Genomic DNA, 56,699 nt, shown 5'->3' with positions numbered 1-56,699 from the left:
CGCGCGGGACAGGGCGACCGCGCCGAGGCCGTCGGCCACCCGGGGGTCCAGTTCGGACAGTGTCGAGCGGGCCGGCTCGAAGCGGCACTCCTCGAGGTCGCGCGCCAGCTCGGTGCCCTGCAGCGCCAGCCCGGCCGCGCCGAGCACCGCCCACGTCGTCACCGCCGTCGCCGAGGCCTGCAGCAGCGGGCGGCCGCGGCCGGCTCGCTCCAGCGCCACCCCGCCCAGCACCGCCGCGGTCGCGACCAGGACGCCCGAGCGGTGCGGGAGACGGCGGAACGCCGTCAGCGGCGGACGTCGCCGGGGGTCGCCGAGGGCGCCGTCGGCCACCACGCCCAACACCAGTCCGATCGCGCGCGCCGCGCTCACCCGTGCCCCCTGGCGGAAAGAAAGTCCAGTTCCCGGGGGAGGCTACTCGACCTCGGGGCCGACCTCCGATACCAGGGCGGCGATCTCGTCCCGGGCCTGGACGACGATGTCCCGCATCGCCCGCTCGGCCCGGTCCGCGTCCCCGGTGGCCACCGCGGCGGCCACCTCCAGGTGCAGCGCCACCGCTTCGGGCTGCGGCTCCGGCGGCATCAGGCCGTGCCCGGTCCGCCCGGTGAGCACCTCCTCGACGACCTCGGACAGCTGCGCGAACATCGGGTTCCGGGACGCGGTGAGCAGCAGGTCGTGGAAGGCGATGTCGAACCCGAGGAACGCCGAGAGGTCACGCGCGCGAGCCGTCCGCGCCAGCCGCTCCCCCAGCGCGCCGAGCTTGCCGCGCTCCTCCGGTGTCGCCCGCAGGGCCGCGTACCGCGCCGCGCAGGGCTCGATCGCCGACCGCAGTTCGTTCAGCGTGGCCAGCGCCGCCGGCCGGGCCGGGCCGTCGAGCTGCCAGCGGATCAGCCGCGGGTCGTAGTGGTTCCACTCCGCCTGCTCCCGGACGATCACCCCGACCCGGCGCTTGCTGCTGGTCAGCCGCATCGTCTCCAGCACGCGGACGACTTCGCGGGCCACGGTCCGCGAAGCGCCGAAGCGCTCCTGAAGCTCTTCGGAGCGCAGCACGGTGCCCGGCACCAGCGATCCGTTCGCGATCGCCGCGCCCAGCGCGTCCAGCACCTGTTCGTGCCTGTCGGTCCCCATCCCCGGAGGCTAACGTCTGATTCGGTTAAGTAGTACTTCATCTTGAATAAGTAGTACTTTTGAGTTTCACTCACCTGGGCACAACGAAGTGGGAGGTGCGGATGACCGTCATCGTGGTGATGGGGGTGTCAGGCTCCGGGAAGACGACGATCGGCACGGCGCTCGCCGCGGCCCTCGACGTCGAGTACGCGGAAGCGGACACGTTCCATCCGAAGGCCAACATCGACAAGATGACCGCCGGCACACCGCTGACGGACGCCGACCGAGCGCCATGGCTCGAAGCCATCGCCGGCTGGATCCGCGAGCACGAGGCCACCGGCGGCGTCGTGACGTCGTCCGCGCTCAAGCGCCGCTACCGCGACGTCCTGCGCAGCGGCGGCGACGTCTGGTTCGCTCACCTCGACGGCCCGCGCGAGCTGCTGGCCGAGCGCATGCAGACCCGCTCGGGCCACTTCATGCCGGTGTCGCTGCTCGACTCGCAGCTGGCCACCCTCGAACCCCTCCAGCCGGACGAGCCCGGCGCGATCTTCGCCATCACCGGCACTCCGGCAGAGATCACGGAGGCCGCACTGACCGCTTTCCGGGAGCACGCGTGAACGCCGTCCTCGCCGCCGGCTGGACCGGCCACGACACCCGCCTGATCGCCGCGACCGTCGTCGCGATCGCCGTCATCGTCGTGCTGATCACCCAGGTGAAGCTGCACCCGTTCCTGTCGCTGGTGCTCGGTTCGCTCACGCTCGGCCTGACCGCCGGGATGCCGGTCGACAAGCTGCTCAAGAGCTTCACGACCGGCGTCGGCAGCACGGTCGCGTCCGTCGGCATCCTCATCGCCCTCGGCGCGATGCTCGGCAAGCTGCTGGCCGACTCCGGCGGCGCCGACCAGATCGTCGACACCGTGCTCGGCAAGGCCCGCGGCGCCGCGCTGCCCTGGGCGATGGCGCTGGTCGCGGCGCTGATCGGGCTGCCGATGTTCTTCGAGATCGGCCTGGTCATGCTGATCCCGGTGGTGCTGCTCGCGGCCAAGCGCACCGGGAAACCGCTGATGCTGCTGGGCATTCCGGCCGTCGCCGGGCTTTCGGTCCTGCACGGGCTCGTGCCGCCGCACCCCGGCCCGCTCGCCGCCGCCGGCGCGCTCAACGCGAACGTCGGGATCACGCTGGCGTTCGGCCTGCTCGTCGGCGTCCCCACGCTGGTCATCGCGGGCCCGCTGTTCGCCAAGGTGGCCGCCCGGCTCGTCCCGGACGCCCAGCCGCCCGAGCGGCTGATCCCGGAGCGGGCGGACACCGACAAGCCGCGCCCGAGCTTCGCCGCCACGCTGACGACCGTGCTGCTGCCGGTCGTGCTCATGCTGGCGAAAGCGCTGTCGGACATCCTGCTGGCCAAGGACAGCCAGGCCCGCAAGATCCTGGACTTCGTCGGCGACCCGCTGATCGCGCTGCTCGCGGCGGTGCTGGTGGGCATGGTGCTGCTCGGCCGTCCGGCCGGGCTCGGCCGCTCCCGGCTGTCCACTGTGGTCGGTGACTCGCTCGGCCCGATCGCCGGGATCATCCTGATCGTCGGCGCGGGTGGGGGGTTCAAGCAGACCCTGGTCGACGCCGGCGTCGGCGACGTCATCACCGGCCTGGCCAAGGACGCGCACCTGTCGCCGCTGCTGCTCGGCTGGCTGGTCGCGGTGGCGATCCGGCTGGCGACGGGCTCGGCCACGGTCGCGACCGTCTCGGCAGCGGGCATCGTGGCGCCGCTGGCCGCGGGCATGGACCCGTCGCACAGCGCGTTGCTGGTGCTCGCGATCGGCGCCGGTTCGCTGTTCTTCTCGCACGTCAACGACGCCGGGTTCTGGCTGGTCAAGGAGTACTTCGGGCTCTCGGTCGGCCAGACGCTGAAGACGTGGTCGGTGATGGAGACGCTGATCTCGGTGGTCGCGATCGCGCTGATCCTGCCGCTCTCCCTGATCGTCTAACGGCGGCACTTTCACGTGAAAGTGATCCGGAGGCACCCCCTCCAGGTCACTTTCACGTGAAAGTGCCGCTTTGGCGTGCGTTGACATGTGACCTTTTGGTCACCTATTCTTCCGGGGTGCCCGACGACGACCTGGTGTTCAAGGCGCTGGCGGATCCGACCCGCCGGTTCCTGCTCGACCTGCTCTTCGAGCGTGACGGCCGCACGCTCACCGAGCTGGAGACCCAGGTGGAGATGACCCGCTTCGGCGTCATGAAGCACCTGAAGCTCCTCGAGGAGGCCGGCCTCGTCGTCGCGCGGAAGGAAGGCCGCGAGAAGCGGCACTTCCTCAACCCCGTCCCGATCCGCCAGATCCACGACCGGTGGATCGACAAGTACACGGAGCGCCGGGTGACCGCGCTGCTCGACCTCAAGAACGAACTGGAAGGCAACGAACCATGACGAACACCGTGCAGGTCTACCGCGTATACATCAAGGCGTCCCCGGAGCGCATCTGGGACGCCATCACCAAGCCCGAGTGGACGCAGAAGTACGGCTACACCGGGGTGGCCGACTTCGACCTGCGGCCCGGCGGCAAGCACCGCACGCGGCCGACGCAGGCGTTCATCGATGCCGGGATGACCGGCGACCTCGTCGACGGCGAGGTGCTGGAGGTCGACCCGCCGCGCAAGCTGGTCCTCACCTGGAAGCTGCTGATGGCGCCGCAGGACGTGGCCGACGAGCCCTACACGACCCTCACCTACGAGATCGAGGAGTCCAGGACCGCCGGCACCCGGCTGACCGTGACCCACGACGTCACCGGCGCCCCCACGATCGCCGCGATGGTCAGCGGCGCGAACGAGCGGCTGGACGCGCCGCCGAACGAGAACGCGGGCGGCGGCTGGGCCTGGATCCTCTCCGACCTCAAGTCGCTGCTGGAGACCGGCGACACCATCGTCCCGGCACCGTGAAAGGGCCTGGCGGGGCCTGTCTCGCGCCGCTTCGGGACAGGCACCGCCAGGGTCTTCAGACGCGCTGGGTCGCCGCCTTGAGCGCCGCCTTCGCGGCCTCGGGCGCCCCCAGCGCGTCCAGTCCGGACAGCGCCGCCCCCACCACGGGGTTCACGTCGACGACGCGGACCACCGCGCGCGGCGCGACCTTGAGGCACCGGCGTTCGATCTCGGCGATCACCGGCGCGCCGACCCCGGTCAGCACGCCGCCGCCGAGGACGATCTCCGGGGCGTCCTCGGTCAGGTCCAGCTCGCGGAGGATCACCGCCGCGAACACGCTGACCTCCTCGACGAACCGCGTCACGACGTCCCCGGCGACCTCGTCGCCCGCCGCGGCCACCGCGAACAGCAGCGGGCACAGACCGTGGATCGATGCCGCGTCGATCTCGTCGAAGTGCAGGCCCTGCACGACGTCCAGCAGTGTCGGCTTGCCGAAGTACCCGGCCACCGCCGCCTGCAGCGCCGTGCGGGGTCCGCGGCCGTCTTCGGCGCGCACCGCCCACCACAGTGCCTCTTCACCGAGCCGGTAGCCACCACCCCAGTCGCCGGAGATCTTGCCCAGTGCCGGAAAGCGGTGCACCCGCCCGTCCGGGCCGACGCCGGCGCCGTTGATCCCGGCGCCGCACACCACCGCGACCCCCACCCCCGCGCTGCCCGCCCGAAGCAGCGCGAGGGTGTCGTTGCCGACGGTCAGCGTGTCGCTCCAGCCGCGGGCCGCGAGCGCGGCGTGCAGCACCGCTTCCTCGCGCGGGAAATCGAGGCCGGCCAGGTAAGCCGAGGTGTGCACCGCGGACGGCTTCTGCCCGAAATCGGGAAAAGCCGCCAGCACCAGGTCTTCCAGCGCCGCGACACACCCCGCGACGCCGATGTTCTGCGGCGAGGCGCCGGGGCCGCGCGAGGACCCCAGCACCACGCCGTCTTCCGAGATCACGAGGACCTCGGTCTTGCTGTTGCCCCCGTCGATGGCGATGACAGCAGGCGCCGACGCACTCTTTCCCGCGGAGGCGCAATTGGACACTGTCATCCGCGCGCCCAGGGCAGGTACTCGCGGTTGATCTGCACCAGCGAATCGGCGAGGGTGTCGGCCTGCGCGTACTGACCCACCAGGGGGTGCGCGAGCAGGGCATCGGCCACGCGGTCGCGGCCGCCCTTCACCGCCGCTTCCAGCGCGAGGAACTCGTACGCGGTCGTGGCCGCGATGAGCCCCGAGTACTGCGGCTCCACCGGCGGCTGCGGGATCGGCGCCGCACCCCCGCAGTCCACAGTGGATCGTGCCTCGATGACGGCGTCGTCCGGCAGGAACGGGAACGTCCCGTCGTTGCGGACGTTCACCACGTGCTCCTCGGCCGGCCCGCCCGCGGTCAGCGCGTGCACCAGCTGCACGGCGGCCTCGGAGTAGTACGCCCCGCCGCGCTTCTCCAGCGACTCCGGCTTGGTGTTCCGCTCCGGGTCGAGGTAGATCTTCAGCAGCTCTTCCTCGACGTCGCTGACCACGTCCGCGCGCGGGCGTTCGGTGCGCTGCTTGGTGACCTGCTCGTCGTGCGCGTAGAAGTACTTCAGGTAGTACGACGGCACGACGTTCATCCGCCGCAGCCACTTCTCCGGCACGCTGACCTCGTTCGAGAGGTACTCGAGGTGCTCCGCCAGCAGCTCGGGCAGCCGGTCGACGCCGTCGACGAGCGCGCCGCGCTCCCAGCTCAGGTGGTTGAGCCCGGTGTGGACGAGCTTGACGTCGTCCGCGCCGACGCCCAGGAGCTTCCCGAACTGCCGCTGCAGGTTGATGGCGACGTTGCACAGCCCGACCGCGCGGTGCCCCTCGTCGAGCAGGGCGCGGGTGACGATGCCGACCGGGTTGGTGAAGTTGACGATCCACGTGTCGTCGCCGGCGATCTTGCGGACGCGGTCGGCGATGTCCAGGACCACCGGCACCGTGCGCAGCGCCTTCGCGAGCCCGCCCGCGCCGGTCGTCTCCTGGCCGACACAGCCGCAGGCGTGCGGGAACGTCTCGTCGGACCGCCGCGCCCGCTGCCCGCCGACGCGCAGCTGGATCAGCACCGCGGAAGCGCCGTCGACGCCCTCTACCAGCGACTGCGTCGTCCGGACCCGCGCGGGGTGCCCGGCGTGGTCGAGGATCCGCTGGCTGAACCCGCCGACGGCTTCGACGCGGTAGGCGTCCGGGTCGACCAGCACGATCTCGTCGACGTCCAAAGTGGACCGGCGGCCGGCGATCCCGTCGACCAGCTCCGGCGTGTAGGTGGACCCGCCACCGACGACTGCCAGCTTCATCCCTTGACCCCCGTGAACGTGATGCCCTTGACGAACGACTTCTGCGCGAACACGAACAGCACGATCACCGGCGCCATGATCAGCGCGGTCGCCGCCATCGTCATGTTCCACTCGACGTGGTGCATGCCGCGGAAGGACGCGATCGCCAGCGACAGCGGCCAGTGGTCCTGGTTCTCGCCGGTGTAGAGCAGTGGCCCGAAGTAGTCGTTCCAGGTGAACAGGAAGCAGAACATGGCGGTGGCCGCGATCCCGGGTTTGGCCATCGGGATGAGCACGCGGTACATCGCCTGGAACTCGGTGCAGCCGTCGATCTTCGCCGCTTCGAGGTAGTCCTTCGGAATGGTGAGGAAGAACTGCCGGAGCAGGAAGATCGAGAACGCGTCGAAGAAGAAGTACGGCACGATCAGCGGCACCAGCGTGCCGGTGAGCCCCAGCCGCACCCAGAGGTCGTACAGCGGCACGACGGTGACCTGCGGCGGCAGCAGCATCGCCGCCACGGTGAGCATGAAGAACAGGTTCTGCCCGCGCCACCGCAGTTTCGCCAGCGCGTAGGCCGCCGGGATGCCGGACAGGAGCGCACCCACCGTCGCCAGTGCCGAATACAGCAGGCTGTTGCCGAAGTACTCCAGCAGCGGCGCCTTCTGGAACACCGTGATGAAGTTCTCGAAGTGCCACTCGGTCGGCCACAGGCTCGCCGTCATCGCCTGGTCGCTCGCCATCACCGCGGTGAGGAACACGAACAGCAGCGGCAGCATGAAGATGACGCCGAGCGCGATCCCGGCCGAATGCAGCGCGATGAACGACAGCCGCTTGTCCCAATTCCGCTTGAACCGCACCTTCGGCGGTACGCCCGCTTCGCGCTGCGGCGCTTCGGCCACGGCGGTCATGCGCCCTCCTCCTGGTGCTGGGACTTCCTGAGCTGCCTGACCAAGATCCACGTGAACGCCGACGAGACGATGAACAGCAGCACCGCCATCGCCGCCGCGTAGCCCATGTTGAAGTAGCGGAAACCCTGGACGTACAGCCAGATCGGGTACGTCAGCGTCGAGTTCTGCGGCGCCCCGATGAGCTTCGAGTTGCCGGCGACGTCGGCTGTGCCCGCACTCGCGGATGCCGCGACGATCGCCTGGGTGAAGAACTGCAGGGCGTAGATGATCGAGTTGACCACGCCGAACAGCAGCACCGGCGAGATCGACGGCAGCGTGACGTGCCAGAACCGGCGGACCGGGCCGGCGCCGTCGAGCTCGGCGGCTTCGTACTGCTCGGTGGGGACGTCCAGCAGCGCGGCCAGGATGATGATCATCAGCTCGCCGGAGCCCCACAGCGCCAGCAGTGTCAACGCGGGTTTCGACATCGCCGGGCTGTTGAACCAGAGGCCGCCGTCGATGCCGACGAGCCGCAGGAACCGGTTGACCGGGCCGAACTCCGGGTTGAACACGAAGACGAACGCCAGCGTGGCCGCCGCGGGCGGGGCGAGCGTCGGCAGGTAGCAGAGCGTCCGGACCAGGCCGACCCCCGACTTCAGCCGCGAGATCACCGACGCGATCCCGAGGGAGAACACCACGCGGCAGACCGTCAGGACGACCACCAGCCACAGCGTGTTGTACGCGGCCGTGCCGACCAGCGGCTCACTGGTGAACATCCGGACGTAGTTGTCGAACCCGATGAACTGCGGCGGGTTGATCAGGTCGTACCGGGTGAAGGAGTAGTAGACCGTGGCGATCAGCGGGTAGCCGAAGAAGATCAGGAACCCGAGGAACGCCGGGGCCATGAAGAAGACGACGGTCCGGCGGCGCTTGGCCCGGCGGGCCCCCGCCCGCACCTTCGCAGGTGCGGACGGGGATCCGTCGGTCTTGGCGACGAGCGTGGTCATCCGCCCGCGCCCTTCTGCTTCAGTTCGTCGTCGATCTGCGCGTCCACCTTCTTCAAGCCTTCGGTCAGATCCGGCACCGAGCCGGCCTGCCACTTCTCGGCGAAGTCGTTGACCGCCTTGAGGTGCGCGTCGCCGATCGGGGTGGTCTGGTTGGCCACCAGCTTGCCGCTGTCGTAGATGTCGAGGAACGTCTTGAACTGCGGCTGCAGGTCCAGCTTCGGCGAGGTGAGCGACGCCTTCGTGCTGGGCACGTTCTTCAGGCCGTTGGCCATGTCCACCAGCGTGTCGGTGTCCAGGGTGACCTGCTTGATCAGCTCCCACGCGGCACCGGGGTTCTTGGCGCCCTTGGGGATCGCGATGATCGTGCCGGTGGTGAAGCCGCCGCCGTAGTGGTCGGCCATCGTGTCGAGCACCGGCGCGGGCGCGGTGGCGTAGTTGACGTCCGGCGCCTGGTCCTTGAGGAACGCGGTGCGGAACTCGCCGTCGTAGATCATCGCCAGCTTGCCCTTTTGGAAGCCGTTGTCGGCGGAGTACTCGTCACCGAGGCCTGCCTTGAACTGCTCGACCTTGTCGTGACCGCCGTAGAAGTCGATGAGCTGCTTCTGGAACTCGAACATCGCCTTCCAGCCGGGGTTGGTGGCGAGGTCCGACTTGCCGTCCGGGCCGAGGAACGGCGCGCCGAAGTTCGGCGCCCAGTACTGGGCCTGGTTGCCGTAGAACGGCATCGAGGGCAGGAACCCGGCGACCTTGATCGAGCCGTCCGGGTTGAACTGGGTCAGCTTCTTGGCCGCCTCGAACAGTTCCGAAGTGGTCTTCGGCGGCGAGGTGACGCCCTTCGCCGCGAACATGTCCTTGTTGTAGTAGAGCCCGTAGACGTCGGCGAGCATCGGCATCGCGCACCGCTTGCCCTGGTACTCGGTGTAGTTGCGGACTGCCTCGGGGATCTGGTTCAGGTCGATCTTGTCGCGGTCGATGTAGGGCTTGAGGTCCTGGAAGCTGCCGGTGGAGCACCACGCGCCGAGGTTGTCGGTGTAGAACGAGATGGCGACGTCGGGTGGGTTGCCACCGCGGATCGACTGCGTGAGCTTGTCGTCGTCCTGGTTGCCCTCGTGCTTGATCTCGATGTTCGGGAACTTGGCCTTGAGCTTGTTCAGGCCCGCGGTGACCACGCCGTACTCGCGGTCGGTGAACTTGGAGTACACGGTGATCGTGAGCTTGTCGTCCTTGCCGGGCGCGGCCGCCGCGTCACCGCCGCTCGGGGCGGCGGCGCCGGAACAGGCGCTGGTCAGCAGGACGGACGCCGCGGCAGCGGCTGCCAGCAGTGCGCCGCGACGGGTCCGGGTGGTAGGGGGCATGGCCCTCCTCCTCATCGGTTGGGGCTGCTCGGTCGGGGACGGGTGCTTCCGCCCTCGGGCCTGCGCGACCCGAGGAGCGTGGGGGTGACGACGCCGAAGACGTCCTCACGGGTGGTGGCCAGCGCGGACTGCAGTGCGCCGGCGCGGACGGCGTTGCCCTGCACCGAAGCGCAGCCGACGGGCGTGCGCGGCAGGACGAGTTCGTGCAGCTTTTCCTGCACCAGTGCGGCGAAGTCCTCGCCGCCGGCGCGGCTGGTGTCGCCGCAGAGGAGCACGAGCTGCGGGTCGGCGACCGCGACGAGGTTGGCGACCCCGCCGGCGACCCGCCGCGCGAGGTCGTGGCGGAAGGGGTGGTCCTTGCCGGCCTTGGCGACGGCGTCCCAACCGGTCCCGGCCTCGATGCCGTGGGCGGCGGCGAGGCGGCAGATGGCGGGTGAGTCGACCAGGTTGCCGAACCGGGCGCCCGCCTCGGGCCAGACGTCCCCGGTGTCCACAGTGGCCGGATCGGGCACGCGCATCCAGTCGATCTCGCCGCCCCCGCCGGTGGCCCCGCGCAGCAGCCGCCGCCCGATGACGACCGCGCCGCCGACGCCTTCGGACAGCCACACCATGACGAAGTCGTCGACGTCCTGGGCCAACCCGGCGGTCATCTCCTCGACCGCGACCAGGTTGACGTCGTTTTCGATGAGGACGTCGACGCCGAGTTCGTCACTGAGCTTCTGCGGCACGTCGAAACCGAGCCAGCCGGGGATGTGCGGGGCGGAGGAGAGCAGGCCGGTCCGCGGATCGAACGCCCCCTGCGCGCCGATCACGACGTGGGCCAGGTCTTCCCGCTGGATCCCGGCTGCTTCGGCGACTTTCTGGAGGGCCTCACCGAAGGTCCCGACGACGTCGGCGCCCGCGTGGACGGGCAGCGGGGTCCGGTACTCGGCGAGGACGACCCCGGCGACATCGGCAACGACGAAGTCGGCCACGTGCGGGGTGAGATCGACGGCGGCGACGAACGCGAGGCCGCCGTTGGCCGCCCACAGCTGGGCCCGCGGCCCGCGGCCGCCACCCCGGACGCCGGCCTTGACGACGAGTTCGTCCAGCTCGAGCCGGGTGAGCAGCTGCGCGGTGGCGGGCTTGGAGAGGCCGATGGCGAGCTCGAGTTCGGCGCGGGTCAGCGGGCCTTCCCGGAGGAGGACCTCGATGGCGGCGCGATCGTTGATCTCGCGCAGCATCCGCGGACTGCCGGCTCGCACTCGTCGTCTCCCGACTTAATTAGGATACTTTACAGACGGTTTCCGGGGACTGTAGTGAGCCGGGGCACAGCCGTCAACGGGCTGGCGAAACAGCCGGGTAACGCTTGGGGCCGTCTTGGGCCACGTGGCGGAAACACGGGCGAACGAGTACCGCCGGGGATTTCCGCTTGCCCGGCGGAGGACGCTGGTGACATGGACGTCGTGGCGCAGCGGGCGCGGACCACTTGGACCAAGCGGTCCCGGGGCGGGCCGGCGGCGGCCACGCGCAACCGCGTACCGGTGGCCTTCCCGCTGCCGGACGGCGCGGTGGTCCACGAGGTGCACGTCGACGAATCGACCGGTTTCGTGCCGCGGTTCGAGCGGCGCACGCTCGACGAGCTGGACGGCGTCCGGCTCCGGGAGACGGACGGCGGGCTGTCGGCGCTGGTCATCCCGTCGCCATGGGGGATGCCGCAGCGGAAGTGGCGGCCGCCGCCAGTCCGGCTCGAACCGGGTGAGTGGCTCCGTTGGCAGGTCAACCTGCGCTTCGGCGCGACCTGCGGATGCGGCAGCGACTGGACCTACCGGCTGGAGACGCTCAACCTGGCGTATGGCGCAGTCCCCGGCTTCACCGGAACACCGACCCGCACGGTAGCCGAGCGCGGTGACCTGCGGTGATGCCGCCCGACGACGTGCTCGGCTGCCCGGTGCCGATCGCGCGGTTCGTCGCCCGGACGGACATCGCGGTGGTCGCGCTGCAACACGTCGTCGCCTACCCGGCGGGCTGCACCTTGATCGTGCACGTGGCCGTCCGCCGCGGCTTGCTGGACGAAGCGACTTGGGAGCGCATCGACAGCAGCCACGCGGGCGGGCACCCCGGTCCGGCCGACGCGGCCCTGCAGTTCCGGGCCGGCCAGGGCTCCCTGGTCGACCTCGGCGGCGGAGCGAGCGGCAATGACCGGCAGTACCAGGCCGACCGGCGGCTCTGGCTGTCGCCGTTGCCGTTGCCGGCCGGCCCGTTCGAGTTCAGCGTCGAGTGGCGGAAGGCCGGGCTCGCCCGCTCCGCCACCACCCTCGACGGACGAGCCATCGCCGAGGCGGCGAAGCGGGCGCAGCCGTACTGGCCTACTCCTCCGCGTCCGCCCAGGCCTTGAGCATCACGCGGGCGATGGACGAGTTGCCCGGCAGGATGATCTCCGCCGCGCCGTCCGCGATCGGCGTCGGGCGGGCACCCTCTCCCCGCACCGCGCTGTTCTCGAACGCCGCGCGCACCTCGGCGCGCGACACCCACAGCGCTTCTTCGATCTCGCCGTCCGCGGGGACCAACGGCAACGACCGGTCCGCCCGGGCCGTGAACCCCAGCATGATCGAGCGCGGGAACGGCCACGGCTGGCTCCCGAGGTAGCGGACGTCGGACACCAGAGCCCCGACCTCTTCGCTGATCTCCCGGACCACGCACGCTTCCAGGGACTCCCCCGCCTCCACGAACCCGGCCAGCACCGAGTACCGCCCGGCCGGCCAGATCGGCTGGCGCGCCAGCAGCACGTGCGAGCCGTTCGTGCCTTCCCGCGAGTGGACCAGGCAGATCACCGCCGGGTCCGTGCGCGGGTATTCCTCACGTCCGTCGTTCGTGCACTTGCTCGCCCAGCCGAACTGGATCAGCTCCGTCGGGTGGCCGCAACGCGTGCAGAACCTGGCCTGACGGCGCCAGAAGCGCAACGCCTGCGCCGTCGTGAACAGGCCTGCCGACGTGTCGTCCAGCAGGTCTCCGTAGCCGCGCAGCTCGACCCAGATCTCGCCGTCGGCGCGCGGGACCTCCTCGACGAAGCCCCAGCTGCCCGCCATCTTCACCGTGTCGGCTTCGCCCGACGGGCCGCCCGGCAACGACCAGTAGTCGACGTCCTGCCACTCGCCGAGGAACACCGCGTCCGCGGGCGGCGCCGCGCCGAAGTCGACGGCCTTCCGGAACGCCAACGTCGAAGCGCCTTCGACGACCGGCGTGCGCCCGGCGTCGTCCAGGAGGACGACCCGGGCGTCGGGCCAGCGCGACAACAGTCGCGCCGGGTTGGTGCGCAAGCCTTCCTGACGGTCCACAGTGGACCGCGACAGCGTCGGCAGCGCACCGAGGGTGAACGGGACGGACATCAGGCCGGCTCGCCGACGACGACGTCGCCGAGGGCCAGCAGCTTGCGCTCCAGCACCGCCGCGTCGCCGACCACCACACCGGTGAACCGCTTGGGCGCGAAGTACTTCAGTGCCGCGTCGGCCACCTCCTCCGCGGTGACCTCGGCGACCCGCGCCGGGTGCTCGTTCAGCCACTCCAGGCCGAGCCCGGTCGAGGCCAGCGCGAGCACCTGCCCGGCCAGCCCGGACTGCGACGACGTCGAGGTCAGCAGCGAACCGATCGCGTACTGCCGCACCGACTCCAGCTCGTCGCCTGCCGGCGGGACCTGACCGAGGCGGCCCAGCTCGTAGCGGGTCTCCAGCAGCGCGGGCGCCGTCGCGTCGGTGGCGGTGTCCGCGTCCACGTTGACCACGGCGGTGCCGTCGGTGAACTCGAACCCGGAGTGCGCGGAGTACGTGTACCCCTTGTTCTCGCGGATGTTCTCCACCAGCCGCGACGAGAAGTACCCGCCGTAGGCCAGGTTCGCCAGCTGCAGCGCCGCGTAGCCCGGGTCGGTGCGCGGCACGGTCTGCGCCGAAAGCCGGATCTGCGACTGCACCGCGCCGGCCCGCGGCACCAGCCGCACACTCGGCCCGGTCAGGTCCGGCAGCGGGGGCAGCCGCGCGGCGGAGCGGTCCGACACCCAGCCGCCGAGCACCTTCTCCAGGTCGCCGACGACACCCGTGGGGTCGAGGTCGCCGACCAGCACCAGCACCGAGCCGCGAGGCAGCACCGACGCCTGGTGCAGCGCACGGACCTGTTCGGGCGTCACGACCGCGACGTCCTCGGCCAGCGGCACCTCGCGCGTGGCCGGGTGATCGCCGTACCGGTGCTTCTGCAGGGCCTCCCGCGCGATCGTGCGCGGCTGCGTGCGCGAGACGGCGATCCGCTCGACCAGCCGTTCCTTCTCGCGGGCGATTTCCTCGCCGGCATACGTCGCTCCGGTGAGGACGTCGCCGAGCACGTCGAGGAACGTCGGCAGCTTGTCGGCCAGCGCGGACCCGGTGAGCACCAGGCGTTCCGGGTCGACGCCGGCGCCGATGTCGCCGCCGATCAGCGCCAGCTCGGCGTCGATCTCGATGCGGTTGCGGCGTGCGGTGCCGGTCAGGATCGTCTCGGCGAGCACCTCGGCGATCGCCGGGTGCAGCGCGTCGTCGCCCGCGAACGGGATCCACAGGCGCGCCTCGACCAGCGGCACGGTCGCCTTGCGCACGGCCACCACGCGCAGGCCGTTGCTCAGTTCGGTGTCCACATGGGACAGTTCGGCGGCGACCCGCTGCTCGCCGAGCGGCGGCAGCGGCCGCGGACCCCGCGCGGTGCGGCCGATCTCCTCGGCGCTGCGGTGCGTTGCTGAAGTCACTGCTCGTTGTTCCCTTCCGAAGCGGGCTTGACCACCAGCACGGCGCGCGCGTCCGGGCGCAGCGCCTTCGCCGCCGCCGACACGGCTTCCGAGGTGACGGCGGACATCCGGTCCGCGAGCCGGTACACCAGCGACGCGTCGCCGTAGAGCAGTTCGAACGAGCCGAGGGCCAGCGTCCGTGACACCAGCCTGTCGTGCTCGGAGTGCAGGCTCGCCGCCCAGCGGGCGGTGACCTTGCGCAGCTCCTCCTCGCTCGGCGGCGTCTCGGCGAGCTTCTCCAGCTCGTCGTCCAGCGCCGCGAGCACGCGCTCGCGGGACACCTCGTGCGGGTGGATCAGCGTGATGGTGAACGTGTCGGGGTCGCGGGCCTCGAACGGCCCGAAGAGCCCGGCGCCGGCCCCGATGTCGACGACGAGGGGCTCGCGGTGCACCAGCCGCTGCTGCAGGCGGGAGCCGTCGCCGTCGGTGAGGACGCCGGCCAGCACGAGGTAGGCCAGGTAGCCGTCGACGTCGTTGATCGGGTCGGGCATCCGGTAGCCGATGCCGAGCGCGGGCAGCGGGGCGTGCGGGTCTTCGGTCTCACCGTGCAGCTCGGCGGTCGGCAGCGGCTCGGCGAAGGACGGCCGCTGCGGCGCCGGCCGGTGCGGGACGTCGCCGAAGTGGTCCTCGATCAGCTTCTTGGCGTCGTCCACCTCGAAGTCGCCCGCCACCGTGAGCACGGCGTTCGCCGGCGAGTAGTAGGTGTCGAAGAACGCGGCGCAGTCTTCGACCGTGGCGCTCTCGAGGTCCTCGAAGCCGCCGTAGCCGTTGTGCGCGTTGGGGAACGTCGAGTACAGCACCGGCGGCAGGGTGATCCACGGGAACCCGCCGTACGGCCGGTTCAGCACGTTGAGCCGGATCTCCTCCTTGACGACGTCGATCTGGTTCGCCAGGTTCTCCGCCGTCAGCTTCGGGGCGCGCATCCGGTCGGCTTCGAGGAACAGCGCGCGTTCCAGCGCGGCACTCGGGAGCACCTCGAAGTAGTCGGTGTAGTCCGGGTGGGTCGACCCGTTGAAGGTCCCGCCGCTGGACTGCACGTGCCGGAAGTGCGCGAGTTTCTCCAGGCTCTCGGAGCCCTGGAACATCAGGTGCTCGAAGAGGTGCGCGAAACCGGTGCGCCCCTCCGGCTCGGAGCGGAAACCCACGTCGTAGTGCACGCTGACGCCGACCACCGGCGCGGTCGCGTCGGGGGCGAGAACCACGCGCAGACCGTTGTCGAGGGTGTATCGGACGAGCTCGGGATCGGCCATGGCCCCACCCTACGACGGGTCGGCGGTCGCCTGTGTCCCGACTGGCGGGTGGGAACCGGTGTCCTGACCCACGCCGTCGAGCAGGCGGCCGCGGCGGGCGGCGGCGAACGTCCCGGAAAGGGCCGTCGCGAAGGATCCGGCCTGGTCAGGGGTGACATCACCGGCGTGCCAGTAGACCGGCGGCGGGTGCTCGAGGCGGTCGAACGCGGCCACCCACCGGGCCTGTTCGCCGAGAGCGAGCGCGTACGGCAAGCCGCGGGAGAAGACCAGTTCGCGCTGCGGCTCGGGAAGGTCCCCGGCCTTGATCGACGCGAGCGTCTCGCCGACGCCGCGGAGGCGCCGCGCCACGGCCGCGCCCGCCCGCCGCCGCGCGGGCAGGGCGGCCGAGGCGACGACGGCAGCGGCCCCGGTGAGCACGACCACGACGCCGAGCTGGGCGTAGCCGGCGGTCAGGGCCAGCAGGACGGTGAGGAACACACCGTAGAAAACTGTCCGGACGCCCGCCCGGCCGAGCCGCCGGGGACGCCGCGCGAGCCAGCCGCGGCGGACGACGTCGGCGTACAGCGCCGCCGGGGCGACGGTGACGTGCCGCCGCCGCAGTTCGGCGAGGGTCACCGCCTCCTCCGGCACGACGGCCGCGTAGACCGCCCGTTCAAAGGCGGTGAGGTGTTCGTCGGGCGGGTTGCGGCGGGCCAGCTGCCCGCCGCCGTCCTCGGCGCTCACCCAGAGGTAGTTGCGGACGGCGAGGTCGAGCACGGTCGCGGCCAGGTCGGCGGCTCCGGGACGGCCGTGGAGGAGGACACCGGCGTGGCCGGGCAACACGCCTTCGGGCGACGAGAACTCCCCCGTAGCTTTCACGTGAAAGTGCCCACCTGGGGGCGTCGCTTTCACGTGAAAGTGACGGCGGCGGGCGAGGAGGACGAGGGCGGCCATCACCAGCAGCAGCGCGCCGAAGCCCGCCCACGCCCAGCCGACCGGGGCGGTGAGCACGAACGCGCCGGCGATCGTCTTGGCCGGGACGAGCACTTCGTTGGCCGGCACGGTGCCCGCCGGCAGCTCGACGGTCGCCGTCATCCGCTGGCCGGCGGCGAGGTTCTGCTGGCTGAACCGGGTCAGCCCGGCGTGGTCGATCTGCGCGGCGCCGCACGGGGAGTCGGAGCCCGGGGGTCCGGCGAGGCAGTCGACGGCGGCCGGGATCCGCGGCGCCGCGAAGGAGGCCCGGAGGAACTTCAGCTCGGCGCTCCAGCCGCCGGCCAGCTCCCAGGTGACCCGGTTGCCGGCGACCGCACCGTCCACTGTGTACCGGATGATCGAGGTGCCGGGGGTGAGGTGGACGGTGAACGCGTCCCCGGCCACGCTCGCCGTCCCGCTGCCTGCCAGGACGACGTCGCGGACGCCGTAGACCCGGTCGCGGTGGTGGGGTGCCGGGACCCGCAGCGCGACCCGGCGGTCCATCACGGCGCCGTCGGGGACCGAAATCGCTTCGGCGACCGACAACGAGCCGTCGCGCTGGACCTTCAGCTGGATCTCGGCGCTCTGCGGCACGGTCGGCAGGGGTGGCTGATCCGCGGGTGCCGCCGCCAGGACGAGCGTCAGGAGCGCTCCCGCGAGCACGGTCAGCGGGCCGAGGCGGCGCGGCCGGCCGCGATGAGCACGCCGTCGAGCGCGGTCAGGAAGGACGGGAAGCGGGCCCCGAAGCGGCGCAGGTCCTGGTCGGCCTCCATGCCGCCGTACCAGTACAGCCCGGCCGAGCCGTCCGCCGAGGGGTTGAGCCTGGCGAAGGCGCCGAGCCAGCGTTCGGTGTCGCCGAGGACCACCGCGTACGGCAGCGAGCGGGAAAACACCAGCTCGCGGTCGGCGGGCGGGATGTCCTCGGCCTTCGCGGTGTGCAGGTAGTCGAGCAGGCCGCGGACCTGCCCGGCCAGCGCCCGGCCGCGGGCGGTGCGGGACGGCAGCAGCGCGGCCACCGCTACGACGGCGAGCCCGGCGAGCGCGACGGCGACGCCGAGCAGCGCGTACCCGGCGGTGAAGGTGAGCACCGCGGTGGCGACCAGGCCGAGCGTGAAGATCCCGGCGCCGAGCCAGGTCAGCCGGCCGCGGGCGGTGTCGGGGCGGCGGGAGAACCAGCGCTTGCTGACGACGTCGGCGTACATCGCGTCACTGATCCGCCGCAGGTCGAGGCCGCCGCGGGCCCGCAGCTGCGACACGAGCACGCTGTCGGTGCCCGGCGGCAGGAGGGTTTCGTAGACGGCGCGTTCGAAGTCGTGGAGGTGCTCGTCGGGGGGATTGCGGCGGGCGAGCTGCCAGTCGGGCCCCGGTGCTTCGGCGAGCCAAAGGTAGTTGCGGACGGCGAGGTCGACGACGGTGGCGCTGATGTCGACGACGTCGACGGTTTCGTCGACGACCGTGCCGACCTGACCGGGCAGCACGCCGTCGGGGCTGGCGAAGAAGACGCGGTCGCCGTCGCGCAGGAGGACCTCGACCGGGCCGGTGGCGGTGCGCAGCGCGCCCGCGTCCTGCTTGCGGCGCCGCCACACGAAGAGCGCGGCCGCGACGAGGAAGGCGAGCAGGACGGCGAAGACGATGCCGGTCAGCGGCGTCAGCGCGAAGGCGTTGGCGAGCAGGCCGATGGCGGCGAACTTCGCGTTCGCCGGGGTCGTGCTCGCGGGCAGGCCGACGAGGAGGTCGACGCGGTCGCCGGGCCGGACGTCGTTCTGTTCGAGCCGCACGACCCCGGTGTGGTCGAGCTCGGCGAAGGTGCAGCGCTGGTCCGAACCGACCGGGCCGGCGAAACAGTCCACAGGGGACAGTTGGGGCGACGGGGCGAGCAGCGACGCGGTGAGCTTGGCCAGCGGGGTGTCGAACCCGCTCGCGACCTGCCAGCGGGCCTGCTGGCGGCCGTTCTGGTCGGCGACGGCGCCGTCGACGGTGTAGGTGACGGCCGACGTGCCGCCGGGAAAGGTGAGGACGAGCTGGTCGCCGGTCAGTTCGCTGGTGGCGCCTTCGGTTTTGACGTCGTGGACGGCGAAGACGCGGTCCTGGTCGTCGCTCGCGGCGACTTTGAGGGGAACGCGCGAGACGAGCCGCTGCCCGCCGGGAACGGTGACGTGTTCGGTGACCGACAGCGTGCCGTCCCGCAGGACCTTGAGGGCGACGTCGGCGGTGGCCCCTTCGGCAGGCTGGACGTCCTGCCCGGTGAGCGGCTGCGGTTTCTTGCCCTGGTCGGCGGGCAGGTCCGGCAGGACGGGGCCCGCGGAGGGCCCCTGCGCGGCGGCCGGGCCGGCACTCCCGACGGCGACCAGCACGGCGACCGCGGCCGTGGTCGCCCATTTCATCGACACAGCACCACACCCTAGAGCACTCGATCTATGCTGACGCCCGGAACGGCGCGATCACCGCAGGTAAGCCGCTTCCGACGGGGAAATCGCACGGGGGGTTCCACTCGATGACGCACGGCCCGCAGGGTCCTGGTCCGCAGGGCCCGCCACCGCCGGGAGAGCGGCCGCTGCCACCCCCGGGAGCGCGGCCGCTGCCGCCGCCGGCCGCGCGGCCCTTGCCACCGGGGCGGCCCCAGCCGCAGCACGGGCCCGTCGGTGCGCCCGGGCCGGGTGGGGCCCCGCAGCACCAGCCGCCGGGGCCCGCCGGTGGGCCCTGGCCGGGCGGCGCTTTCCCCGGCCGGGCGCCCGGGCCGTACGGTCCACCGACCGGCCCGTTCGGCCGGCCCGCGCCGCCGGCCGCCCGGGCTCCGCTGCCGCCGCCGGCCGCGGCCGCTCCGCCCGTCTTCACCCCCGGCTACGCCAGGCCGCCTGCCCTCGGCCCCCGCTTCGCTCCCTACGCCGCCAGGAAGTCGAACGCCGGCGTGATCGTCGCCGTGGCCCTCTTCGCGATCGTTGCCGTCGCGGGTGGGCTCGTCGCCGTCGTTGCGCTCGCCGGGAACGACCACCGGCACGTCGCCGACGCCGGCTATTCGAGCACCTACCCGACCACCACCGAAGAGACCACCGAACAGACGACCGGCGAAACCACCACGACCACGTCGTCGACCGAACCGGCCACGCGCACCACCGAGCGGGAGACACCCACCTCGCGCACCCCCGCCGGTCCCCGCTCGGTCGCGGCGACCGGGGAAAACCCCCTCTTCGCCGGCCCGGACTACGGCCTGCAGAACATCCCGTGCTCGCTGAGCCGCTGGGCGACCGACCAGACCAGCGTCACGCGCTTCTTCCAGTCCGGCGTCGCCTGCCTCGACGCGATGTGGTCGCGCACGCTCGGCGCGGCGGACCTGCCGTTCCGGCCGCCGAACCTCGCGGTGCCGCGGTCGCTGTCCGAATCCTCGACCCCGTGCGGCAGCGGGGGCACGACCACCGGCGTCACGCCCTTCTACTGCGCGGCGAACAGCACGATCTACCTGCCGATGGACCGGATCGAGCTCGATCAGTGGGGCAACCACCCCGGCCCGTACCTGGCGATCCTCGCCCACGAGTACGGCCACCACGTGCAGAACCTGGCCGGCATCACCGGGGCGTTCGAAAGCCTGCGGTACGACGCGGGCGCCGACTCGGCGGCCGGTCTCGAGCTGGCGCGGCGGATGGAACTCGAGGCGCAGTGCTTCTCGGGGATGTTCCTCGGCTCGGCGTCGGTCTCCGGCGGCTCGGTCGACCGGAACATCTACAACGAAGCCTGGAACTCCCAGGACCGCGGCGACGACTACGCCCGCAACGGCAAGCGCGACCACGGCAGCGCCAAGCACAGCATTTCCTGGTGGCAGCACGGCGCCACCAACAACCGCAACCAGCAGTGCAACACGTGGCTCTCGCCCTCGGGCGACGTCTCCTGACCCGGAGCGCCGGTCAGCTCGGCGGGGTGAACGGGTTTTCCACGGGCACCGGGGTACCGGACGGCGGCGTCGGCGGATCCGGCTGCGCGGAACGGGACTGCGCCGGATAAGGCTGCGCTGGATAAGGCGCCGGATGAGACTGGGCCGGATAAGGCACTGGATAAGACTGCGCCGGATAGGGAGCCGGGTGGCCCGTCTGCCCCTGCGCCCGGGCCGCGTACGCCTGGAACGTCCGGGCGTGGTCGCGGTTGCGCCGCTCCGCCAGCACCGCCGACAGGAACGCCCACGGCGGCACCCCGGGCGGCACCGGCGTGCCCAGTGCGTTCCCGACCTGCTGCGCGAGCCCCCAGCCGAGCGCGTGCGACGCCTCCGGCCGCAGCTCGCGGAACCGCGCGAGGAACTGGCGGCTCGCCAGTGCGAGGTCGTCCGGGAGGCGGGTCAGGTCGAGCTGCGCCGCCCAGCCTTCGAGGCCCGGCGGCATCGCGATCGCCGCGTAGCCCGCGGTCTCCGGCACCCGCTCGCGCACCACCAGCGTCCCGGCCAGGAAGTCGCCGACGCGGCGGCCGTTCGACGAGCACAGCGACACGATCACCGCGACCGCGCCGAACAGCCCGAGCGCCCAGAAGTCCACGACGAACCCGGCGAGGCCGCGCACCAGTGCGTGCCGGAACCGGATCGGGCCGCCGTCGACGCGCACCACGCGCAGCCCCACCGCCATCTTGCCCAGGGAGCGGCCGCGCGTGAGCGTCTCGGACAGCACCGGGTAGCCGACCATGATCAGCACCACGAACACCAGCATCAGTGTCAGGAAGAGCGAGTCGTCGTCGAACGACACGGTGAACGTGAGCACCGTGACCGCTCCCACCAGCAGTGTGAGCTGCAGGAGCACGTCCAGCGCCATCGCCAGCGCGCGGCTGGCGAGCTTGGCCACGCGCAGGTCCAGGACGACCGCTTCGCCGGTGACCAGCTCCGATTCCTCGTGCACCAGGCCCAGGGTAACGACGGATAGGGTGGTCGGGTGGATGTGGACGTGTTCGTCGCGGCGCACGCGGCGGAGTGGAACCGGCTCGGCGAGCTGGCCCGGCGCGGCGGCAAGCTGACCGGGCCCGAAGCCGACGAGCTGGTGACGCTCTACCAGCGGGCGGCGACACACCTGTCGATGGTCCGGTCGGTCGCACCGGACCCGGCCTTGCTGGGGCGGCTGTCGGAGCTGGTCGCCCGGGGCCGGTCGGCGGTCTCCGGGTCGCACAACCCGGCCTGGCGCGAGGTCGCCCTGTTCTTCACGCGCCGGTTCCCCGCCGCGGTCTACCTGTCCCGGCGATGGTGGATCCCGGCCGCGCTGGTGTCGATCGCGGTGATGGCGGTGATCGCCGTCTGGGTCGCGCGCGACCCGCTCGTGCGCGCGTCGATCGCGACCCCGGACGAGCTGACCGCGCTGACCAAGCCCGGTGGCGAGGCGGAAAGCTACTACTCGACGGGACCGGCGGCGTCGTTCGCGGCACGCGTGTGGACGAACAACGCCTGGGTGACGGCGAGCTGCCTGTTCCTCGGCATCGCGCTGGGCCTGCCGGTGCTCGGCGCGCTCTGGCTGAACTCGCTCAACGCCGGGGTGATCATCGGTGCGATGAGCGCGGCCGGCCGCGGCGACGTGATGATCGGCCTGCTGCTGCCGCACGGCCTCCTGGAGCTGACGGCGGTGTTCGTCGCGGCGGGCACCGGCCTCAAGCTCGGCTGGACGGTGATCGATCCGGGCCACCGCTCCCGCACCGCGGCGCTGGCCGAGCAGGGCCGGTCGGTGGTGGTGATCGCGCTGGGGCTGACGTGCGTGCTGCTCGTGACCGGGATCATCGAGGCGTTCGTGACGCCGTCGGGCTGGCCGACGTGGCTGCGCGTCGGCATCGGCGTGACGGTCGAGGTGGCGTTCCTGGTCTACGTTTTCACCCTCGGCCGGCGCGCGGCGAAGGACGGCGAGGTCGGCGACCTCGACGCGCGCGACACCGGCGACGCACTGCCCGAGTCCGCGTGACTCAGAGCCGTCCGGCGGCTTTCAACGCCAGGTACCGGTCCGCCAGTGCCGGGGGCAGTTCCTCCGGGACGGCGTCCACCACGCTCACCCCGTGCCGCGCCAGCCGCTCGGTCACGCGCAGGCGCTCGGCCGTCGTGCGCGCGGCCGCGGCCGCGTCGTAGACCGCTTCCGCGTCGCCGCGGCCCGCCAGCATCTCCGCCACCCGCGGGTCCGCCACCGACGCCACCACCAGCTCGTGCCGCCCGGTCAGCGAGCTCAGCACCGGGAACAACCCCTCCTCCAGCGGCGCCGCGTCCAGGCCGGTCAGCAGCACGACCAAGGCGCGACGGCGGGTCCGCTTGAGCACCTCCGCGACCATGCCCCGCGCGTCCGTCTCGACCAGCGACGGCTCGAGCGGGGCCATCGCGTTCACCAGGGACGTCAGCAACGCGGCCCCGGCCGAACCCTGCACCGCCGCCCGCAGCCGCCGGTCGTACGCCAGCAGGTCGACGCGGTCACCGGCCCGGGTGGCCAGTGCGGCCAGCAGCAACGCCGCGTCCATCGCCGCGTCGAGCCGGGGCGCGTCGCCGACCCGGCCCGCCGAGACGCGGCCGGTGTCCAGCACCAGCACCACCTGCCGGTCGCGCTCGGGCCGCCAGGTCCGGACCATGACGTCCGCCGCCCGCGCGGTCGCCCGCCAGTCGATGGACCGCACGTCGTCGCCGATGACGTACTCGCGCAGCGAGTCGAATTCCGTGCCCTGGCCCCGGATCAGCACGGCGTTGCGGCCGTCCAGCTGCTGCAGCCGCGCCAGCCGGGACGGCAGGTGCTTGCGGCTGTGGAACGGCGGCAGCACCCGGACCGTCCACGGCACCGCGTGCGATCCCTGCCGCGCGGCCAGGCCCAGCGGGCCCACCGACCGGACCGTCACCCGCGCCGCCGTCCGGTCGCCGCGGCGCGTCGGCCGCAACGCCGTCACCAGCGCCCGCCGCTCCCCCGGCGGAACGCGCACGGAATGCCGGTCGGCCGCCCCGGCGCTCGGCGGCCACGCGTCGCGCAGCTGCCCGCGCACCGCACGGCCACCGGGGTTCGCGACCACCAGCGTCACCTCGCACGGCTCGCCGAGCCGGACCGAAGTGTCGCCCGAGCGCGCGAACGTCAGCGCCCGCACGCTGCCCGCCAGCAGCAGGTCGGCGACGACGAGCACCAGCAGCACCGCGCCGACCGCCAGGATCCCGGTCGTCGACGGCAGGAGCAGCCCGACCACCAGTGCGCCGAACAGCGCCAGCAGCCCGAGCCTTCCGGTGACGGCCATGTCAGCGCGGTACGGGCACGGACGCGAGCACGCGGTCCAGCACGCCGTCCGCGGTGACGCCCTCGAGCTCGGCTTCGGGCCGCACGTCCAGCCGGTGCCGCAGCGCGGGCCGCGCGAGGGCCTTGACGTCGTCGGGGGTCGCGTAGTCGCGCCCGGCGAGCCACGCCCAGGCGCGGGTGACCGCCAGCAACGCCGTGGCACCACGCGGCGAGACGCCGATCCGCACGGACGGCAGCTGCCGCGTCGCCCGGCACAGGTCGACGACGTACCCGATCACCTCGGGCCCGATCGTCACGCGGGCCACGGCTTCGCGGGCGGCCGCCAGCTCCGTCGCCCCCGCGACCGCTTTGAGCCCCGCCGCCGCGAGGTTGCGCGGGTCGAAGCCCTGCGCGTGCCGCCACAGGATCCCGATCTCGTCCTCGCGCGAAGGCGCCGGCATGGTCAGCTTCAGCAGGAAGCGGTCCAGCTGCGCCTCCGGCAGCGGGTAGGTGCCCTCGTACTCCACCGGGTTCTGGGTGGCGATCACGATGAACGGGTCGGGCAGCGACCGCGACTTGCCGTCGAGCGAGACCTGCCGCTCCTCCATCGCCTCCAGCAGCGACGACTGCGTCTTCGGCGGCGTCCGGTTGATCTCGTCGGCGAGCAGCAGGTTCGTGAAGACCGGCCCCTCGCGGAAGGAGAACTCGCCGCTGTGCGCGTCGTAGACGATCGAGCCGGTGACGTCGCCGGGCATCAGGTCCGGCGTGAACTGCACGCGCGTGGTCTCCAGGTCCAGCGACGCGGCCAACGCCCGCACCAGCAGCGTCTTCGCCACGCCCGGGACGCCTTCGAGCAGCACGTGCCCCCGGCAGAGCAGCGCCAGGATCAGCCCGGTGACCGCGGCTTCGTTGCCGACGACGGCCTTGCCGACCTCGGCGCGCAACGCGATCAGCGCGTCGCGGGCCCCGGTCGCGTTTTCGGTACCGCTGGTCAAGTTCGCCCTGCCTCTCGTTCCACCGTGTCCAGTTCGCCGGCCAGCCGGACCAGCGCGGGGTCGTCCGGCACCGGCGGGCCGTAGAGGACCGCGCCGACGTCGTTCGCCTGCCGTCCGGTCCGCGCGCTCACCGAGGCCACCAGCGCCGCCGGTTCGGCGTCGCGCGGCAGGCCCAGCGCGGTCCGCAGCCGGCCACGGGCCGCTTCCCGCAGCGTCTCACCCGCGTGCCCGGCGGCTTTCGCGCGCCGGTACAACCGGGCACGGCCCTCGGCCGTTTCGGCGGCGCGCACGACGATCGGCAGCGGCTCGGTGACCACCGGGCCGAGCCGCCGCGCCCGCCACAACGCCAGGAGCGCCACGGCGACGAAGGCCTGCGCGGCCCCGTAGTACCAGCCGTCCGGGATCAGGTCGAAGATCGACTTGCGGGAGTCGTCCAGCGCCGGGTCCGCCGCGCTCGGCAGGTACCAGACGAGCTTCGGGTGCGCGCCGAGCAGGTGCAGCGCCAGCGCGGCGTTGCCCTGGTCGGCGAGCCGCGCGTTGGTCAGCGGCGCCGGCGAGCCGAGCAGCGTGGTCGTGCCGCCCGCGTCGGCGAGCTGCAGCAGCGTGCCGCCGCCGTCCTCGCCGGGGTAGCACGAGCGCGCGCCGGGCGCCGCGTAGCCGATCCCGCCGAGGGTGACCTCGTCCGCCGCGACCGCCGCGGCGACCGTGCACTGCGGCTTCAGGGTTCCGACGTCGCTCTGACCGGCCGGGTGCACCAGCGGCAGCGAATCGCGCAGCGTCGGCGCCCCCGGCGTCACCAGGACGACGTCGGCGGCCCGCGCCCGCAGCGCATCGAAGCGTTTCGCCGGAACGAGGTCCGGCTGGGTGACCAGCAGCGTCGCGTCCTCGCCGATCTCGTCGTCCGCTTCGGCGAGGGTGTGGGCAACGCGGACGTCCACCCCCTGGTCCCGCAGGAGCTGCCCGAGCGCGTGGGCGCCGGTTTGTTCGTAGGAGCCGGGTTCGAGCGCGCCGTACGTCTGCTCGCCGCGGGCGAGGACGAGCAGGGCACCGGCGACGAAGATCAGGGCGACCAGGGCGAGCGGGATGCGCACACCGCGCCAGATCCGGCGCAGGTCGGGCGAAACCGACGTGCTCACGAGGCCACCATGGCGACCGGCCGTTCACGGCGGCAGCGTTCGTCCAGCTCGGTCAGCGCCTGGTAGGCCGCTTCGGTGCCTTCGCGGCCGCCGTAGTGGACGTCGTCGAAGAGCCGCGCCCCCTGCCGCAGCCGGTCCGCGACGTTCGGCAGCAGCAGTCCCGCCTCGGCGGCGGCTTCGTCCGCCGTCCGGCCGGAGCGGGTGTCGAGCAGCGCGCGTTCCTCCAGGGCTCGCACGACGGCGCGGAAACGATCCCGGACGGCGTCGTCGAACCGGCCGGCAGCGGCGGCTTCCCCGGCCGACCGGCGGTAGTCGTCGGCGCTCTTCCGCTGACCGCGGAAGACGGCTCCGCCTGCCCGGGAGGTGCGAGCGATCTTGCCGGTGCGCAGCCGGATCACCACGACGAGCACGATCAGCAGCACGACGACGAGCAGCACCCCGAAGATCCCGCCCGGGGTGTCCGAGGACAGGCTGTTCAGCAGTTCTTCGAGCCGGTCACCGAGCCACTGCCCGACCTCCTGCAGGAAGTTCGGCCGCGCGTCGCGGTACTTCGGGTCCGACAGCTCCTCGGCGGCCGCGCGCCGGGCCGAGTCCCGGTCGATGTCGACCGGAACGTCGATGGGCCGGAAGGTCACCATGCCTGCGGCGGCTGCACCCCGGCGGCGCGGGCCAGCTCGATATCCATGCCTTCGCGGCGCATCCGCTGGTCGAGGTAGACGATCACGGTGACCACCGCGACGAACGGGATCGCGATGGTGCCGCCGACGATCTCCCCGGCCGACTGCAGCAGCAGGTCGCCGGTGTCCGGCACGGTCACCTTGCCGGGGGTGAACAGGTTGCCGAACACGCCGCTGCCGAAGGTGAACGGCAGCTGGATGATGCTCTCGAAGATCGACTCGATGATCTCGGCCAGCAGCAGCACGCCGAACACGCGCCAGAAGGCGCCGCGGACCAGCTTGACCGACCGGGCGAACGCCTCCCGGAACGTCCCGCGCTCGAGCACGAGAGCCGGGGCGGCCAGCGCCCAGAACACCCAGACGACCACACCGGGGATGATGCAGAGCAACACGCCGATGGTGCTGACGAGCGCGTAGACGGCCGCCACGCCGAGCAGCGGCAGCAGCCGCGGCTGCAGCTCTCCCCAGGCGATGCCGAAGGTGATCTCCCGGCCCAGCGCGGCGCGGCCCATCACCGCGGCCATCAGGCCGGTGGTGGCGGTCAGCAGGAACGTCGAAACCAGCATCGAGGAAACCAGCACGAGAACGCTGTCACCGAGCGTGCCGAAGAGGCTGTCGCGCAGTTCCTTCTGGGTCGCCGCGGGGCCGAGCTCGACCGTCGAGGCGAGCCCCTTGATGTTCCCGAGCTGGTACTTCTGCAGGACGAACCCGATCGCCGCGGAGATCACCGCCACCACGGCGCCGACGCCGAGGATGAGCAGCGGGTGGCGCCGGATCGCGGTGATCGCGCCATCGAGGATGTCGCCGATGTTGAGGGGCCGCAGCGCGATCACGCCGGGCTTGCCGAGCCCGTGCGGGCTCCACCGCTGCTGCGGCGGCGCGTACCGCGGGCCACCGTAGGGCGGCGGCTGGCTCGGCGCCTGCCAGCCGGACGGCGGGGCGGCCTGCGGGCCCGGTGCCTGCCAGCCGGACGGCGGAGTGGCCTGCGTGTCCGGCGACTCCCAGCCCGGCGGCGGCGTCGGTGACGCGGCGTGATGTTCGGGTTGTCCCGGTTCACCCGATCCGGGGGCGGGAGCCTGGGGGATTCCCTGGCTCGGTGTGGGCGTGTCGGCACCCTCTCCGCCGGACGCGCCACCGCTGTTCGTCATCGAAGCCCCTCGCCTGCAGTGCCTGCTTGACGACACTCTCTCAGAGCCGGTTGCACCCGGCCAGACCTGGGGTGACGTCGGTGCGCCGTGACGGCATGCGCACGGATGGGTGCGGGCCGACCCATTCCCCCGATATGCTGAATGGCGGGACCGGGTACCCCCGGTCCGTACCGAGACCCTTCGGGACTGCCTAGATGACGCAACCGCCCCCCGGCCAGGTACCGCCCCGCGGGACCGTTCAGCCGCCGCCGGTGCCGGATGCGCAACCGGATCTCCCGTGGCTCGGCCGGCCGCACACCGTGTCCGCCCCCCGGCGCCGTTCGGCGTCGGCGGTGATCGGCGTGTGCCTCGGCGCCGTGGCCGTGCTGGTGCTCGGCCTGGTCGCGATCGTGGCCCTCAACCGCACCGACACCCCGTTCGCGAGCCCGAACCTCCGCGACGCCCCCTCGTCCCAGGACGACTCCCCGCAGCAGCTGCCGCCCGGGGGCGCGGGTGCCCCGGCGTCCGCGCCGGCGAGCCCGTCGGCCGACCCGCCGACGGTCAGCGCGACCGGCCCGCAGAAGATCCTCAAGCTGGCCGACCACCCGATCCTGCAGGACCCCAACGCCGGCCTGCAGAACCGCGTCTGCACGCTGCCGGCCTGGCAGAGCACGCAAGAAGGCGCGGAGGCGTTCTTCACCGCCGCCAGCAAGTGCCTCGACGCGGCGTGGGGCCCGTTCCTCACCGCCTACCACCTGCCGTTCACGCCGCCGGCGCTGCACTTCCCGACCGGCGCGAGCTTCGAGACCGAGTGCGGCACCATCCAGGTCGGCATCGCGACGGCCGCGTACTACTGCGAAAACAACCTCTACGTCCCGTTCCGCGGCCTGCAGACCGACCAGTACGGCAACAACCCCGGCGTCTACCTCGCCCTGTTCGCCCACGAGTACGGCCACCACGTGCAGGAGGTCGCCGGGCTGATGGACGCGGCCTGGCAGAAGATCTACGAGGCCGGCCAGAACAGCCCGGCGGGGCTCGAGATGTCCCGGCGCAAGGAACTGCAGGCCCAGTGCTTCTCGGGCATGTTCCTCGGCGCGCACGTCGACCAGGGCGGCACGATCACCCGCGACATGTACAACAAGGCCTGGAACGACCAGGAGACCCGCGGCGACAACACCTCCCGCAGCCACGACCACGGCACCAACGCGCACTACGCGTCCTGGTGGCGGGCGGGCGCGACGAGCAACCGGATCGCCGACTGCAACACCTTCGCGGCGCCGTCGTCCGAGGTCAGCTGACCTTCGCGGCTTTCGGCCGCAGCGGGATGCTGAGCCAGAGGTAGGCGAACATCCCGCCGGAGAAGCACGCGAACACCAGCAGCGCGAGCCCGAGCGGACGCCGGGCGTCCGCCGCACCCATCGACGTGTCCGCGACGGTGACGGCGACCGCGCCCTGATCCGGCAGCGCCTCCGGCACGGCGACCTCGACGCGTTCGCCCTTGCCGTGCCCGCAGCCGTCGAGCGTGCCTTCGTGGACCTTCCCGGCGGTGGTGAACCGCACGGTTTCCTTCGCGTCCGCCTGGCCGCACGGCGCCGGCTTGGTGACCTCCGCCTGCACCGGCGCACCGAGGACGTCGTGGCCGATGCCCAGCAACCCGGGCCCGGCCAGCCAGGCGAGCAGCACGATCAGCGCGCCCGCCGCGGCGGGGAGCGCCACCGTGGGCCACTTCAGGGCGAGGGATCGCGGGGGCACCCGGCCATGCTTCCAGATGTCGCGGGCAAAACCCAGGCGCCCTGGTTACCGTTGGATCTTCTCCACCTGCGTGACCTTCTTGACGTAGAGCAGCTTGTCGCCGGGCTCGATGGCGTCGGCCTGCGGGGCGTCGACGCGGTAGAGGACGCCGTCGCGGACCAGGCCGAGGACGAGGTCGGACAGGTGCCGCGGCGAACCGCCCTCTTCGGACGGCTCGACCGGCCGCTCGGCGATCGCCAGGCCGGATTCCGGCGTGAGCAGGTCCTCCATGATGTCCACGACCAGCGGCGTCGACGTCGCCATGCCGAGCAGCCGCCCGGCCGTCTCGCTGGAGACGACGACCTGGTCCGCCCCGGACTGCTTGAGCAGGTGGACGTTCTCCGCCTCCCGCACCGACGCGACGATGTGGGCCTTGGGCGCCAGCTCGCGGGCGGTGAGCGTGACCAGCACCGCCGTGTCGTCGCGGTTCGGGGCGACCACGACCGCGCGCGCGTGCTGCACCGCGGCGACGCGCAGGACGTCGGACCGGGTGGCCGAGCCGTGCACGGCGACGAGGCCGAGCGCGCTCGCCGCGTCGAGGGCCTGCTGGTCGGTGTCGACGACGACGATCTGGCCCGGGGCGACGTTTTCGTCGCCGAGCAGCGCGTTGACGGCGGACCGGCCCTTGGTGCCGAACCCGACGACGACCGTGTGGTCGCGCACCTTCGTCCTCCACTTCTGGATCTTGAACGCCTGGCGGGAGCGCTCGGTGAGCACTTCCAGGGTGGTCCCGACCAGGACGATGAGGAAGAGCACCCGCAGCGGGGTGATCACCAGCACGTTCACCAGCCGGGCGGACGAGGTGGCCGGTGCGATGTCGCCGTAGCCGGTCGTCGACAGCGAGACCGTCGCGTAGTACAGGCTGTCCAGCAGGGACAGACCGTCACCGTTCGCGTCGCGGTAGCCGTCGCGGTCGACGTAGACGATGACCACCGTGGCCAGCAGCGCGAGCAGGGCACCGATGATCCGCTTGACGATCGAGCGGAGCGGGCTGACCGTCAGCTCGGGCATCCGCAGGATGCCGACGAGTTCGTGATCCGGCCGGTCGGTGAGACTGCCCAGCGGCAACCGCTTCAGGGCTTTCATGCTGGCTGGTGTCGAGCGTCACTCACGCCCGGAGGATAGCCGAACCGGACACCGCGCCGCCGCGTGGAACGATGAGTTCATGGCAACCTCGCAACGGCCCGCGCACTTCCTGGCCGGCGTGCTGGGCACGATGGGCGTCCTGCACTTCGCCGCCCCCAAGCCGTTCGACGGCCTGATCCCGCGCTCGCTCCCGGGTTCCCGGCGGGCCTGGACGTACGGCTCCGGCGTCGCGGAACTGGCGGTCGCGGCCGCGGTGGCCGCACCCCGCACCCGCCGTCTCGGCGGCCTGGCCGCGGCCCTGCTGTTCCTGGGCGTCTTCCCGGGCAACGTCAAGATGGCGCTGGACGCCCGGACCGCCCCGGCCCCCCGCCGGGCCGTCGCCTGGGCCCGCCTCCCGTTGCAGTGGCCCCTGATCGCCTGGTCCCTCAAGGTCCGCGACAACGCGTAACCCGCGTGATCAGACCCGGATCTCACGTGATTGAAGCCGGAACTCGCGAGTTACGGGCTCAATCACGTGAGTTACGGGTCTGGTCACGTGAGTTACGGGTCTGGTCACGCCTCGGGGATGTCGCGGAGGAGACGGCGGAGGCCTTCCGGGGGCAGGAGGTCCGCCGGGCGGATCGTGCGGTTCGCGCGGACGTAGTGGAACGCCGCGCGGACCTGCTCCACCGGGACGTTCTTCAGCGCCGCCCACGCCATCCGGTACGCCGCGAGCTGGACCGACAGGGCCGGGAGCCGGGACTCCGGCGGGACCGCGCCGGTCTTCCAGTCGACCACCGTCCAGCCGCCGTCGGGGTCGGCGAAGACCGCGTCCATGCGGCCGCGCAGGGTGAGGCCTTCGACGTCGGCCGAGAACGTCACCTCCACCGCCACCGGGACCCGTGACGCCCATTCGCTCTTCTCGAACTCCGTCTGCAGTTCCTCGAAGTCCGCATCGGGGGCCTCGCCGAAGTCCGCGGCGCCGGGGAGGTCGTCGATTTCGATGAGCTGGTCGCCCGCGAACCGGCGTTCCAGCCAGCCGTGGAACTCCGTGCCGCGGCGGGCGAAGCTGTTGGGTTCCACCGGAAGCGGCCGGCGCAGGTCGCGGGCGAGCCGCGCGGCATCGTCGGCGAGGGTGACGAGCTGGCTCACCGAAAGCCGCGACGGCAGCGGGACGCGCTTGACGTGGTCGTCCTTGCGCGCCCACTCCTCCAGCAGGACGTCGGTGTCGGTCAGCCACCCGTCCGGATCGTCCTCTTCTTCGGCGGGCTCCGGAGAAGCCAGCGCCTCGGACACGAGCTCGACGCCGGTCTGCACGCCGGTGCGGCGATCGGCCAGCGGGTCGACCGGCCAGCGCCCCGCACGCGAATCCGACACCAGGGGGTTCACGTCGTCCTCGGCAGGTTCCGGCGCCCAGTCGGCGAGCTGCCCGACGCCGGTCTCGCGCAGGACACCGGCGATCTCGGCGAGGAACTCCGACGGCCCCTTGGCCCGGCTGCTGCTTTCGTTCCACCAGTGCCCGGAGACGATCAGCGCGTGCTCGGACCGCGTCAGCGCGACGTAGCAGAGCCGCCGTTCCTCCGCCTGCTCCCGCTCGACGAACCCGACTTCGTGCAGCTCCAGTCCTTCTTGGACTTCCTTGCGGTCGTAGCCTTCGGCGATCCGCAGCTCCGGCAGGTCCTCGGCGTCCCCGCGCAGCTTCGCCGGCAGCGACGTCGCGGTCCGCAGCCACGACGACGACCGCCGCCGGCCGGGGAACACCTCGTGCACCAGGTGCGGGACGGCGACGACCTCCCATTCGAGACCCTTCGCCGAGTGCACGGTCAGCACCTGCACCCGGTCCGGCACGACCTCGACCTCACCCGGGGTGAGCCCGTCCTCGGCGTGCGCGGCGGTGTTCAGGTAGTCCACAAAGGACAGCAGGGTCGCCGTCGGCGCCGTCTCGGCGTAGTCGGTGACGACTTCGGCGAACGCGTCCAGGTGCGCGCGCCCCGCGGATCCCGGGCGCGCCAAGGATTCGACGTCCAGCAGCATCGTGCGTTCGACGTCGGCGACCAGCTCCGGCAGCGACTGGTCGAGCCGCCGCCGCAACGCGGCCAGCTCCCAGCCGATCCGCCGGATGCGCTTGTAGCCCTCTTCGGAGTACCGCGCCGGGTCACCCGGCTCGTCGATCGCGTCGATCAGCCCGGCCTGCTCGACGCGCTCGACGACCAGCTCCGGGGCGTCCGGCTTCTCCGGGCTGGAGAGCTCGCCGGCCCGTCGCCACAGCGCGGCGACGTCGGCGGCCGCGAGCCGCCACCGGGCCCCGGTCAGCAGCCGGGCCGCGGCGCTCCCGGACAGCGGGTCCGCGAGCACCTTCAGCGTCGAAACGAGGTCCGCGACCTCGGGCTCGTCCAGCAGCCCGCCGAGCCCGACGACCTCGACGGGCAGCCCGCGCGCCCGCAGTTCGGCGGCGATCGAGGCCATGTCGGCGCGGCGCCGCACCAGCACCGCGGCGGTCGGCGGCTTGCCGGTCTGTTCCTGGTGGGCGTACCAGCGCCGGGCGAGGGCGTCGGCGACCCACTCGCGCTCGGCGCGGACGTCCGGCAGGAGCGCGCACGCGATGTCCGCCGGCCCGGCGCCCTCGCGTGCCCGCAGCCGTTCGACGCCGAGGCCGCGGGCCCGCAGGGGTTCGGCGATCGCGTTCGCGAGGTCCAGGATTTCCGGCGGGTTGCGGAAACTGGTCAGCAGCCCGAATTCGTGCGCGGGGACGAGCCGTTCGCCGTCGAAACGCGGGAAGTCCGTGGTGAACCGGGGCAGGTTGGCCGCGCTGGCACCGCGCCAGCCGTAGATCGCCTGCGCGGGGTCGCCGACCGCGGTGACCGGCATCGGCGGGTTTTCGACGCCGCCGAACAGCGCCCGCAGCAGCACGCGCTGGGCGTGTCCGGTGTCCTGGTACTCGTCGAGCAGCACGGCACCGAAGCGCTCCCGTTCGCCGCGCACGACCGACGGGTACCCGCCGGCCAGCTGGGCCGCGAGGGACATCTGGTCGGCGAAGTCCAGGGCGCCTTCGTTGCGCTTGCGCCGGTGGTAGTCGTCGACAAGGGGCAGCAGAGCGAGCCGGAAGTGTTGCGCCGCCATGATTTCGGTGAGCTTCTGCGGCAGCGCGGCCCGCTGCCCCTTGGCGCGCGGCGCGTTTTCGATGACGCGGCACAGCCAGGTCGTGTACTCGGCGAGCTGCTCGGTGGAGACGAGGTGCTCCCCCAGCTCCCCGGCCAGCTGCAGGACGTCCGCGGTCACGGTCGGGGGCACGCGGTCGGTGTCGAGTTCGTTGTCCCAAGTGGACACGACGCGGTGCGCGATCTGCCACGACGACGTTTCGGACAGCAGCCGGACGCCGGGCTGGACCGGCAGCCGCAGGCCGTGTTCGGACAGCAGGCGCCCGGCGTAGGCGTGGTAGGTGAGGACGGTGGGCTCGCCGGCGACCACAGTGGACCGCAGCCCCCCGGTCGGGTCGAGCCGGTCGAGGAGGCCGGACCCGGCGAGCCGCCGCAGCCGCGCGCGGACGCGTTCGCCGAGCTGGCGCGCGGCCTTGCGGGTGAAGGTGAGGCCGAGGACGCGGTCGGGGGTGACGATCCCGTTGGCGACGAGCCAGACGACACGGGCGGCCATGGTTTCGGTCTTCCCGGCCCCGGCCCCGGCGACGACGAGGGAGGGTTCGACGGGCGCGGCGATGACGGTCGCCTGTTCGGGCGTGGGCCGGTGCAGCCCGAGCGCATCGGCGAGTTCGGCGGGCTCGACAGGATTGGCGACAAGAAGCGGGCTCACGCGCGCACCTCCGGCCCGCCACTTTCACGTGAAAGTGCCGGTTTGCGCCACAAAGCGGCGCTTTCACGTGAAAGTGGCGCTTTGGATCGCAAAGCGTAGCTTTCACGTGAAAGTGCCGCAGTGGTCGAGGTGGTCGAGGTGGTCATGGGCCTGGCACCTGACGGCCCTCGGGGCGCAGGGGGCAGCAGCCCCGGGCCGGGCAGCGGTCGCAGTCCGGGTTCTCCTGCGCCTGGTAGTCCGGCCCCGCCGCCGACGCGGCCGCCTTCTGGACCAGCTCCAGCCACTGCTTGCCGCCCACCTCGTCGAGTGGCGGCTGCGACCTCTCCGTCGCCCCGGTCTTGTTGTTGGCCTTCGCGACGTACACCAGCCGCGCGCCGCCGGCCTCGGTGCGGCCCTCGATCGCCCCCAGCAGCACCGCCAGCTGGTACGCCGCCAGCTGCGGGTGCGCCTCGGCCTCCGCGCCGGACACCGGGACCTTGCCCGTCTTGATGTCGACGATCACCGGACGTCCGTCGGCATCCAGCTCGACCCGATCGACGCGCCCGCGCAGCAGCACCCGGACGTCGTCCGAACCGGCCGACGGCAGCTCGACCTCGATGTCCTGCTCGACCCCGGCTTCCTTGAGCTCCTTCCGGCTCTGCTCCAGCCACGTCGTGAAGTTGCGCAGCATCTGCTCGACGCGACGCCGTTCGCGCCGGGAGAACCACGGCGCCCCCGCGTCGACCCGCACCCAGGCCTCGTCCAGCGCGGCCTGCAGCTCGGCGTCGGTGCTGCCGGACGCCACGGCCTGGGCGAGCCCGTGCACCAGCGTGCCGGTCACCGCCGCCAGCTGCGCCGGGTCGCTGCCGCCGTGGCGCTCGATCATCCAGCGCAGCGGGCACTTCGTCAGGATTTCCACAGTGGACGGTGAGATCCGGATGAGGTCGCCCGGCGGGTGCACCGGCTCGTCGCTGGACGCCGGGAGCAGGCCGTACCACGTCGACGGGTGCGCACCCGGGACCTTCGCGTCGGCCAGCCGGGCCAGCTGCTTCGCCGCCCGGCGGCGGCGGGCGGGGTCGGCCTTGTCGTCGCAGACGACCTCGCGCAGCTCCCCCACCAGCTCGGCGAGCACCAGCGACCGGCCGGGGGGCTTCATCCGCGAGTCGAGGCCGCCGTCGTCGGCGCCGTTCTCCTCCAGGTCGTCGAGGAACCGGGACGGCTGCTCGTCCTCCCCCGACACCGCCGTGACCAGGAGTGTCTGCTTCGCCCGGCTCATCGCCAGGTAGAACAGGCGCCGCTCCTCGGCGAGGATCGGCGCGGTCTGGGAGACGGCGTCGTCGTCCACTCCGGCCATCAGGTCCTTGAGCCGTTCCACGCCCAGCACGGAACCCCGGAGCCGCAGGTCCGGCCACGCGCCCTCCTGCACACCGGCGACGGCGACGACCGTCCACTCGCGACCGGCGGCGGCGTGCGCGGTGAGCAGCGAGACGCCGTCGGACGGCACGGCCGCCGGCGCCAGGGTGTCGCCCGCGATCCGTTGCGCGCCGAGGTAATCGGCGAAGGAGGCGACGCTCGCGCGGGGCAGCCGGTCGACGTACCGGCCCGCGGCGTCGAACAGCGCGACGACGGCGTCGAGATCACGATCGGCCTGCGCGCCCAGTGATCCGCCGCGGTCGACCTGCCGCAGCAGCTTGTCCTGGAGCCCGCTTTCCCGCCACAGCTGCCACAGCACCTGCTCGACGCCTTCGCCGCGCGCCACGGCCTGGTGGGTCAGGCGCAGCAGGCCGCCGACCCGCCGCACCGGCTCGGCCTCGGCGTCGGCCAGGCCGGCGAGGATGTCGCCGCCGCGCAACGCTTCGACGAGCAGTTCGTCGCTCGAACGCTGCCCGCCACCGGCCAGTTCGAGCCGCCGCAGGCCGCGCCGCAACCGCCGCAGCGCCAAGGGGTCCGCGCCGCCGAGGGCCGACGACAGCAGCATTTCCGCGAGGTCGACGTCGAGGAGTTCGGGTGCGGGCGCGAGCTTCAGCACGGCCAGCAGCGGCCGCACCGCGGACTGCTTGGCCAGCGGCAGTTCCTCGGTCGCCGAGCCGATCGGGACGCCCGCCGCGCGCAACGCGCGTTGCAGCACCAGGAAGGTCCGCGCCGGCGACCGGACGAGCACGGCGATCTCCGACCACGGCACGCCGTCGACGAGGTGCGCGCGGCGGAGCTGGTCGGCGATCCAGCTCGCCTCGGCGGCCGGCGTCGGCATCACGCGGACGCGGACGTTCCCGCCGGTCGCTTCCGGCGGCGAAACGATCTTGCGGTGCGCCGACGCGCCCGGGAGTGTTGCACCGATCTTCCGCACGGCCAGGCGGATGGCCGGGGCCTGCCGGTGCGCCGTGGTGAGCGTGACGGTCCGGCTGCCGTCCGGGTCGGCGTCGGCGAACAGGCTCGCGTCGGCGCCGCGGAAGGAGAACACGTTCTGGTCGGGATCGCCCGCCACGACGAACTCGGCCGCGGTGTGCCCGATCATCCGGACCAGGCCGGTCTGCAGCGGGTCGAGGTGGTGGGCGTCGTCGACGAACAGGTGCCGCACGCGGGTGCGCTCCCGCTCGCGCAGCTCGTCGTCGTCCTCCAGGGCGAGCAGCGCGGAGGTGACCAGCTCGGCAGCGTCCAGCGCGGGCGCGCTGGCGACGCCGAGGGCGTTGCCGCCCGCGCCCTGCAGCTGCGTGACCTCTTCGTACTGCGCCCAGAACTGCCCGGCGGCGATCCACTCCTCACGGCCCCGGCGGCGGCCCAGCTCGGCGAGGTCCTCCGGGCCGAGCCCGCGCTCGGCCGCGCGCATCAGCAGGTCACGCAGCTCTTCGGCGAACCCGGGGACCATCAGGGCGGGTCGCAGCTGCTCGGGCCAGTACTCCGCTCCTTCGTCGAGGTCACCGGCCAGGAGTTCGCGGACGACGACGTCCTGCTCGGCGCCGGCGAGCAGGCGCGGCGGCGGGAGCTCTTCGGCCATCGCCTCCAGCCGCAGCAGCGAGTAGGCGTAGGAGTGCACGGTGCGAACGAGTGGTTCGCGGACGGTCCGGGGCAGCGGCCGCCCCTGGTCGGGATCGGCGGTGAGCCGGCGCGTGATGTCGGCGCGCAGCGTGTCGGCGGACCTGCGGGACGTGGTGAGCACGAGCACGCTCTCCGGATCGGCGCCCTCGGCGATGCGGCGGGTGGCGGCCGAGGCCAGCAGCGCCGTCTTGCCGGTGCCGGGGCCGCCGAGCACGCGGAGGAACCCACCGGGTGCGGATCGCACGCGCCGGGCGCCTGCGTCCCAGGTGAACGCGGGTGTGGCGGTGACCGGCGTGCGCACCAGCCGTGCGTTCGCCTGCTCCGTTCGCCTGCCGTTCACCCAGCGATGGAACCACGCCCGGTCCCCCGGGTGGTGCACCGGCACGGCTTAGCGGGGGTGCGTTCGGTGAAGGCGCCCGGCGGTGCGGCGGACGGCTGCGGAAAGTGTCGTACCCGTGCGGCAGAGTGTTCGGTATGGACGACGTTCTGCACGAGCGCGTGCGGGAAATCATCGAGTCCGTGCCGCCCGGCACGGTGGCGACGTACGGCGACATCGCGGCCCTCGCGGGCGCGCCGTCGCCGCGGATGATCGGCGCGATCCTGGCCGAGGACGGGCACGACCTGCCGTGGCACCGGATCCTGCGCGCGAACGGCACCCCGGCCCCGCACCTGGTCCACGACCAGCTGGAACGGCTGCGCGGGGAGGGCGTACTGGCCGACGGCCAGCGCGTCGACCTGCGGAAGTACCGGTGGAAACCGGACGGGGAGGAGGAACCTGAAGGTCTGTTCTAGGACTCCGCTGTTTAAGACTCCGCCTTGCCGAGCTTCGTGACGAGCAGCTTCACCAGCGCGCCCAGGCGCTGGCGGTCCGGCTGCAGCGTCTCGACGCCCACCGCCTCCAGCGGGGCCGCCGTCACCGGGCCGACGCACGCCACCACCAGCGGCCCGCGCAAGGCGGCGAGCAGCTCCTGGTCGCGCCCGGACGTCCGGGCCAGTGCCAGGAAGTTCGCCGCCGCCGGGGCGCTCGTGAACGCCAGTGCGTCCAGCTCGCCCGCCACGACCGCGTCGATCAGGCGGTGCACCGGGGTGACGTCCGGCGGCGAATGCCAGCGGTAGGGCTGCAGCTCGACCAGGGAGGCGCCGGCCCGCACCAGGGGGTCCGTGAGCTCCGGCAGCGGCGTCCCGTGCAGCTGGACGGCCACCCGCTCGCCACCGACCCCGGCGGCCGCCAACGCTCCGAACAGTTCCGCGTTGCTCTCCGACGCGGCCGAAAAGGACTCGCGCAGGCCCACGCCGCGGACCGCGCCGACGGCCTTCGGGCCGCGGGCGTAGATCCGGGACTCCCCCAGTGCCGCGACGAGCCGGTCGCGCAGGCCCCAGCCCTCGGCCGCGGCCAGCCAGCCGCGGAAGCCCGCGCCCGTCGTGACCACCGTGAACCCGACCGGGGCCGCCAGCACGGCTTCGGTACCGGCCCGCAGCTCGGGGTCGGCGTCGAGCGGCACGATGGTGATCGTCGGGGCGTGCCGGATCTCGGCGCCGTAGCGTTCGAGAGCCGCGATGAATTCGCCGGCTCGCCGTTCGGCCGTGACCCCGATCGCGGTCCCGCTCAGCTCACCCATAGAACGCGCCCATCTCCTCGATCGCTTCCGTCAGCTCCGCCCGCAGGTCCGCCGGTGCCAGGACCTCCAGGTGCGGCCCGAAGCGCAGCAGCTCGCCGATGGCCGGTTCGCCCGGCTCCACCGGCAGCTCCACGGTGAGCCAGCCGTCCGCGTCGGGCTCGTTCCGGCAGTCGCGCAACGCGCGGGCGCCGACCGAGCCTGCGTAGAACGGTACGAGAGCCTGCGCCCGCGGCGAAAGCCGCACCACCGCCACGCGTGGGAACATCCGGCGTTCGAACTGCTCGGACCACTCCTGCCAGTACCGCGCGAGGTCGAACCCGGCGGGCCGCTCGAACACCTCGCCGAGGTCGGTGAGCTCCAGCACCCGCGAGATCCGGTAGGTCCGGTCGGTGCCGTCGCAGCGGCCCGCGAGGTACCAGTTGCCCGCTTTGAGGATCAGCCCCAGCGGCTCCAGGTCCCGCTCGACGACGCGCTGGCCCCACCGTTCGTAGCGGATGCGGATCCGGTGCGACGACCACACCGCGTCGGCGATGGCGGACAGCACCGGCAGGCTTTCGACGCCCCGGTGCCAGCCGGGAACGTCCAGGTAGAACCGCTCGGCGACACGCCCGGCGCGGTCGCGCAACTCGGCGGGCAACGCGGCGTAGAGCTTGAGCTGCGCTGCCGCCAGGACCGTGCCGAGGCCCAGCTCGGCCGCCGCCACGGGCAGCCCGGCCAGCGACAGCGACTGGGCCTCTTCCTCGGTCATCCCGGTGAGCCGGGTGCGGTAGCCGTCGACCAGCCGGTAGCCGCCGGTCCGGCCGCGGTCGGCGTACACCGGGACGCCGGCCGCCGAGAGCGCGTCGATGTCCCGGTAGACCGTCCGCACCGAGACCTCGAGCTCTTCGGCCAGCTCCTCGGCCGTCATCCGGCCGCGGTTCTGCAGCAGCAGGAGGACGGACAGGAGACGGCTCGCGCGCATGCTCGGGATTCTGGCAGAAATACCTGACACGAGCTGACAGGTATGCCCGGCAGGGTGGTTCTCATGAACGCATTCACCATGAAGAACTGGGACGAGAAGATCGTCAGCGGCACCGAGAACACCGGCCCCCGGGTGGCGTACGCGCACGCCGCGATGGCGTACGAAGGGGTCATCGAGGGTGAGTCGATCTGCGACCTTCTGCTGTACTACGCGGGCGAAGGCTACGAAAGCGGCCAGACGACGTCACCGTGCTTCGAGCGCTTCGAGGGCAAAGTCGACGGTCGCGAAGGGACGTTCATCGTGCGCCACGAGTTCACCTTCGACGCGAAGGGCATCGCCTCGACGTTCACCGTCGTCCCCGGCTCGGGCACCGGCGCGCTGACCGGGCTCACCGGCAGCGGCACCGTCGGCGGCGCGATGGGCGAAGAGAAAATGGGCTACACCTTCGAGTACACGTTCTAGGAGCCGCACGTGGACCGCCGTCAGGTACTCGCCTACCGCATCGCCGAGCACGGCCTGCACCGCTCGGCGCGGGACGTGGCCGACCTCGCCGTCGTCCGGGCCGGGTTGCAGGACAGCATGCGCGACACCGCGCTGCTCGCCCTCGTCGCCCGGCTCGACGGCTCGCCGTCGCTCGAAGACGACGAACGGCTCGTCCTGGCCTGGACGTTGCGCGGCGCGCCCCACTACCACCTGCGATCGGACCTGACCGAAGCGATCCGCGCGCTGGTTCCGCTGGACGACGCGGACGCGCTGGCGCGGATGCTGTGGCAGCGCAAGGAAATGGCGGCGACCGGGCTGGCCGCGCGCGAAGTGGTGTTCACGGCGGCGGCCGCCATCCGGAAGGTCGTCACGGAACCGATGACGAAGGGCGCGGTGAGCGCGGCGGTGACGAAGGTGCTGCCGCCGTCGTTCTCCCGGTGGTGCCGGGGCTGCAACGCGACGCACATCCAGGAACAGCTGATGCGGGTCGCCACCCCGCACGGCGGCGTCCGGCTGGTGGCGGGGGCGTCCCCGGCGACGCTGGCCCCGCTGGAGGGCCGCGGCCGGCTCCGGAAGACGCCGGACCCGGCCGCGGCGACGGCGGTGATCGAGCGGTACCTGCGGCTCAACGGCCCGGCGTCCCCGGGCGAAGCGGCGGAGTTCGCGGGCACGGCCCGCGCGGTCGTGGACCGGACGTGGCCGGCGGACCTGGCCGAGGTCGAGGTCGACGGCAAGACCCGCTACCTGCCCGCGGACCGGCTCCAGGCGCTGGAGAACCCGCCGGAGCCGGCCGTGGTGCGGCTGCTGCCGCCGCTGGACCCGTTCATCCAGGCGCGCGACAAGGCGGTACTGGTCCCGGATCCGGCGCGGCGCAAGGAAGTCTGGAAGATGCTCGGCAACCCGGGGGTGCTGCTCGCGGACGGCGAGATCGCGGGAACGTGGCGCACGAAGGGCAGCGGGGCGAAGCTGGCGTTCACGCTGACGGCGTTCGACCCGCTGCGCCCGGGCATCCGCGAGGAAGCGGAAGCCGAGGCGGCCCGGGTGGCGACCGCGCGCGGGTTCGAGAAGCACGCGGTCACCTGGGTGGGCTGAAGCGACTCGATGTGGCGGGGGCGGGGTCACCGGCTGTGGGCGTCGATGTCGCCGTAGGACGTGGTCGCCTGGATGGTCAGGCCCGCCGTGCCCTCGCTGTTCCGGAGGGCGTTGCGGATCCGGCCGTAGGTGGTCCCGGCGTCGAGGGACGCGGAGACGCCGGGGGCCGCGCCGACCGTGATGTCCCCCGCCTGGGTGCTCAGGACCAGGTTCCCGCTCACCGCCTCGGCGATCCGGATGTCGCCCTTGCCGGTGGTGATCTCCGCGGGACCGGTCAGGCGGCCGACCGAGACGTCACCCGCGTGGGCCTTCAGGCGGAGGGCGGCGACCTCGTCGAAGACCACCTCGCCGTGCGCTCCCTCGACGGTGACGTCGCCGAGCCTGCCGACGCCCCGCAGTTCGACGCTGGCGGCCTTGGCGTCGACGCGGGAACCGGCGGGCAGCTCGACGACGACCTCGAGCGCACCGGACGAGCCGAAGTACTGGTTCTTCGCCGCGACCTCGACCCGCAGGACGCCGTCGTCGAAGGACACTGTCGCCTGCGAGGCCGCCTTCACGTCGCGGCTCTTCGCCGGGTCGGCGGGCAGGACCTGGACCGTGGTGTCCTCGCGGAGAGCCGCGACGAACCGGACGCGGCCGGCGGGGATGGCGAGGACGGTGGCGATCGGGGCGGGGGTGGCGAACTTCTGCATCGGATGCTCCTTGGTGGCTCGGGGGTGTGAACCCACCATCGCCGGGCGCACTGACACCGCCGGGCCACCGCACTGACACGGCCGCTGACACGGCGGTCAGGCGTCGACGGCCAGCCGGTACCCGCGCTTCACCACCGTCTGGACGACCTTCCCGCCCCCCAGTGACGTCCGCAGCCGCCCGATCGCCGTCTCCACGGCGTGCTCCTCGCCGCCCCCCGGCAACGCCGCGATCAGCTCGCGGCGGGAAACCACCCGGCCCGGCGACGCCGCCAGCGCTCGCAACAGCGCCATCGGGGCCGGCGCCACCTCGCACCACTCGCCGTCCACGATGGCCGCCTGGCCGCGCAGCTCGATCGCGTGGCCGCCCGCCCGCAACCGCGGGGAGCGCGCCACCAGTGTCTCCGCCACCGTCCGGGCCAGCGCCCCGATCCGCGCCCGGTGCGGCTGGACCGTCGGCACCCCCAAAGCCGCCAGCGGGCCGGCCGTGATCGGGCCGACGCACGCCGCCACCACCGGGCCCGACAGCGCCGAAACGAGCCCCGGCAACCGGCCGGTCCGCCGGGCCAGCGCGATGAGCGACGCCGCCGCCGGGGCGCTCGTGAACGGCAGCGCGTGGATCGAGCCGTCGAGGACGCCGTCGAGCAGGCGGTCCACCGGGCCCGGGTCGACCGGGCCGACCCAGCGGTACACCGGGATCTCGATGACCTCCGCCCCGGCCGCCCGCAGCGTGTCGACGAAGTACGGCAACGGCTCCCCGTGCAGCTGGACCGCGATCCGCTGCCCGTCGACCCCCGACGACAGCAGGTGCTGCAGCAGCTCCGCGTTGCTCTCCGACGCGGGCGAGTACGACTCCGAGAGCCCGGCCGCCCGGAGCGCGCCGGTCACCTTCGGCCCCCGTGCCAGCAGCGAAGCCGCGGAAAGCCGCGCGAGCAGGCTGTCCCCCAGCCCCCAGCCCTCGGCGGCTTCGAGCCAGCCGCGGAAGCCGATGCCCGTCGTCGCCACCACCGCGTCCACCGGCGCCTCGAGCAGCCTCGACGTCGCCTCGTGCAGCTCGGTGTCGTCCGTCAGCGGCACGATCCGGATCGCCGGGCCGTAGCGGACGCTCGCCCCCTTGCGCACCAGCAGCGCGCCGAGCTCGTCAGCCCGGCGCGCCGCGGTGATGCCGATGACGAAACCGGCCAACGGGAGGACATCGGTCACGGACTCTCCACTTCGACCACGCCCTCTCGCACCCTCACTTCATACACCGGGACCGAGACGTCCTCGGCGTCCAGGCACCGGCCGCTGTCGAGCGCGAACCGGTCCTTGTAGACCGGCGACGCCACCACCGGCACGCCGTCCGCGTCGCCGACGATGCCGCGCGAGAGCACCGCGGCTCCGCTGCACGGGTCCCAGTTGGACAGGGCGTACCAGCGCTCGCCCGGCAGCCGGAAGATCGCCACCTGCACGCCGTCCAGCAGCGCGGCGACCCCCGAGTACTCCGGCACGACGTCCGCCGCGCACACCGCCGTCCAGGTTCGTTCGATCGACGTCGTCATCGCCGCACCTCGCTGTTCGAAAAGCCCGGGACGCCCAGCATCACGGGCACTTTCTGCTGCCGCTCTTCGCGGAAGGAGATCGCCGGGTCCGGGGCGCCCGGCGCGTTGACGAAGGAGGTGAACCGGGCCAGCTTCTCCGGGTCCTCCAGGACGCCCTTCCACTCGTCGGCGTAGTTGTCGACGTGCTTGGCCATCGCCGCGTCGAGGTCCTCGCAGATGCCGAGCGAGTCGTCGACGATCACCGCGCGCAGGTGGTCGAGACCGCCCTCCAGCTCCTCGATCCACGGCGCGGTGCGCTGCAGCCGGTCGGCGGTCCGCACGTAGAACATGAGGAACCGGTCGATGGTCCGGATCAGCGTCTCACTGTCCACATCGGACACCAGCAGCTCGGCGTGCCGCGGGGTCGTGCCGCCGTTGCCGCCGACGTAGAGGTTCCAGCCGTTCTCGGTGGCGATGATGCCGAAGTCCTTGCTCCGCGCCTCGGCGCACTCGCGGGCACAGCCCGAGACCGCGGACTTGAGCTTGTGCGGCGAACGCAGGCCGCGGTAACGCAGCTCCAGCTCGATCGCCAGCCCGACGCTGTCCTGGACGCCGTAGCGGCACCACGTCGACCCGACGCACGACTTCACCGTGCGCAGCGCCTTGCCGTAGGCGTGCCCGGACTCGAACCCGGCGTCGACGAGCCGCCGCCAGATGAGCGGCAGCTGGTCCACGGTCGCCCCGAACAGGTCGATCCGCTGGCCGCCGGTGATCTTGGTGTACAGCCCGAAGTCGCGGGCCACCTCGCCGATCACGATCAGCTTGTCCGGCGTGATCTCGCCGCCGGGGATCCGCGGCACCACCGAATACGTGCCGTTGCGCTGCAGGTTCGCCAGGTACCGGTCGTTGGTGTCCTGCAGGGTCATCTGCTCGCCGCCGAGCACGTGCCCGTTGCCGAGGGTGGCCAGGATGGACGCCACCGCCGGCTTGCAGATCGCGCAGCCGCTGCCCGAGCCGTAGCGGCCGATCAGTTCGCTGAACGTCGCGATCCGCGTGGCCTGGACGATCTCGAACAGCTCCGCGCGCGACTGCGGGAAGTGCTCACAGAGCGCCTTCGACTGCTCGACGCCGGCGGCGTTCAGCAGCCTGCCCAGCAGCGGGACGCACGACCCGCAGGCGGTCCCCGCCCGGGTGCACGCCTTCAGCTTCGGGACGGTGTCGCAGCCGTCTTCGTGGATGGCCTGGGTGATCGTGCCCTTCGACACCGCGTTGCACGAGCAGATCTGCGCCGCGTCGGGCAGCGCGTCGACGCCGACCGCGGCGCCGCCGCCCGCCGGGGCGAGGATCGCGCCCGGCTCGGCCGGCAGCGGACGGCCGACCAGCGCCCGCAGCGTGTTGTACTCGGTGGCGTCGCCGACGAGCACACCACCCAGGAGGGTCTTGCCGTCGTCGGTGACCACGAGCTTCTTGTACGTCCCGGCGACTGCGTCGTTGACGGCGACCTCGAGAGCGCCTTCGGTCTGAGCGTGCGCGTCGCCGAAGGAGGCGACGTCGACGCCCATCAGCTTGAGCTTCGTGGAGGTGTCCGGTTCCGGGAACGTCCCGGCACCCCCGGTGAGCTGTGCGGCGACGATCTCCGCCATCGCGTACCCGGGCGCCACGATGCCGTACACCTTGCCCTCGACCGCGGCGCACTCGCCGATCGCGTAGATCGCCGGGTCGCCGGTCCGGCAGGACGCATCCGTGAGGACACCGCCGCGCGGGCCCAGCTCGAGGCCGGACTGCCGGGCGAGGTCGTCCCGCGGCCGGATGCCGGCGGAGAACACGACGAGGTCGACGTCGAGTTCGGTGCCGTTGCCCAGCTTCGCCAGCAGCCGCGAGCCGTCGGCCTCGATGGCGTTGGTGGACGTTCCCGTGTGGACGGTGACGTCCAGCGCCGTGATCATCCGGCGGAGCATCGACCCGCCGCCCTCGTCGACCTGCAGCGGCATCAGCCGCGGCGCCATCTCGACGACGTGCGGGGACAGGCCCATGTCCCGCAGCGCCTTCGCCGCTTCCAGGCCGAGCAGGCCACCGCCGATGACGACGGCCGAGCGGCGGCCGCGGCCGGGCTTGTCGACGGCGGCGGCGCGGATCGCGTCGAGGTCCTCGATGGTCCGGTAGACGAAGCAGCCGTCCAGGTCGTGCCCGGGGACCGGCGGCACGAACGGCCGCGAGCCGGTGGCCAGCACCAGCGCGTCGTAGGGAACGACCGCGCCGGACGCCGTGGTGACCGTGCGAGCGTCCCGGTCGACCGAGACGGCCAGCTCGCCGAGCCTCAGGTCGACGTGCTCGTCGCCCGCGTAGTCCGAGCCGGGGAGGGCCAGCGTGGCCGGGTCCCAGGTGTCCACGTAGGACGTGAGCGCCACCCGGTCGTACGCCGGGCGCGGCTCCTCGGACAGGACGACGATGTGCCAGTTACCGGAGGGGTCTTCCGCGCGCACCGCCTCCACGAGCCGGTGGGCGACCATGCCGTGTCCGGCGACGACCAAGGTGGGCATCTCAGACCTCCGCTCCCGCGAGCGCCAGACCGCGCTCACTCGTGGGCTGTTCGGCGGGCTTCCGCAGGTAAACCGCCCAGGTGACGGCGAAGCAGAGCCCGTAGAAGATCAGGAATCCGATGAAGGCGGGCACCCCGCTCTTGGTGTCGGCGAACGACTGCCGGAACGCGAGGTTGATGAACAGGCCGCCCTCGGCGCCGATCGCGCCGGCCAGGCCGATCAGCGCGCCGGACAGCCGCCGCGCCTTGAGCAGTTCGGCCGCCTCCCCGGCGCCGTTCGCGATGGCGATCTTCGCCTTGGCGCGGAAGATCGCCGGGATCATCTTGTACGTCGAGCCGTTGCCGACGCCGGCGAGCACGAACAGCACGATGAACGAGATCGTGAACAGCGTCAGGGACTTCGACGTCGAGGCGAGGATCAGCACGACCGTGGCCAGCGCCATCCCGATGAACGTGGTGAAGGTGATCTTGCCGCCGCCGATCCGGTCGGACAGCCAGCCGCCCGCCGGCCGCGAGATCGAGCCGAGCAGCGGGCCGAGGAACGTCACCGCGGCCGCCTGCAGCGGCGTCCGGCCGAACTGGTTCTGCAGCACCAGGCCGAAGGCGAAGCTGTAGCCGATGAACGAGCCGAACGTGCCGACGTAGAGGAACGACATCACCCAGGTGTGCGGCTCCTTGACGATCTCGCGCATCGCCTTGGTGTCGCCCTTCACGCTGGCGAGGTTGTCCATGTAGAAGTACGCGCACGCCGCGGCGACCACGATCAGCGGGATGTAGACGTAGAGCACGATCCGCGGGGCGGTCGCGCCCGCCGTGCCGATCACCAGCAGCCCGATCAGCTGGATCGCCGCGACGCCGAGGTTGCCGCCACCGGCGTTGAGGCCCAGCGCCCAGCCCTTGTGCTTCTCGGGGTAGAAGGTGTTGATGTTCGTCATCGACGACGCGAAGTTGCCGCCGCCGACACCGCCGAGGGCCGCGACCAGCAGGAACGTGCCGAGTGACGTGCCGGGGTGCAGCACCACCGCGGCCAGGATCGTCGGGATCAGCAGCAGCAGCGCGCTGACGACCGTCCAGTTGCGGCCACCGAACTTCGCCACGGCGAAGGTGTAGGGCAGCCGCATCAGGCCACCGATCAGCGTCGGCGTCGAGACGAGGAGGAACTTGTCCGCGGCGGAGAAGCCGTAGTCCTTGCCCATGAACAGGACGATGACCGACCACAGGGTCCAGACGGAGAAGCCGATGTGCTCGGCGAAGACCGAGAACCAGAGGTTGCGGCGGGCGATCTTCTTGCCCGTGGACTCCCAGAACTCCTCGTTCTCCGGTTCCCAGTGTTCGATCCAGTGCTTGCCTTGGTGGGCCACGGTGTTCTCCTTCGTGCGGCGGTTCGGGGTGGTCAGTGGGGATCGGTCACTGCGCGGCGAGCCAGTTGGCGATGCCGCCGACGGTGTCGGAGCACCCGCCGCAGCCCGTCGTGGCTCGCGTGGCCCGCGCCAGTGCGGGAGTGTCGGTGGCCCCGGCCTTCCAGGCTTCGATCAGCCGGCCCTTGGTGACGTTGTTGCAGCGGCAGATCACCGCGGCCGCGGGCAGGTCGGCCGGGCTGGCGGCCGGGGTGCTGCCGGTGGGCAGCGCGCGGCCCAGCAGGACGGCGAGGCGGTCGTCGGGCAGCAGCGTGCCGCGGTCGTGGAACTGGGTGATCGTCGCGGCGGCGTCGGGCAGGCCGAGCAGGATCGCCCCGGCGACGCGGTTTTCGCGGACGACGAGCTTGCCGTACCGGCCGCCGGTGGGGTCGTTGAACGTCAGCACCTCGGCGCCGCCGTCGGACGCTTCGAGCTGGGTCTCGCCCAGCGCGGCGAGGTCGATGCCGCGGGCCTTGAGCCGGGTGACGGCCGTCGTGCCGCGGTAGCGGGCGGCCGCGTTGGTGCCGGTCAGGACGTCGGCCAGCACCGACGCCTGCTCCCACGCGGGCTGGATCAGCCCGGCCGGGGCGCCGGGGTGGCGGGCGCAGTCGCCGAGGGCGTGGATGCGGCCGTCGCTGGTGCGCAGCGTGTCGTCCACGACGATCGCGCCGTCGATGGCGAGCCCGGCTTCGGCGGCCAGGCGCGTCTCGGGGCGGACACCGGCGGCGACGACGACCAGGTCGGCCGGGACGAGCGTGCCGTCGTCGAGCTTGAGCCCGTCACCGGGGAGGTAGCGGGCGGCGGTGGCGCCGAACTTGAAGGTGACGCCCATTTCGGTGAGCTGCCGGGCCAGTACGTGCCCGGCGGCGGCGTCGAGCTGACGCTCCATGACGTGCCCCAGCGGGTGCACGACGGTCACCTGGTTGCCGCGCCCGGCCAGGCCGCGGGCGGCTTCGAGGCCGAGCAGGCCGCCGCCGAGCACGGCGACCGGCGCGCCGAAGCGGGCGGCGTCGAGGATCTTGGCGCAGTCGTCGAGGCTGCGGAAGGCGACCACGCCCGGTCCGGCTTCGAGGCCTTCGACCGGCGGGATCCACGGGTTGGCGCCGGTGGCGAGCACCAGGGCGTCGTAGTCCACGGCGGAGCCGTCGCCCAGCTCGACGCAGCGCTTCTCGCGGTCGATGCGGGCGACGTCGACACCGAGCCGGAGGTCGATGTTGTGGCGCGTGGCCCACTCGTCGTCGTGCAGGCGGACGCTTTCGGCGCTCATCCCGCCGGCGACGACGGCGGACAGCAGCACCCGGTTGTAGGCGGCGTGCTTCTCGGCGCCGAGCACGGTCAGCCGGACCCGCTCGGCGATCGGGTCGCGGCGGCGGATCTCGTCGGCCAGGCGGGCACCGGCCATCCCATAGCCGACGATGACGACTTCACGGGGGCTCATGCGACACCATCCACAGTAGACAGAGACACGGCACACACCTTGAACTCCGGCATCCGGGAGACCGGGTCGAGCGCCGGGTTGGTGAACAGGTTGGCGCGCTGCTCACCGGGGAAGTGGAACGGAAGGAAGACGAGGTCGGGCTTGAGGCTCTGCGTGAACCGGACCCGCGCGACCGTCTCGCCGCGCCGGGACCGGACCACGGCGCGGTCGCCTTCCTCCAGCCCGGCTCGCTTGGCGGTGTCCGGGTGGACCTCGACGAACGCCTCGGGGACGACCTCGTTGAGCTCCTCGACCAGCCGGGTCTGCGCGCCCGACTGGTAGTGCTGCAGCACGCGGCCGGTGGTGGCCTGCAGGGGAAACTCGTCGTCCGGCAGCTCGGCCGGGCCGGTGTGCTCGACCGGCACGAACCGCGCGCGGCCGTCGGGGTGGGCGAAGGTGCCGAGGAACATCCGCGGGGTACCGGGGTGGTCGTTCGCCGGGACCGGCCAGTGCAGGGCTTCGCCCGCGCGCAGCCGGTCGTAGCTGACGCCGGAGTAGTCGGCGATGCCGCCCTTCGACGCGATCCGCAGCTCCTCGAACACCGTCTCGGCGTCGGTGGGGAAGCGTCCCGCCGGCTGGCCCAGCCGCTCGGCGAGCCCGTGGAGGACGTCCAGGTCGGACCGGACGCCGGCCGGCGGGTCCAAGGCCTTGCGCCGCAACAGGACGCGGCCTTCGAGATTGGTGAGCGTCCCGTCCTCTTCGGCCCACTGGGTGACGGGCAGGACGACGTCGGCCATCGCCGCGGTCTCCGACAGCACGAAGTCGGCGACGACCAGGAGGTCCAGCGAAGCCAGCCGGTCCTGGACGCGCTGCGAGCGCGGCGCCGAGACGACCACGTTGCTGCCGAACACCATCAGCGCCTTCGGGCCGTTCTCCTGGCCGAGCGCTTCGAGCAGCTCGGTCGCCGAGCGGCCGGGGCCGGGCAGGCTGTCCGCGTCGACGCCCCACACGCCCGCGACGTACTCACGGGCGGCCGGGTCGTCGAGTTTGCGGTAGCCGGGCAGCTGGTCGGCCTTCTGGCCGTGCTCGCGGCCGCCCTGGCCGTTGCCCTGGCCGGTGAGGCAGCCGTAGCCGGAACCGTTGCGGCCGGGCAGGCCGAGGCTCAGCGCGAGGTTGATCCAGGCGCCGACGGTCGCGGTGCCGGTGGCGTGCTGCTCGGTGCCGCGAGCGGTGAGGATGTAGGCGTTGCGGGCGGCGGCGAGCTTCTCCGCCGCCAGGCGCATGTCGGCGGCCGAGACACCGGTGACGCGCTCGGCGCGTTCGGGCCACCAGCTCGCGGCGATCCGCCACATCTCCGCGAACCCGCTCGTCCGGTCGTCCACATAGGACTGGTCGAGGTGGCCGCCTTCGACGACGGCGTGCAGGGTCCCGAGCGCCAGCGCAAGATCCGTGCCCGGCGCGGGCGCCAGGTGCAGGCTCGCCAGCTCGGCGGTCGGGGTGCGCCGCGGGTCGACGACGATCAGGTCGGTGCCGCGCAGGTGCTGGGTGAACGGCGGCATCGTCTCGGCCGGGTTCGCCCCCGCGAGCAGCACGACGTCGGCGTTCTTGAGATCCGTGACGGGGAACGGCATCCCGCGGTCGGCCCCGAAGGCCTTGATCCCCGCGGCGGCGGCCGAAGACATGCAGAACCGGCCGTTGTAGTCGATCTGCGAGGTGCCGAGCGCGACGCGGGCGAACTTGCCGAGCAGGTAGGCCTTTTCGTTGGTCAGCCCGCCGCCGCCGAAGATCGCGACCCCGTCCGGCCCGTGTTCGGCCTGGATCGCTTCGAGCTTCCGGGCGACGTGGTCGAGGGCGAAGTCCCAGCCGACCGGCTCGAGCACCCCGTTCACGCGCAGCAGCGGGCTGGTCAGCCGCTTCGGCGACGTGAGCAGAGCACCCGAGGTCCAGCCCTTCTGGCACAGGCCGCCGGCGTTCACCGGGAAGTCCCGCGGCGTCACACGGGTGGCGTCGAGGCTCATCCCGCACTGCAGGGCGCAGTACGGACAGTGGGTTTCGACCTGCGGCACGGGCACCTCCTCGGCGTTTCGGGATTGCCCTGACGCTAAGGAGGCCTTGTTAACCGGATTCGACCGAATGTTTCAGGCAGTTGACATTGCGGCGATATGTCCGGCGCCCGGCCGGTGAGATCCGCGTCCACCTGCCGGGAGTCCGGAGGTCAACGGCGCTTGTCCGCGATGACCGGCGGTCGTGGGACGTCGGTCACAAGCGACCCTCCGCAGTCCTGTCGGTCGGTGATCACCCGATCACCGCCCCCGCCAGGTCGGCGCTCAAAGGACGCCGGACACCTCGCGGGCCGCGGCGCGCAGGCCGTCCAGCGACGCCTGCGTCGAGCGGGGGTTCAGGGCGTTGGACGCCAGCCGGAACAGCACCGCGCGCAGCAGCAGCTGCGGCCACTCCGGCAGGTGCGCCCAGCGCTCCAGCAGGTCCCGGCCCGCGCCGCCCCAGGCGAGCGCGTCGACCGCGACGATCGCCGCGCCGTACTCCCCCGGCCGGTAGTACGGCACGAAGTCGACCACGCCGGGGACGTCGTGGCCGTCGAACAGCAGCCCGGCCAGCAACTCGCCGTGGGCCACCTGCGAAGGCAGCCGGACCGGGCGGCGGGCGCCGGCGAGGACCTCGAACCAGCGGCCGCCCTTCGTCTCGTCCAGGGGAAGGTCGAGCTCTTCCCAGGCGACGCGGTCGGCGACGGCGTCGACGTCCTGACGCGCGTCGAGGAACTCGGGCCGGGGCAGGCCGATCGTGGCCCGGTGCAGCTTGACCGCCGCCAGCACCGACGCGTCGCCGCGGTGCTCGGGTGTGCCGGGGACGAACCGCGTCGCCGTCCAGCCGCCGACGATCCAGCGGCCGTCGGTGGACCGGACCGGCTTCGCGACCCGCAGCCCCGGTTCGCGGACGTATTCGAGCGCGTGGGCGGTCCACAGCGTCTTGACCTTGTCGGTGACCGGCTTGAGCACGAGGTCGCCGCAGCGCCACGCCGTCGAGTCCGGCAGCCGTTCGCCGCCGCCGGCGGGACCGCCGAAGGCCGCGCAGACGTGCGCCGGAGGACGTTCGAGGGTTGACCGCACGAGCGTGACGTTACCCGGCCGGGTGTTCCACGATCGAGAAGACGCGCTGCTCACACAGGGTTTCTCCGCTCCGGCGAACGCCGTGAAGGCCGCCTCCGAACCGGAGACGGCCTTCACGGAGGACCACTGTCAGTAGGTCGGCAGGCTCGGGTCGATCTGCTTCGCCCAGGCGAGCACGCCGCCGCCGAGGTGCGTCGCGTCCTTGAAGCCGGCCGCGTGCAGGGCGGCGAGCGCCTCGGCGGACCGGGCACCCGACTTGCAGTGCAGGACGATCGGCTTGTCCTGCGGCAGCTCGGCGAGGGCCTCGCCGGAGAGGATCCGGTCCTTCGGGATCAGCGTCGCGCCCTTGATGTTGACGATCTCGTACTCGTGCGGCTCGCGGACGTCGATCAGCGCGAAGTTCTCGCCGCTGTCGAACTTGGCCTTGAGCTCCGCCGGGGTGATGGTGCTGCCCGACGCCGCCGAAGCCGCCTCGTCGGAAACCACGCCGCAGAACGCCTCGTAGTCGATCAGCTCGGTGATCTTCGGGGTGTCCGGATCCTTGCGGATCTTCACCTCGCGGTACTTCATGTCCAGCGCGTCGTAGCTGATCAGGCGGCCGAGCAGCGGGTCGCCGATGCCGGTGATGAGCTTGATCGCCTCGGTCACCATGATCGAGCCGATGGACGCGCACAGCACGCCCAGCACGCCACCCTCGGCGCAGGACGGGACCATGCCCGGGGGCGGCGGCTCCGGGTAGAGGTCGCGGTAGTTGAGGCCCTTGCCGTTCGGCGCGTCCTCCCAGAACACGCTGACCTGGCCCTCGAACCGGAAGATCGAGCCCCAGACGTACGGCTTGCCCAGCAGCACCGCGGCGTCGTTCACCAGGTAGCGCGTCGCGAAGTTGTCGGTGCCGTCGACGATCAGGTCGTACTGCTCGAAGATCTCGAGCGCGTTCGACGAGTCGAGGCGGTCGGTGTGCAGGTACACCTTGACCAGCGGGTTGATCTCGGCGATCGACTCCTGCGCGGACGCGGCCTTGAGCTTGCCGACGTCGGACTGGCCGTGGATGACCTGGCGCTGCAGGTTCGACTCGTCCACGACGTCGAAGTCGACGATGCCGAGCGTGCCGACCCCGGCCGCGGCCAGGTACAGCAGCGCGGGGCTGCCGAGGCCGCCGGCGCCGATGACCAGGACCTTCGCGTTCTTCAGCCGCTTCTGCCCGGTCACCCCGACGTCCGGGATGATCAGGTGACGGCTGTACCGGGCCACCTCGTCCTTGGTGAGCTCGGCAGCCGGCTCGACGAGCGGCGGCAGTGCTGACATCGGGTCCTCCATCTCGCGCGGATCGCGTCCATCCCACTATGCCCAACGCGCGCGGGCAAACAAGCCTTCCCGCGTCCGCATGCTGGGAACGTTGCCGGGTCCGGGGACGGTGGGCTAGCTCTTCGGCGAGGGGTTCGGCCAGGAGTTGGTCGTGCAGACGCGGCCGTCCTTGGCCACCTTGCCGTGGTCGCCACCGGGGATGTCGTTGAGCATCGACACGTAGTCGTCGTTGACGCCGAAGGACTGCTGCATCATCACCGGCGCGGGCTGGCCGGCGCCGGGGCAGCCGACGTGCTGGTTGCCCAGCGCGTGGCCGACCTCGTGGTTGATGGCGTACTGCCGGTACCCCGTCATGTCGGCGCCGTAGGCCTTCGCGCCGCGGACCCAGCGGGCCAGGTTGATCAGCACCCGGCCGAGGCTCTTGCGGTAGCAGGAGGCCTCGAACTTGATCTGGAACCCGCAGGCGTCCGCGCGGTGCGTGGTTTCCGGCGTCGTGAGGCTCACCCGGAACGACGGGTTCGGGAAGCTGGCGTCGACGCGCTGGAACGCGACCTTGCCGTCCCACGTCCAGCTCTTGGGATCGGACAGGGTGCCCTGCACGGCCGTCGCGAAGGCGTCGTCACCGGCGTAGCTGGCCGGGTCGATGCCGTCCTCGACCTCGACGGTGTAGGTGTACAGCTTCCCGTTGCCGACCTTCGGGCCGCTGCCCGGCACGACGTGCCACTTGCCCTGGCCCGCCTCCGTGAACGGGCCACCGGCCGGCAGGTCCGCCGTCGGCACGTTGAGGTCGACCGGCGTGGCCGGGTTTTCCGGGATGCCCTGGTCGCCACCGCCGTCGATGGCGCCGCCGGAGGTGTCGCCGCCCGCCGACTCGACGCCGGCCGCGGACGTGTTCTGCTCGGCGATCGGCTGGGCCGGGCTGTTGGCGGTGTTGACCACGACGAGCACGGTCAGCACGACCAGGATCGGCAGGGCGTAGACGCGCCAGCCGTAGGTCTTGGTGAGCTTCGCGATGCCCGCCTTCGACGGCGGCTCGGCGCTCTTCTCCCGCGGGACTTCGACGTGCGGCTTCCAGGAGGCGCTCAGCGGCTCGGCGTTCGTCCGCCGCCCGCCCGGGCGGTAGCGGTCCTCGTCGACGCGCTGGGCCGGCGCCTTCGCCGGGCGGTACTGCCCGGTGCGGGGGTGGTTTTCGGGGTCCGGCGTGCGGCGGCCCGGCGCACGGTGGGGCGCCCGCCGATCCTCACCTCGCGCATCCTGCTTCACCCGGTCCACCGCACCAGGGTGCCACAGCACCGGGGCACCGCTCTCGGCGACTGGCGGATCATCGAGTGAACTCGGCACCACCCGTTCGGCCTACCAGGAGCCCGCTTCGACGTGCTCCCACATGCCCAGGACGGCCTTCGCGACGACGATCGGGCGTTCCATCTGCGCCACGTGGCCGGTGCGCGGGAGCACCAGCAACCGGGCCCGCGGGATCGCCCGGGCGGTCCGCACCGCACGCTTCACGGAGATGACGCGGTCCTCCCGGCCCCACACGACCAGCGTCGGCGCCTTGACGAGCGGCGCGACCGACCACAGCGACGCCTTCCCCAGCGTCGACCACGCCCGGAAGATGGCGAACGTGCTGCGGGCCATCGCGGGCGCCGCCCAGGCGAACCCGGCGCGGGCGCCGTGTTCCTCGGTCAGTTCGTCGAGCCGGCTCTCCGGGAACCGCGACGGGTCCGCGAAGCACAGCTTGATGACCTGCGCGGCGCGTTCCCGCGGCCCGAGCGCGGCCAGCTGGGCCCGCACGCGCGCGCCGACCAGCGGCAGGTAGGCGAACGCCATCCGCGGGTCCGACAGCCGCCGCGGGTCGGGACGCAGGTCGGGGACCGCCGGCGAAATCAGCGTCAGCGTCTTCACCAGCTCCGGCCGCTGAGCCGCGACGAGCAGCGAAATCGCCCCGCCCATGGAGTTGCCGAACAGGTGCACCGGCGCGCCGCCTGCCCCCGGAAAGCCGGTCTCGATGTGCCGCGCGACGACGTCGGCGTAGGCCTGCAGGCTGAAGTCGAACCCCTTTTCGGGCTCCGAGCTGCCGAAGCCGGGCAAGTCGGGCGCGCTGCCGGCGGCGACCGGCGCGAGCAGCGCGGCCAGGTCGGTCCAGTTCGTCGACGAGCCGCCGAGGCCGTGGACGTACACCGCGGGCACGCCGTCCGAGCCCGGCGTGCGGCGGACGTGGAGCCGGGCGGTGCCGACCTCTTCGAAGGCCGCCGGCCACGGCGGCGGGACCGGGTCGAGCGACGGCAGCGCCCTGCTCGAGAACGGCACGTGGGTGAGCGGTGGCCGCGCCGGCACGGGGGTGTTCACGGGTCCAGAATGCCCGACCCTTGGCGCGGCACACGTACCGGCGAGTAATCTTCAGGCGACTTCACGCGGTGGTGACCCCGCCCGTCGAAGAAGCGAAGACGGGAGGATGGCCATGACGGAGATGACGCGGCTGCAGCAACGCGGGGTGCGGCTGCCCAGGACCGAGCGCCGGGCCCAGCTCCTCGCCGCGGCGCAGCGGGTCTTCGCCGAGAACGGCTACCACGCCGCCGCGATGGACGAGATCGCCGAAGTGGCCGGCGTCAGCAAGCCGGTGCTCTACCAGCACTTTCCCGGCAAACTCGACCTCTACATCGCGCTGCTGGAAAGCCACGTCGACGAGCTGATCAGACGCGTGCAGAACGCGCTGGACTCGACGACGGAGAACAAGCAGCGCGTCCCGGCGACGGTCGGCGCGTTCTTCGACTTCGTCAGCGAGGACGCGGGCGCGTTCCGGATGGTCTTCGAGTCCGACCTGCGCGGCGAGCCGGCTGTCCAGGAGGCGGTCGACCGAGCGACGTCGGCGAGCGTGGACGCGATCACGGAGACGATCACCGCGGACGCGGGCCTCGACGAGGACAAGGCGCGGCTGCTGGCCGTGGGCCTGGTCGGGATGAGCCAGGTCAGCGCCCGGTTCTGGCTGCAGCACCACCAGTCGATGAGCCGCGAGGAAGCGGTGGCCCTGACGGCGAACCTGGCCTGGCGCGGCATCGGCGGCGGCTTCCCCCTCAAGGACTCCTGACCCGACCGCCAAAGCGACGGCCAAAGCGGCACTTTCACGTGAAAGCTACGCTTTGCACCGCAAAGCGGCACTTTCACGTGAAGTCCGGTCGCCGAT

Annotated in this window: 50 protein-coding genes (1 of these 50 only partly in view); 14 read left to right on the top strand and 36 right to left on the bottom strand. The window is 72.4% G+C overall.

Features of this window, described 5'->3' with window-relative positions; all coding sequences use genetic code 11:
- Positions 1-369 carry the 5' portion of a cobalamin biosynthesis protein gene (locus tag AB0F15_RS17700; RefSeq protein WP_360271095.1) on the bottom strand. The gene continues 522 nt to the left of window position 1, outside the view, so 369 of the gene's 891 nt are visible here — the first part of the coding sequence; the start codon lies at positions 367-369; its stop codon lies off the left edge, out of view.
- A 42-nt stretch (positions 370-411) separates the two neighbouring features.
- The gene (locus tag AB0F15_RS17695; protein WP_360271093.1) at positions 412-1,125 is read right to left on the bottom strand and encodes a FadR/GntR family transcriptional regulator; all 714 of its coding nucleotides are present in this window, start codon (positions 1,123-1,125) and stop codon (positions 412-414) included.
- A gap of 101 nt (positions 1,126-1,226) precedes the next feature.
- Here AB0F15_RS17695 and AB0F15_RS17690 point away from each other — a divergent pair, with 101 nt between their 5' ends.
- The 4 genes from AB0F15_RS17690 to AB0F15_RS17675 all read left to right on the top strand — a co-directional run bounded on the left by AB0F15_RS17690 (position 1,227) and on the right by AB0F15_RS17675 (position 4,034).
- Positions 1,227-1,721: a gluconokinase gene (locus tag AB0F15_RS17690; RefSeq protein WP_360271091.1), complete on the top strand. Its 495-nt coding sequence runs from the start codon at positions 1,227-1,229 to the stop codon at positions 1,719-1,721.
- Positions 1,718-3,085, top strand: a complete 1,368-nt coding sequence (locus AB0F15_RS17685; RefSeq protein ID WP_360271089.1) for a gluconate:H+ symporter — start codon at positions 1,718-1,720, stop codon at positions 3,083-3,085. The genes AB0F15_RS17690 and AB0F15_RS17685 overlap by 4 nt, the downstream gene beginning before the upstream one ends.
- 116 nt (positions 3,086-3,201) lie before the next feature.
- Positions 3,202-3,525, top strand: coding sequence for a metalloregulator ArsR/SmtB family transcription factor (locus AB0F15_RS17680; protein WP_360271087.1), 324 nt, complete (start codon positions 3,202-3,204; stop codon positions 3,523-3,525).
- Positions 3,522-4,034 carry an SRPBCC domain-containing protein gene (locus tag AB0F15_RS17675; RefSeq protein ID WP_360271085.1) on the top strand — a complete coding sequence of 171 codons (513 nt, stop codon included), beginning with the start codon at positions 3,522-3,524 and terminating at the stop codon, positions 4,032-4,034. The genes AB0F15_RS17680 and AB0F15_RS17675 overlap by 4 nt, the downstream gene beginning before the upstream one ends.
- Positions 4,035-4,089: 55 nt before the next feature.
- Here AB0F15_RS17675 and AB0F15_RS17670 read toward each other — a convergent pair whose 3' ends face one another.
- The 6 genes from AB0F15_RS17670 to AB0F15_RS17645 are packed head-to-tail and all read right to left on the bottom strand — an operon-like array spanning position 4,090 to position 10,810.
- Positions 4,090-5,097, bottom strand: a complete 1,008-nt coding sequence (locus tag AB0F15_RS17670) for a BadF/BadG/BcrA/BcrD ATPase family protein (RefSeq protein ID WP_360271084.1) — start codon at positions 5,095-5,097, stop codon at positions 4,090-4,092.
- A complete protein-coding gene (locus AB0F15_RS17665) occupies positions 5,094-6,359 on the bottom strand; it encodes a 6-phospho-beta-glucosidase (protein WP_360271082.1) in 1,266 nt (421 codons plus the stop codon). The genes AB0F15_RS17670 and AB0F15_RS17665 overlap by 4 nt, the downstream gene beginning before the upstream one ends.
- Positions 6,356-7,246, bottom strand: a complete 891-nt coding sequence (locus AB0F15_RS17660; RefSeq protein WP_360271081.1) for a carbohydrate ABC transporter permease — start codon at positions 7,244-7,246, stop codon at positions 6,356-6,358. Before AB0F15_RS17660 ends, AB0F15_RS17665 begins: the two co-directional genes overlap by 4 nt.
- Complete coding sequence (locus tag AB0F15_RS17655) at positions 7,243-8,232, bottom strand: sugar ABC transporter permease (protein ID WP_360271080.1); 990 nt, start codon at positions 8,230-8,232, stop codon at positions 7,243-7,245. The genes AB0F15_RS17660 and AB0F15_RS17655 overlap by 4 nt, the downstream gene beginning before the upstream one ends.
- Positions 8,229-9,587, bottom strand: coding sequence for an extracellular solute-binding protein (locus AB0F15_RS17650; protein ID WP_360271078.1), 1,359 nt, complete (start codon positions 9,585-9,587; stop codon positions 8,229-8,231). Before AB0F15_RS17650 ends, AB0F15_RS17655 begins: the two co-directional genes overlap by 4 nt.
- 11 nt (positions 9,588-9,598) lie before the next feature.
- A complete protein-coding gene (locus AB0F15_RS17645) occupies positions 9,599-10,810 on the bottom strand; it encodes an ROK family transcriptional regulator (protein ID WP_360271135.1) in 1,212 nt (403 codons plus the stop codon).
- A 213-nt stretch (positions 10,811-11,023) separates the two neighbouring features.
- Between AB0F15_RS17645 and AB0F15_RS17640 the strand changes: the two genes are divergently transcribed.
- Both AB0F15_RS17640 and AB0F15_RS17635 read left to right on the top strand, forming a co-directional pair.
- Positions 11,024-11,488, top strand: a complete 465-nt coding sequence (locus AB0F15_RS17640; RefSeq protein WP_360271076.1) for a hypothetical protein — start codon at positions 11,024-11,026, stop codon at positions 11,486-11,488.
- Positions 11,488-11,964: a hypothetical protein gene (locus AB0F15_RS17635; RefSeq protein ID WP_360271074.1), complete on the top strand. Its 477-nt coding sequence runs from the start codon at positions 11,488-11,490 to the stop codon at positions 11,962-11,964. Before AB0F15_RS17640 ends, AB0F15_RS17635 begins: the two co-directional genes overlap by 1 nt.
- Here the strand turns inward: AB0F15_RS17635 and nudC are convergent.
- The 5 genes from nudC to AB0F15_RS17610 are packed head-to-tail and all read right to left on the bottom strand — an operon-like array spanning position 11,936 to position 18,958.
- A complete protein-coding gene (gene nudC, locus AB0F15_RS17630) occupies positions 11,936-12,955 on the bottom strand; it encodes an NAD(+) diphosphatase (protein ID WP_360271072.1) in 1,020 nt (339 codons plus the stop codon). The two genes, AB0F15_RS17635 and nudC, sit on opposite strands and share 29 nt — an antisense overlap.
- Positions 12,955-14,334, bottom strand: coding sequence for a pitrilysin family protein (locus AB0F15_RS17625; RefSeq protein ID WP_360271071.1), 1,380 nt, complete (start codon positions 14,332-14,334; stop codon positions 12,955-12,957). The genes nudC and AB0F15_RS17625 overlap by 1 nt, the downstream gene beginning before the upstream one ends.
- A complete protein-coding gene (locus tag AB0F15_RS17620; RefSeq protein WP_360271069.1) occupies positions 14,331-15,623 on the bottom strand; it encodes a pitrilysin family protein in 1,293 nt (430 codons plus the stop codon). The genes AB0F15_RS17625 and AB0F15_RS17620 overlap by 4 nt, the downstream gene beginning before the upstream one ends.
- 9 nt (positions 15,624-15,632) lie before the next feature.
- Positions 15,633-17,237 carry a DUF2207 domain-containing protein gene (locus AB0F15_RS17615; protein WP_360271067.1) on the bottom strand — a complete coding sequence of 535 codons (1,605 nt, stop codon included), beginning with the start codon at positions 17,235-17,237 and terminating at the stop codon, positions 15,633-15,635.
- 2 nt (positions 17,238-17,239) lie between these two features.
- Positions 17,240-18,958 (bottom strand): DUF2207 domain-containing protein, encoded by a 1,719-nt coding sequence (locus AB0F15_RS17610; RefSeq protein ID WP_360271133.1) that lies wholly within the window; start codon positions 18,956-18,958, stop codon positions 17,240-17,242.
- A gap of 524 nt (positions 18,959-19,482) precedes the next feature.
- Between AB0F15_RS17610 and AB0F15_RS17605 the strand changes: the two genes are divergently transcribed.
- Entirely contained in the window at positions 19,483-20,460 is a 978-nt protein-coding gene (locus AB0F15_RS17605) for a neutral zinc metallopeptidase (RefSeq protein ID WP_360271065.1), read from the top strand.
- Between the two features lie 13 nt (positions 20,461-20,473).
- On the opposite strand, the gene AB0F15_RS17600 is transcribed toward AB0F15_RS17605, so the two are convergent.
- Complete coding sequence (locus AB0F15_RS17600; protein WP_360271063.1) at positions 20,474-21,445, bottom strand: RDD family protein; 972 nt, start codon at positions 21,443-21,445, stop codon at positions 20,474-20,476.
- Positions 21,446-21,478: 33 nt separating this feature from the next.
- Here AB0F15_RS17600 and AB0F15_RS17595 point away from each other — a divergent pair, with 33 nt between their 5' ends.
- The gene (locus tag AB0F15_RS17595; RefSeq protein ID WP_360271061.1) at positions 21,479-22,486 is read left to right on the top strand and encodes a stage II sporulation protein M; all 1,008 of its coding nucleotides are present in this window, start codon (positions 21,479-21,481) and stop codon (positions 22,484-22,486) included.
- 1 nt (position 22,487) lies between these two features.
- On the opposite strand, the gene AB0F15_RS17590 is transcribed toward AB0F15_RS17595, so the two are convergent.
- Genes AB0F15_RS17590 through AB0F15_RS17570 form a run of 5 tightly spaced genes read right to left on the bottom strand, consistent with a single transcriptional unit; the run spans position 22,488 to position 27,714 of the window.
- Positions 22,488-23,780: a DUF58 domain-containing protein gene (locus AB0F15_RS17590; protein ID WP_360271059.1), complete on the bottom strand. Its 1,293-nt coding sequence runs from the start codon at positions 23,778-23,780 to the stop codon at positions 22,488-22,490.
- 1 nt (position 23,781) lies between these two features.
- Complete coding sequence (locus AB0F15_RS17585; RefSeq protein ID WP_360271057.1) at positions 23,782-24,753, bottom strand: MoxR family ATPase; 972 nt, start codon at positions 24,751-24,753, stop codon at positions 23,782-23,784.
- The gene (locus tag AB0F15_RS17580; protein WP_360271055.1) at positions 24,750-25,889 is read right to left on the bottom strand and encodes a DUF4350 domain-containing protein; all 1,140 of its coding nucleotides are present in this window, start codon (positions 25,887-25,889) and stop codon (positions 24,750-24,752) included. Before AB0F15_RS17580 ends, AB0F15_RS17585 begins: the two co-directional genes overlap by 4 nt.
- Positions 25,886-26,527 (bottom strand): DUF4129 domain-containing protein, encoded by a 642-nt coding sequence (locus tag AB0F15_RS17575; RefSeq protein WP_360271053.1) that lies wholly within the window; start codon positions 26,525-26,527, stop codon positions 25,886-25,888. Before AB0F15_RS17575 ends, AB0F15_RS17580 begins: the two co-directional genes overlap by 4 nt.
- Positions 26,521-27,714 carry a proline-rich domain-containing protein gene (locus tag AB0F15_RS17570; RefSeq protein WP_360271051.1) on the bottom strand — a complete coding sequence of 398 codons (1,194 nt, stop codon included), beginning with the start codon at positions 27,712-27,714 and terminating at the stop codon, positions 26,521-26,523. Before AB0F15_RS17570 ends, AB0F15_RS17575 begins: the two co-directional genes overlap by 7 nt.
- A 251-nt stretch (positions 27,715-27,965) precedes the next feature.
- Between AB0F15_RS17570 and AB0F15_RS17565 the strand changes: the two genes are divergently transcribed.
- A complete protein-coding gene (locus AB0F15_RS17565) occupies positions 27,966-28,991 on the top strand; it encodes a neutral zinc metallopeptidase (protein ID WP_360271131.1) in 1,026 nt (341 codons plus the stop codon).
- Here AB0F15_RS17565 and AB0F15_RS17560 read toward each other — a convergent pair.
- The gene (locus AB0F15_RS17560; RefSeq protein ID WP_360271129.1) at positions 28,984-29,409 is read right to left on the bottom strand and encodes a hypothetical protein; all 426 of its coding nucleotides are present in this window, start codon (positions 29,407-29,409) and stop codon (positions 28,984-28,986) included. The genes AB0F15_RS17565 and AB0F15_RS17560 overlap by 8 nt on opposite strands.
- A gap of 81 nt (positions 29,410-29,490) precedes the next feature.
- Positions 29,491-30,570 carry a potassium channel family protein gene (locus AB0F15_RS17555; protein WP_360271049.1) on the bottom strand — a complete coding sequence of 360 codons (1,080 nt, stop codon included), beginning with the start codon at positions 30,568-30,570 and terminating at the stop codon, positions 29,491-29,493.
- 79 nt (positions 30,571-30,649) lie between these two features.
- Between AB0F15_RS17555 and AB0F15_RS17550 the strand changes: the two genes are divergently transcribed.
- On the top strand, positions 30,650-31,018 hold the full coding sequence (locus AB0F15_RS17550) for a hypothetical protein (RefSeq protein WP_360271047.1): 369 nt from the start codon (positions 30,650-30,652) through the stop codon (positions 31,016-31,018).
- Positions 31,019-31,122: 104 nt separating this feature from the next.
- On the opposite strand, the gene AB0F15_RS17545 is transcribed toward AB0F15_RS17550, so the two are convergent.
- Positions 31,123-34,356: an ATP-dependent DNA helicase gene (locus AB0F15_RS17545; protein WP_360271046.1), complete on the bottom strand. Its 3,234-nt coding sequence runs from the start codon at positions 34,354-34,356 to the stop codon at positions 31,123-31,125.
- A gap of 142 nt (positions 34,357-34,498) precedes the next feature.
- Positions 34,499-37,672: an ATP-dependent DNA helicase gene (locus AB0F15_RS17540; protein ID WP_360271127.1), complete on the bottom strand. Its 3,174-nt coding sequence runs from the start codon at positions 37,670-37,672 to the stop codon at positions 34,499-34,501.
- A 173-nt stretch (positions 37,673-37,845) separates the two neighbouring features.
- Between AB0F15_RS17540 and AB0F15_RS17535 the strand changes: the two genes are divergently transcribed.
- On the top strand, positions 37,846-38,163 hold the full coding sequence (locus AB0F15_RS17535) for an MGMT family protein (protein WP_360271044.1): 318 nt from the start codon (positions 37,846-37,848) through the stop codon (positions 38,161-38,163).
- 11 nt (positions 38,164-38,174) lie between these two features.
- Here AB0F15_RS17535 and AB0F15_RS17530 read toward each other — a convergent pair whose 3' ends face one another.
- Both AB0F15_RS17530 and AB0F15_RS17525 read right to left on the bottom strand, forming a co-directional pair.
- Positions 38,175-38,990: a uroporphyrinogen-III synthase gene (locus tag AB0F15_RS17530; protein ID WP_360271043.1), complete on the bottom strand. Its 816-nt coding sequence runs from the start codon at positions 38,988-38,990 to the stop codon at positions 38,175-38,177.
- Positions 38,983-39,951 carry a YafY family protein gene (locus AB0F15_RS17525; protein WP_360271042.1) on the bottom strand — a complete coding sequence of 323 codons (969 nt, stop codon included), beginning with the start codon at positions 39,949-39,951 and terminating at the stop codon, positions 38,983-38,985. Before AB0F15_RS17525 ends, AB0F15_RS17530 begins: the two co-directional genes overlap by 8 nt.
- Before the next feature lie 63 nt (positions 39,952-40,014).
- On the opposite strand from AB0F15_RS17525, the gene AB0F15_RS17520 reads away from it, so the two are divergent.
- Together AB0F15_RS17520 and AB0F15_RS17515 are read left to right on the top strand one after the other, a co-directional pair.
- A complete protein-coding gene (locus tag AB0F15_RS17520) occupies positions 40,015-40,413 on the top strand; it encodes a DUF3224 domain-containing protein (protein ID WP_360271040.1) in 399 nt (132 codons plus the stop codon).
- Between the two features lie 9 nt (positions 40,414-40,422).
- Complete coding sequence (locus AB0F15_RS17515; protein ID WP_360271038.1) at positions 40,423-41,526, top strand: crosslink repair DNA glycosylase YcaQ family protein; 1,104 nt, start codon at positions 40,423-40,425, stop codon at positions 41,524-41,526.
- A gap of 26 nt (positions 41,527-41,552) precedes the next feature.
- On the opposite strand, the gene AB0F15_RS17510 is transcribed toward AB0F15_RS17515, so the two are convergent.
- The 11 genes from AB0F15_RS17510 to AB0F15_RS17460 form a co-directional block, all read right to left on the bottom strand.
- Positions 41,553-42,218: a DUF4097 family beta strand repeat-containing protein gene (locus tag AB0F15_RS17510; RefSeq protein ID WP_360271036.1), complete on the bottom strand. Its 666-nt coding sequence runs from the start codon at positions 42,216-42,218 to the stop codon at positions 41,553-41,555.
- 96 nt (positions 42,219-42,314) lie between these two features.
- On the bottom strand, positions 42,315-43,418 hold the full coding sequence (locus AB0F15_RS17505) for a uroporphyrinogen-III synthase (RefSeq protein ID WP_360271034.1): 1,104 nt from the start codon (positions 43,416-43,418) through the stop codon (positions 42,315-42,317).
- Entirely contained in the window at positions 43,415-43,756 is a 342-nt protein-coding gene (gene nirD / locus AB0F15_RS17500; RefSeq protein WP_360271033.1) for a nitrite reductase small subunit NirD, read from the bottom strand. The genes AB0F15_RS17505 and nirD overlap by 4 nt, the downstream gene beginning before the upstream one ends.
- Positions 43,753-46,275: a nitrite reductase large subunit NirB gene (gene nirB / locus AB0F15_RS17495; RefSeq protein WP_360271031.1), complete on the bottom strand. Its 2,523-nt coding sequence runs from the start codon at positions 46,273-46,275 to the stop codon at positions 43,753-43,755. Before nirB ends, nirD begins: the two co-directional genes overlap by 4 nt.
- Position 46,276: 1 nt before the next feature.
- Entirely contained in the window at positions 46,277-47,635 is a 1,359-nt protein-coding gene (locus AB0F15_RS17490) for a nitrate/nitrite transporter (protein WP_360271029.1), read from the bottom strand.
- 46 nt (positions 47,636-47,681) lie between these two features.
- Complete coding sequence (locus AB0F15_RS17485; RefSeq protein ID WP_360271027.1) at positions 47,682-49,109, bottom strand: FAD-dependent oxidoreductase; 1,428 nt, start codon at positions 49,107-49,109, stop codon at positions 47,682-47,684.
- On the bottom strand, positions 49,106-51,154 hold the full coding sequence (locus AB0F15_RS17480) for a molybdopterin oxidoreductase family protein (protein WP_360271026.1): 2,049 nt from the start codon (positions 51,152-51,154) through the stop codon (positions 49,106-49,108). Before AB0F15_RS17480 ends, AB0F15_RS17485 begins: the two co-directional genes overlap by 4 nt.
- Before the next feature lie 261 nt (positions 51,155-51,415).
- Positions 51,416-52,213: a TIGR02569 family protein gene (locus AB0F15_RS17475; RefSeq protein ID WP_360271025.1), complete on the bottom strand. Its 798-nt coding sequence runs from the start codon at positions 52,211-52,213 to the stop codon at positions 51,416-51,418.
- 129 nt (positions 52,214-52,342) lie between these two features.
- Positions 52,343-53,518: an adenylyltransferase/sulfurtransferase MoeZ gene (gene moeZ, locus AB0F15_RS17470; RefSeq protein WP_360271023.1), complete on the bottom strand. Its 1,176-nt coding sequence runs from the start codon at positions 53,516-53,518 to the stop codon at positions 52,343-52,345.
- 114 nt (positions 53,519-53,632) lie between these two features.
- Positions 53,633-54,790, bottom strand: a complete 1,158-nt coding sequence (locus AB0F15_RS17465) for a DUF3152 domain-containing protein (protein ID WP_360271021.1) — start codon at positions 54,788-54,790, stop codon at positions 53,633-53,635.
- An 81-nt stretch (positions 54,791-54,871) separates the two neighbouring features.
- Complete coding sequence (locus AB0F15_RS17460; RefSeq protein WP_360271020.1) at positions 54,872-55,864, bottom strand: alpha/beta fold hydrolase; 993 nt, start codon at positions 55,862-55,864, stop codon at positions 54,872-54,874.
- A 112-nt stretch (positions 55,865-55,976) separates the two neighbouring features.
- On the opposite strand from AB0F15_RS17460, the gene AB0F15_RS17455 reads away from it, so the two are divergent.
- Complete coding sequence (locus AB0F15_RS17455) at positions 55,977-56,603, top strand: TetR/AcrR family transcriptional regulator (protein ID WP_360271018.1); 627 nt, start codon at positions 55,977-55,979, stop codon at positions 56,601-56,603.
- The last annotated feature ends 96 nt before the right edge of the window (positions 56,604-56,699 follow it).

Source organism: Amycolatopsis sp. NPDC026612 (assembly GCF_040638285.1).
Lineage (GTDB): Bacteria > Actinomycetota > Actinomycetes > Mycobacteriales > Pseudonocardiaceae > Amycolatopsis.
This window is presented reverse-complemented; position numbering and strand designations above follow the sequence as displayed.

What these genes read in the sequence shown, in the direction of transcription:
- AB0F15_RS17665 (WP_360271082.1), bottom strand. Translation starts at nt 6,359, where the DNA reads ATGAAGCTGGCAGTCGTCGGTGGCGGGTCCACCTACACGCCGGAGCTG.
- AB0F15_RS17660 (WP_360271081.1), bottom strand. Translation starts at nt 7,246, where the DNA reads ATGACCGCCGTGGCCGAAGCGCCGCAGCGCGAAGCGGGCGTACCGCCG.
- AB0F15_RS17590 (WP_360271059.1), bottom strand. Translation starts at nt 23,780, where the DNA reads ATGGCCGTCACCGGAAGGCTCGGGCTGCTGGCGCTGTTCGGCGCACTG.
- AB0F15_RS17610 (WP_360271133.1), bottom strand. Translation starts at nt 18,958, where the DNA reads ATGAAATGGGCGACCACGGCCGCGGTCGCCGTGCTGGTCGCCGTCGGG.
- nirB (WP_360271031.1), bottom strand. Translation starts at nt 46,275, where the DNA reads ATGCCCACCTTGGTCGTCGCCGGACACGGCATGGTCGCCCACCGGCTC.
- AB0F15_RS17640 (WP_360271076.1), top strand. Translation starts at nt 11,024, where the DNA reads ATGGACGTCGTGGCGCAGCGGGCGCGGACCACTTGGACCAAGCGGTCC.
- AB0F15_RS17555 (WP_360271049.1), bottom strand. Translation starts at nt 30,570, where the DNA reads ATGAAAGCCCTGAAGCGGTTGCCGCTGGGCAGTCTCACCGACCGGCCG.
- AB0F15_RS17645 (WP_360271135.1), bottom strand. Translation starts at nt 10,810, where the DNA reads ATGCTGCGCGAGATCAACGATCGCGCCGCCATCGAGGTCCTCCTCCGG.
- AB0F15_RS17570 (WP_360271051.1), bottom strand. Translation starts at nt 27,714, where the DNA reads ATGACGAACAGCGGTGGCGCGTCCGGCGGAGAGGGTGCCGACACGCCC.
- AB0F15_RS17520 (WP_360271040.1), top strand. Translation starts at nt 40,015, where the DNA reads ATGAACGCATTCACCATGAAGAACTGGGACGAGAAGATCGTCAGCGGC.
- moeZ (WP_360271023.1), bottom strand. Translation starts at nt 53,518, where the DNA reads ATGTCAGCACTGCCGCCGCTCGTCGAGCCGGCTGCCGAGCTCACCAAG.
- AB0F15_RS17670 (WP_360271084.1), bottom strand. Translation starts at nt 5,097, where the DNA reads ATGACAGTGTCCAATTGCGCCTCCGCGGGAAAGAGTGCGTCGGCGCCT.
- AB0F15_RS17485 (WP_360271027.1), bottom strand. Translation starts at nt 49,109, where the DNA reads ATGAGCCCCCGTGAAGTCGTCATCGTCGGCTATGGGATGGCCGGTGCC.
- AB0F15_RS17675 (WP_360271085.1), top strand. Translation starts at nt 3,522, where the DNA reads ATGACGAACACCGTGCAGGTCTACCGCGTATACATCAAGGCGTCCCCG.
- nudC (WP_360271072.1), bottom strand. Translation starts at nt 12,955, where the DNA reads ATGTCCGTCCCGTTCACCCTCGGTGCGCTGCCGACGCTGTCGCGGTCC.
- AB0F15_RS17635 (WP_360271074.1), top strand. Translation starts at nt 11,488, where the DNA reads ATGCCGCCCGACGACGTGCTCGGCTGCCCGGTGCCGATCGCGCGGTTC.
- AB0F15_RS17455 (WP_360271018.1), top strand. Translation starts at nt 55,977, where the DNA reads ATGACGGAGATGACGCGGCTGCAGCAACGCGGGGTGCGGCTGCCCAGG.
- AB0F15_RS17690 (WP_360271091.1), top strand. Translation starts at nt 1,227, where the DNA reads ATGACCGTCATCGTGGTGATGGGGGTGTCAGGCTCCGGGAAGACGACG.
- AB0F15_RS17550 (WP_360271047.1), top strand. Translation starts at nt 30,650, where the DNA reads ATGGCAACCTCGCAACGGCCCGCGCACTTCCTGGCCGGCGTGCTGGGC.
- AB0F15_RS17575 (WP_360271053.1), bottom strand. Translation starts at nt 26,527, where the DNA reads ATGGTGACCTTCCGGCCCATCGACGTTCCGGTCGACATCGACCGGGAC.
- AB0F15_RS17655 (WP_360271080.1), bottom strand. Translation starts at nt 8,232, where the DNA reads ATGACCACGCTCGTCGCCAAGACCGACGGATCCCCGTCCGCACCTGCG.
- AB0F15_RS17650 (WP_360271078.1), bottom strand. Translation starts at nt 9,587, where the DNA reads ATGCCCCCTACCACCCGGACCCGTCGCGGCGCACTGCTGGCAGCCGCT.
- AB0F15_RS17530 (WP_360271043.1), bottom strand. Translation starts at nt 38,990, where the DNA reads ATGGGTGAGCTGAGCGGGACCGCGATCGGGGTCACGGCCGAACGGCGA.
- AB0F15_RS17525 (WP_360271042.1), bottom strand. Translation starts at nt 39,951, where the DNA reads ATGCGCGCGAGCCGTCTCCTGTCCGTCCTCCTGCTGCTGCAGAACCGC.
- nirD (WP_360271033.1), bottom strand. Translation starts at nt 43,756, where the DNA reads ATGACGACGTCGATCGAACGAACCTGGACGGCGGTGTGCGCGGCGGAC.
- AB0F15_RS17695 (WP_360271093.1), bottom strand. Translation starts at nt 1,125, where the DNA reads ATGGGGACCGACAGGCACGAACAGGTGCTGGACGCGCTGGGCGCGGCG.
- AB0F15_RS17535 (WP_360271044.1), top strand. Translation starts at nt 37,846, where the DNA reads ATGGACGACGTTCTGCACGAGCGCGTGCGGGAAATCATCGAGTCCGTG.
- AB0F15_RS17620 (WP_360271069.1), bottom strand. Translation starts at nt 15,623, where the DNA reads ATGGCCGATCCCGAGCTCGTCCGATACACCCTCGACAACGGTCTGCGC.
- AB0F15_RS17510 (WP_360271036.1), bottom strand. Translation starts at nt 42,218, where the DNA reads ATGCAGAAGTTCGCCACCCCCGCCCCGATCGCCACCGTCCTCGCCATC.